Below are 55,433 nucleotides of genomic sequence, written 5' to 3' on the forward strand. Positions count from 1 at the left end.
CGCGCCGCGAGTCGGCGGACGTAGTCGCGATAAGCCCCCGGCTCGTCGCCCCCACCTTCGAACTGCGTGCCCGTCGTGAGGAGCACGAGCCCCTCCGAGAGGAAGGGCGTGGGATCCACGAGATCAGAGCTGTGCACCCAGCGCACCGCCCGCTCGAGCGCGCCGGCGTGGATGCCCGGGTCCTCTTCGAGCCGAAGTCGCAGGTCGTTTCGGGCAAGGAGGGCACGCAGTGTCGGGGTCTCGCCGGCGACCTCCATGCCCACCTCCGTGCCATCCGCTGTACTGCAGGTACAGCGACGTAACCAGAATGTACAGGACGGCGGGTGCTGGCCGGGTGTCCGACGGCATACGCTCGCGGATATGAGCACGACCGACACGATCATCGCGCCCCCGCTCGGCGGACCGACGCTGCCGCAGGAGCGGCGCCTTGTCACCGACATCCCAGGTCCACGTTCGCAGGAGCTCCTCGCACGCAAGGCGGCGGCGGTCGCTGCGGGTGTCGGGCATACCGCCCCGATCGAGGCCGTGGCCGCGGGCGGCGGAGTCATCGTCGACGCCGACGGCAATTCCCTCATCGACCTCGGGTCGGGCATCGCCGTCACGACTCTCGGCAATGCGCACCCCAAGGTCGTGGCGGCCGTGCAGGCGCAGGTCGCGCAGTTCACTCACACGTGCTTCATGATCTCCCCGTACGAGTCGTACGTCGCGGTCGCGGAAGCCCTCAACCGCATCACACCCGGCGATCACGCGAAGAAGAGCGCCCTGTTCAACTCCGGCGCCGAGGCCGTCGAGAACGCCGTGAAGATCGCCCGCAAGTTCACGAACAAGCAGGCCGTCGTGGCGTTCGACCACGGCTATCACGGCCGCACGAACCTCACGATGGCCCTGACGGCCAAGGCGATGCCCTACAAGAGCGGCTTCGGGCCGTTCGCGTCGGAGATCTACCGGGCACCGCTCTCATACCCGTTCCGCGACGGACTGAGCGGGGCGGATGCCGCCAAGAGGGCCATCTCGATCATTGAGAAGCAGGTCGGCGCCGACAACCTCGCGGCCGTGATCATCGAGCCGATCCAGGGCGAGGGGGGCTTCATCGTGCCCGCCGACGGGTTCCTGCCCGCGCTGGTCGACTGGTGTCGCGCGAACGGCGTTGTCTTCATCGCCGACGAGATCCAGACCGGTTTCGCCCGGACAGGGGAGATGTTCGCGAGCGATGTCTTCGGAATCGTCCCCGATCTGATCACCACCGCCAAGGGCATCGCCGGCGGCCTGCCTCTCGCCGCGGTGACCGGTCGCGCGGAGATCATGGACGCCTCGCACTCCGGCGGTCTCGGCGGCACGTACGGCGGCAACCCCGTCGCCTGCGCGGCCGCGCTCGCCGCGCTCGACGCGTTCGAAAACGACGGGCTGATCGAGCGGGCTCGCGAGGTGGGCGGCATCCTGAAGGAGCGCCTGACGGCGCTGCAGGAGGCCGATCCGCGAATCGGGGATGTGCGCGGCCACGGCGCGATGATCGCGGCCGAGTTCGTCGACCCCACGACGGGGGACCCGGATGCCGCTCTCACGTCGGCGGTGGCCAAGACGTGCATCTCGCGGGGCGTGATCGTCCTGACCTGCGGCACGTACGGCAATGTGATCCGCCTCCTGCCGCCGTTGGCGATCACGGACGACCTGCTGCACGAGGGGCTCGACGTCGTCGCAGAAGCTCTCGCGGCCGCATAGGACCCACCGCTCGGCACGATTCGTCTCGCCGCGCTCGTTCAACGACCGGGGTGGGGCGAGCGGAGGGGTTTGGAACTCCGGTCGGACGGCATATTCAGCAAAGGAGCGTAAATGACCGAGATCACACGGGATGTCGTGATCGTGGGCGCCGGGGCCGCGGGCACCACGGCGGCGAACGAGTTGCGCAAGGCCGGTCTTTCGGTGGCCGTGCTCGAGGCACGCGATCGCGTCGGCGGGCGCCTGTGGACCGACATGATCGACGGCGCCATGCTCGAGATCGGCGGCCAGTGGGTCTCGCCCGATCAGGATGCGCTCATCGAGACTCTCGTGGAACTCGGACTCGAGACGTACGACCGCTACCGCGAGGGCGACTCCGTCTACATCAACGCGGCAGGCGAGCTCACGCGTTTCACGGGCGAGATGTTCCCGGTGCCGCCCACCACGGAGAAGGCGATGGTCGAGCTCATCGACCGGCTCGACGTGATGGTCGAGCGGGTCGACCCCGACAAGCCCTGGGAGCACCCCGACGCGGAAGAACTCGACCGCATCTCGTTCGAGGAGTGGCTGCGGCGGCAGACCGACGACGAAGAGGCCGCGCACAACATCGCGCTCTTCATCGCCGGAGCGATGCTCACGAAGCCCCCACAGGCGTTCTCGGCGCTGCAGGCTCTGCTGATGGCGGCGAGCGCGGGCAGCTTCTCGCACCTGGTGGACGCGGACTTCATCCTCGACAAGCGTGTTGTCGGCGGTCTGCAGCAGGTGCCGCTGCTGCTGGCGGAACGACTCGGCGACGACGTCTTCCTCGGGCAGCCGGTGCGGACGCTGGAGTGGTCGGATGCCGGTGTCACCGCCATGACCGACACGATGACAGTGCGCGCGCGCTACGCGATCCTCGCCCACGCGCCGATCCTGTACAGCCGGATCCAGTTCGTGCCCGCGCTGCCGCGGCTGCAGCAGCAGCTGCACCAGCACATCTCGATGGGGTTCGTGATCAAGGTGCATGCCGTGTACGACCGCCCGTTCTGGCGCGAGCAGGGGCTGTCAGGCACCGCGTTCAGCCCCTACGAGCTCACGCACGAGGCGTACGACAACACCAACCACGGCGATGAGCGCGGCACGCTCGTCGGGTTCGTCTCGGACCGAGAGGCCGACGACGTCTTCCGGCTTCCAGCCGAGGAGCGCAAGGAGCGCATCCTCGAGTCGCTCTCGCACTACTACGGACCGGAGGCGAAGAACCCCGTCGTCTACTACGAGAGCGACTGGGGGAGCGAGGAATGGACACGCGGCGCGTACGCCGCGAGCTTCGACCTCGGGGGTCTGGTCCGCTACGGCGCCGACCAGCGGACGCCGGTCGGCCCGATCCACTTCGCGTGCAGCGACATGGCGGGCGCCGGCTACCAGCACGTCGACGGCGCGATCCGGATGGGTCGCCTCGTCGCCGGGAACATCATCGAAGAGGCCCGCAGCTGAGCTCGTCGATCAGCTGAGCGCCGGCATCCATCGCCACTCACCGAAACCCCGCAACCACCACACCAATCGGAGAGAACCATGACCGAATACGCCGTCATCAACCCCGCGACCGGCGAGACCATCGCGACCTACCCGACGATCACCGACGACGCGCTCGAGACCGCGATCGAGACGGCGGATGCCGCCTACCGGGCATGGCGCGACGTCCCGGTCGCCGAGCGGGCCGCCCTCATCCGGCGCGTCGCCGAGCTTCACCGCGAACGACGCGACGATCTCGCCGCGATCATCGTGCGCGAGATGGGCAAGCCCCTCGCCGCAGCGTACGGCGAGGTCGACTTCGCCGCGGACATCACGGAGTTCTACGCCGACAACGCCGAGAAGATCACGAGCGACCAGCCGCTCGAGATCCTCGGCGAAGGGACGGCCGTCATCCGCCGTTCGCCGATCGGCGTGCTGCTCGGGATCATGCCGTGGAACTTCCCGTACTACCAGGTCGCCCGCTTCGCGGCGCCGAACCTGGTGATCGGCAACACCATCATCCTCAAGCACGCCTCGCAGTGTCCGGAGTCGGCCGCCGCCATCGAGAGCATGTATCGGGATGCCGGGTTCCCCGAGGGCGCGTACACCAACATCTACGCGACCAACGAACAGGCCGCGACGGTGATCGCCGACATCCGCGTGCAGGGCGTGTCGATCACGGGCTCGGAACGCGCCGGCGCGGCGGTGGCCGAGGTCGCGGGGCGCAACCTCAAGAAGGTCGCGCTCGAACTCGGCGGATCCGACCCGTTCATCCTGCTGTCGACCGATGATCTCGACGGAGCCGTGAACGCCGCCGTCGAGGCGCGCATGGACAACAACGGGCAGTCCTGCAACGCGCCGAAGCGCTTCATCGTCGTCGACGGCCTCTACGATGCCTTCCTCGAGAAGTTCACGGCCGCCATGACCGCCGCGAAGATGGGCGACCCGTTCGCGGAGGACACGGTTCTCGGACCCCTGTCGTCCGTCGCCGCCGCCGAGCGACTGCAGGAGCAGGTCGACAAGGCCGTCGCGCAGGGCGCGCGGCTGGTGGCGGGTGGCACGCGCGACGGCGCCTACTACGCCCCCACGGTCCTGACCGATGTCACGCCCGACATGGACGTGTACAGCGAGGAGCTCTTCGGCCCCGCCGGGGTCGTGTACAAGGCGGCGGACGAGGATGAGGCCGTCGCGATCGCCAACGACACCACGTTCGGTCTCGGCTCGTACGTCTACACGACGGATGAGGCACAGGCGGCGCGGGTTGCCGACAAGATCGACGCAGGCATGGTGTACGTCAACGTGGTGCTCGCGGACTCGCCCGAGCTTCCCTTCGGCGGTGTGAAGCGATCGGGCACCTCGCGTGAGATGGGGCTTCTCGCGGCGGACGAGTTCGTCAACAAGAAGCTCATCCGGGTCGCCGGGTAGAGGCGCGTTTCGTCTTGCGGAGACTCGCACCCAGCGAGCGAAGCGAGTCGAAGTATCGATCACCGACCCACGCTCCGGTCTCTCAACGACCGACGCTTCGCTCGCTCAACGACGACGCTCCGGTCGTTGGGGGGGAGCGAAGCGACGAGACGAAACGCCGCAGCTCAGAGGAGGGCGCGAGCCTCGGCGAGAGCCTCGTCGGCCCACGCCACCTGCTGAGGCGTGCCCCAGCGGGTCGCGGCATCCTTCGCGAGCTCGAACTCCGCGACCGCCGCGGCATAGTCCTCGGCGTCGAAGAGCGCCCACCCGGCGTTGTTGTGCAGACCCACGCGCCATCGCTGCGTGCGTGCGTCGCCGTCGGCGTCGAGCACCCGCAGCGCGTGCGCCGTCCACTCGGCCGCATGCGCGCGATCGGCGATGGCGAGCATGTGCAGCGCGTCCACCAGCAGGAAGACGAGGCCGGCGGATGTCGCGGCCTCCGCTGCGGCGCGGAACAGCGGAACGGCTGCCGCAGGATCGCCGCCCGAGTTGCGCAGGCGACCGCGTTCGAGCGCGATGCGCACGGACACCGCCACGGACAGCGGCGGGACCCGGTCGAGCACGGCATCCGCGTCGTCGTAGCGCTCCTGCAGCCCCAGGGCCCGAGCGACCTGGGTCTCGAGCTCGGCGCGGGCCTCGGCATCCGTCTCGTCGTCCGCCGCGGCGCCCAGCCGCACTTGCGACGCCGCCGGATCCGAGAAGTCCCAGAGTTCGTCGAGAAGGGTCTGCGCGATCGCCATGATCGCATCGTATTGACAGCGGCGCTTGCCTGTCGCGGTGGCTCCTAACCTGCTCGGCGCTCCGCCCGCGATGGCTCCGCGGAGCGCTCGGCCGGTTCGCGGCCTGGAAGGCCATGCCGTACACTGGGAGTGCAGTTGTAAGTCTGCATTCTTTTGCCGTGCCCGCGGTCCGGGCCCAGCCCCTTTCACACAGGTCGCGGCGGAGGAGTGCGGGCACCCGAGGCCGATGGTCTCTAGGGCGGTAGCTCAATTGGCAGAGCAGCGGTCTCCAAAACCGCAGGTTGCAGGTTCGATTCCTGTCCGCCCTGCGAGTCAGCGCAACGTTGACAACAGTGTGAGTCAGCGCACGCCGGCACACGAAAGGTAATCAGGTGGCATCGATGGTTCAGGAAGAGCCGAGGGGCGAGGTCGTCGCGAAGAGCGATGCGCCGCGCGAGAAGAAACCGAGCGTCTTCGCGCAGATCGCACTCTTCATCCGCCAGGTCTTCGGAGAGCTCCGCAAGGTCATCACGCCGACACGTCAGGAACTGCTGAAGTACACGGGGGTCGTCCTGGGCTTCGTCATCGTGATGATGGCGATCGTCTACGGACTGGACGTCCTGTTCGTGTGGCTGACGGCGTACGTCTTCGGGGTTCCCGGCTCCGCCTGACCCTGTGCCAAGCCCTCGTGAGATGGATGTCGAGGGCGTGACGCGGCGGGGCCGAGGCATCCGATCGCGTACCAAACGGAAGAGAATTCAAGTGACTGAAAGATATGTCGACGACGCCGATTGGGCGACGGCCGCTGAGCAGTCCTCGGAGGACGACGAAGCCCAGGAGGGCAACGTCCTCGCGCAGGAGGAGCGCTCGGTCGAGGCGGCCGAGCACCTCGCCATCCACGTCGTGGATGACGAGGGTGACGACGACGTCTCCGATCTGGACGACATCGACATCGACGACCCGGAGGCCGACGCGATCGTGAACGACGCGCTGAATCTTGACGAAGCAGCCGAGAGCGAGGCTGCCGCCGAAGTGCTGAACGACTCGATCGCCGAGGAAGCGGCCGAGGCCGCCGCCGACGCGGCCGAAGAGGTCACGCCCTACGACGGCCCCGACCTGAACGGCGACGACGAAGAGTCCGATGACGACCAGGCGGGCGAAGAGTCCGACGAGGACGAGGACCCATACGAGGCGTTCCGCGGCGAGCTTCGCGCGCAGCCCGGCAAGTGGTATGTCATCCACTCGTACGCCGGCTTCGAGCGCAAGGTGAAGGCCAACATCGAGCAGCGCAAGTCGACGCTCGAGGTCGAGGAGGACATCTACCAGATCGAGGTCCCCATGGAGGACGTCGTCGAGATCAAGAACGGGCAGCGCAAGATGGTCACGCGCGTCCGGATCCCCGGCTACGTGCTCGTGCGCATGGAGCTCAACGAAGACACCTGGTCGGTCGTGCGTCACACGCCCGGCGTGACCGGCTTCGTCGGCAACGCCCACAACCCGACGCCGCTCCGCTTCGAAGAGGCCTTCAACATGCTGAAGAGCCTCGTCGAGGTCAAGGAGGTCGCTCCCACCAAGGGCGGCGCCGCTCGCGGCGGAGTCGCGGTCGCCCGCGCCATCCCGGCCGAGGTCGACTTCGAGGTCGGCGAGACCATCACGATCAAGGAAGGCTCGTTCGCGGGCCTGCCCGGCACGATCAGCGAGATCAAGCCCGAGAGCGGCAAGCTCACGGTGCTCGTGTCGCTCTTCGAGCGCGAGACCCCGGTAGAGCTCAGCTTCGACCAAGTCACCAAGCTTTGACGCGGTGCGTCACGACAGCGCCCCGCCAGGTTCGCCTGGCGGGGCGCTGTGCTGTTGCGGACGCGTGTCAGATGGATGCGGCCAGCAGCGCCGCGGACCGCTTCCGGATGTGATCGAGGGCCTCGAGGTCTCCGCGAAGGTATCCGATGAGGCAGTTGAGGAACAGCCCGTCCACGAGCGCATACGCGGTTTCGCGATCGACCGTCGGCGACGCCCCGCGAAGCTCGGCGTGCTTCGTCACGACGGCCCACACCATGTCGGCGAGCAGTTCGTCGATGGCGATGATCGTGTCACGGAAGCCGTCCTCGAACAGCGACTGGTTGCGCAAGTCATACCACAGGCGGTGCATGTCCGACTCGTCACGCAGGGTGGCTGAGATCTCGACGCCGAATCGCTCGATCAGCTCGTCAGCGGACGTCGAGGTGGCCACGATCGGGTCATAGCGCCGTGCGCACTCCGACTTGTACTGCCAGATCGCCTGCGCGATGAGGTCGTCCTTGCCGGTGAAGTAGTAATGCAGGATGCCGGTCGAAAGGTCGGTTCGTGCGGAGATGTCCCGAAGGCCGGTGCGAGCGAAGCCGTGCTCGGCGATGGCGGCCAGCGCGGAGTCGGCGAGCTCCCGTCGGCGGGCATCGAACTTGTCCGTGGCGCTGCGTTCTGCGCGCTCCGTCGCTGTGGTCATCTGCTGCTCCTCCCGGCATCCCCGTCGATGATACGCGTCAAGCGGGCGCGAGCGACGAAGATTCTGGACACATGGCCAAATTCACCTTGTCAGGTGTCCAGTTTTCTGATGTGCTGATCCCACAGGGATGACAAGCAGAAAGGACTCCTTCAGGCGTTCGCAGCCTCCTCCCCGGTCCGCACGATTCCCCATCGCGTGGGCTCGGCGTCTGGCTGCAGGCGTTCGGGTATCGCGAGCTTCGCGGGAAATCCCGCGGTTCGGGCTCGTCTCTGCACCGATCATCACGCGCGTCTGAAGGCTCCGGGTGCCGTCCGAACCCCAGCGGGCGGCACCCCTCTCTCGTTGGTCCCGTTCGCGGCATCGGGGGAGGGGTCGGATCACCGCCGATGTCCTCGCGCCTGGCCGAGCGCACAGAGCGGGTGCGGGGATGGGATAGACTGGATCGGTTTGTGCGTGCTTTCGCGCGCGTGCGAGCGACCGCGGTCCGGAGATGCCGGATCTGCGGGAGAGCGGCATCAGTTCCACTGCCGGTGGCAGAGGAACCGCATCCACTCGATGAAAGGAAGAGGAAATGGCACCGAAGAAGAGGGTGACCGGCCTGATCAAGCTTCAGATCAACGCCGGTGCAGCCAACCCGGCGCCGCCGATCGGGCCCGCGCTCGGTCAGCATGGCGTCAACATCATGGAGTTCTGCAAGGCGTACAACGCGGCGACCGAGTCGCAGCGCGGCAACGTCATCCCCGTCGAGATCACCGTCTACGAGGACCGCAGCTTCACCTTCATCCTGAAGACCCCGCCCGCTGCGGAGCTCATCAAGAAGGCTGCAGGCGTGGGCAAGGGCTCGTCGACCCCGCACACCACCAAGGTGGGCAAGCTCACCAAGGAGCAGGTGCGGCAGATCGCCGAGACCAAGCAGCCGGACCTGAACGCGAACGACATCGAGGCCGCCTCGAAGATCATCGCCGGCACCGCCCGCTCCATGGGCATCACGGTTGAGGACTGAGGGGAACAACGAAATGGCTACCAAGTCCAAGGCCTACCAGGCCGCTGCCGCCAAGATCGCGGCTGACAAGTTCTACACGCCGACCGAGGCCGTCGCTCTCGCGAAGCAGACCGGCTCGGCGAAGTTCGACTCGACCGTCGAGGTCGCGCTGAAGCTCTCGGTCGACCCCCGCAAGGCGGACCAGATGGTACGCGGCACCGTCATCCTGCCGCACGGCACGGGCAAGACTGCCCGCGTCATCGTCTTCGCGACGGGCCCGGCCGCCGAGGCCGCGATCGCCGCGGGTGCGGATGAGGTCGGCGGCGCCGAGCTCATCCAGCGCGTCGCCGATGGCTGGACCAACTTCGACGCGGCCGTCTCGACCCCTGAGCTCATGGGCCAGGTCGGCCGTCTCGGCAAGGTGCTCGGCCCCCGCGGCCTCATGCCGAACCCCAAGACCGGCACCGTGACCCCCAACCCGGCCAAGGCCGTCGAGGAGATCAAGGGCGGCAAGATCGAGTTCCGCGTCGACAAGCACGCCAACGTGCACTTCGTCGTGGGCAAGGCCTCGTTCTCGGCCGACCAGCTCGACGAGAACCTCAAGGCTGCGCTCGAGGAGATCATCCGGCTGAAGCCGTCGAGCTCGAAGGGCCGCTACATCCAGAAGGGCGCCGTGTCGACCACGTTCGGCCCCGGCATCCCGCTGGACGTCAACGCTCTGTGATTCATCGCCGATCCTCGGATCGGCCGCGAAGGGGCTCCGCCGCAAGGCGGGGTCCCTTCTGCGTTCCAGCCGGTATCCGCGCTCGACTGCCTCGTGCGAGTAGCGTCGAGGCGTCGCATCGGACGAAGGAGCTGCCATGCCCGGAGCACTCACGGCCCTGCTCGGCATCACCGAGCCGATCGTGCTCGGTCCCTTCGGCGGTGCCTCCTCGATCGCCCTCACCGCGCTCGTGAGCGAGGTGGGCGGGCTCGGGTCGTTCGGGCTGTACGGCTACAGTCCGCAGCGCATCCGTGAGACGATCGAGAGTCTTCGCGCTGCGACCGGCAAGCCGTTCGCCCTCAACCTCTGGCTGCCGAAAGGCGACGAGGTCGCCCCGGCGGACGTCGATCTGGCACCGTATCTCGATGCCCTGGCGCCGCTCTACACCGCAGCCGGAGTGTCAGCGCCGACGGTGCCGGATGCCTTCCTCCCGTCGATCGAAGACCAGCTGGACGCCGTGATGGATGCCGCACCCGCCGTGCTGAGCGTCGTGTACGGGGTTCCCCCGGCCGACGTGATCGATCGTGCCCGGGGTCGCGGCATCCGGATCATCGGCACCGCGACCACGGTCGCCGAGGCCGTCGCCCTCGACGACGCCGGAGTGGACGCCATCGTCGCGAGCGGCGCGGAGGCGGCCGGGCATCGGGTGTCGTTCCTCCAGCCGCCGGAGCGCTCGCTCGTCGGGACGTTCTCGCTCGTGCCTCAGGTGGTGGATGCCGTGCGGGCGCCGGTGATCGCGGCGGGCGGAATCGCCGACGGCCGTGGGGTCGCGGCAGCGTTCGCGCTAGGGGCGTCCGGCGTGCAGGTCGGCACCGCGTTCCTGCGGACCGACGAGTCGGCGGTGCCCCCGGCGCACCGTCGCGCGATCGCCGCGGCAGGGGACACCGACACGGTGCTGACCAGCGCGATGAGCGGACGGCTGGCGCGCGGCATCCCGAACCGCGCCCTGCACGCGATCGAGGCGAGCGGTCTCATCGCCCCGTTCCCGGCCCAGAACTGGCTGACCGGGGTCTTCCGCGCCGAGGCGGCGCGCAAGGATGACGGCGACCTGCTGTCGCTGTGGGCAGGCCAGTCGGCCGGGCTGGCGACGCGATCGGATGCGCGGGACGTCTTCCGCGAATTGCAAGCCGGCGTGCCACGCTGAGCTGATCGAATCAGGCCGTGTTGAGAACCTCGAAGCCGCGGCCGCCGGTGGGCGCGGCATCCGTCACCTTCGCCGACTCGACCCGCGACCCGGGCGGACCTTCGGCCATCCACGCGAGCATCTCGTCGACCTGATCCTCGGTGCCCTCGAACTCGGCCTCGACGGTGCCGTCCCTGCGGTTGCGCACCCAGCCTGCGACGCCGATCTCTCGGGCGATCATGCGCGCGGTGTAGCGGTAGCCGACCCCCTGGACCGATCCGCCGACGATCACATGCACACGTCTCACAACTCTATCGTGCCGTGCGCCGGGCTGTTCGCGCGTCGGAAGGGGGTGGGAGGATGCCGCCATGGGAACCATCGACGACTACCTGGCCGACCAGGACGACGACTCGCGTCTCGCGATCGGACGCGTCTACGAGATCGCCCGCGAGGTCGTGCCCGATGCCGAGCAGGGCAAGGGCTACGGCATGCCGGCGCTGGTCTACCACGGCAAGCCGCTCATCTCGGTGATGCGCGCGAAGGAGCACATCGGCGTTTATCCGTTCAGCCCCGGTGCCATCTCGGCCGTCGCGCCCGACCTCGAGGGGTACGACCTCGCCAAGGGGACGATCCGCTTCCAGCCGCACAAGCCCCTTCCGGATGCCGCGGTCCGGGCGCTCGTCGAGCACCGTCGCGAGCAGATCGACGGCTGACCCGGTCAGGGGCCGAGCGGCAGCACCAGGCTGATGCCGATCGCGATCATCACGACCGCGATCACCGCGTCGAGGATTCGCCACGCGCGGGGCGTGGACAGCCAGCGACCGAGGTAGCGCGCGCCGAGCGCGAGGCCGAAGAACCACGCGATGCTCGCGATGATCGCACCCGCGGCGAAGACCCACCGCTCGTCGCCGTGCGAGTTCGCGACCGTGCCGAGCAGGAAGACCGTGTCGAGGTAGACGTGCGGATTGAGCCACGTGAGCGCGAGGCACGTGAGCACGACCGGCACGAGTCGCGTCTGTGAGGCGGTGACGACGGGCTCCGGTACGTCGGAGCGGACCGACGCGGCGACGGGCGCGGTGGGCTCGGCGGTCTCGAAGGTCTCACCGCTGGGGCGCCACGCGCGTCGCGCAGCGAGCAGGCCGTAGACCGCGAGGAAGGCCGCGCCCGCCCAGCGCGCGACATCCACGAGCCATGGCACGGCGTGCAGGACCACGCCGATCCCCGAGACGCCGAGCACGATCAGGACGGCATCCGATGCCGCGCAGATGGCGGCAACGGCCAGCACGTGCTCGCGACGCAGCCCCTGCCGCAGGACGAACAGGTTCTGGGCGCCGATCGCGACGATCAGCGAGAAGCCCAGGCCGAGCCCGGCAAGCAGGGGAGCGATCATGCTTCGACGCTATTCGCCGACGGACACACAGTCCAGCTCATGATTCTTCAGATGCATTAGCATCACTGATGATGCGCATCCCGTTCGAACTCGCTGAGACCGTCGTCGCCGTGGTCGACGAGGGGACGCTGGATGCCGCGGCCCGGCGCCTGCACATCACTCCTTCCGCCGTCAGTCAGCGCATCAAGGCGCTCGAGGAGCAGCTCGGCCAGGTGGTGCTGGTGCGCTCCAAGCCGGCACGGCCGACCGAGGCGGGGACCGCCATCGTGCGGCTCGCGCGTCAGGCGGCACTGATCGAGCACGACGCCATCACCGTGCTCGGGGTGGACGAAGGCGAAGCCGCACGCGCCACCATGCCGCTCGCGGTCAACGCCGATTCCCTGGCGACGTGGTTCCTCGAACCGCTCGCCCGGCTTTCGGAGCGGCATCCGGTGGTCTTCGAGGTCCATCGCGACGACCAGGACTTCACCGCCGGGCTGCTCGAGTCGGGCACCGTGATGGGCGCCGTCACGTCGCGCGCGACGCCGGTGGCCGGATGCCGGGTCAGCGTGCTCGGCGCGATGCGCTACGAAGCCGTGGCCACGCCGCGCTTCGTCGCGCGATGGTTCGGCTCGGGCGTGGATGCCGAAGTCCTGGGTCAGGCGCCCGTCGTCGACCTCGATCGGCGTGACGACCTGCAGACCCGCTGGCTGCGCGCCCAGGGCGCCGACCCTGCGCGACCGCCACGCCACTACGTTCCGGCATCCAACGACTTCGCGACTGCGGTGCGTCTCGGGCTCGGGTGGGCGCTGCTGCCGACGTTCCAGTCGAAGGACGCGCTCGCGCGCGGAGAGCTCGTGCCCGTGGGCGGGATGCCGGTCGATGTGCCGCTGCACTGGCAGCAGTGGAACCTCCGGTCCGAGCTGCTCGAGGCCGTCGCGGATGAGATCGTGGCCGAGGGGCGGCGCGTCCTGTCACCTCTCGAGGATCCCGTCAGTCGTCGCTGACGCGCAGGACGATCTTGCCTCGGGTGTGGCCCTGCTCGAGTGCGATGTGAGCGTCCGCGGCATCCCGCAGATCGAACACCTGGTCGATGTAGACCTGGACGGCGCCCGAGTCCAGGAGTCGCGCGATGGTCGCGAGCGCGCCACCGTCGGGGATGACCTTGTAGCTCGTGGCCCGCATGCCTGCAGCGGTGGCGGCATCGGCGTAACCCGGCCAGCTGCCCGACGGCACGACGATGTACAGCCCGCCCCGGCGGAGGACCTCGAGGGAGCGCGATCCGGTCTCGTCATGCACGTTGCCGACCAGATCGATCACCACGTCGGCATCCCTCACGACATCCTCGAAGCGCGTGGTCGTGCGGTCCACCACGACGGAGGCTCCGAGTTCGCGCAGCCAAGAGGCGTTCCGCCCCGACGCGGTCACCGTCACGTGCGCGCCGAAGTAGGCGGCGAACTGCACGGCGAAGTGCCCGACTCCGCCGCCGGCGGCGTGGATCAGGATCCGCTGGCCCTCGTGCGCATGCGCCGTCTCGACCACGAGGCCCCACGCGGTGAGGGCCGCGAGGGGAACTCCGGCCGCTTCGACGTGCGACAGCGAAGCGGGCTTGCGGGCCACCGAGAGGGTGGGGGCGATGACGTATTCGGCATACGTGCCCTGGGAGCGAGGGAACGCGGCCATGCCGAACACGGCAGTGCCCGGCTGCAGCGGATGCGTCTCGTACGGCGCGCGCACGACGATCCCGCTGAAGTCGAAGCCGAGCACAGCCGGGTAGGCGCCGATCGAACCGGACACGCCGGAGCCGGCCCGGGTCTTCGCGTCGATGGGGTTGACCCCGGCCGCGACGACCCTGATGAGAAGCTCGCTCAGCAGCGGAGAGGGGACCGGAACGGATGCCTCATGCAGCCTGCCTGCCTCCCCGGTCGACTCGATGACGGCGGCGCGCATCATCGCGGGCGGATCGGGAACCGGCGCGAGCCCGGTCTCGGGTGCGGGTGATGTTCGCAGCGGCCGGAATCTCATCGGTCGGTCCCTTCCGCATCGGTGTCTCCCTCGGCCACACGTGCTGGCTGGTGAGAGCCAGTCAACTCCGCGAATGTCTCGCCCGTGTTACGCCGGTGCTACCGGGTCGATAATCCTGAACCTGGGGTAGCCGGCATCCGGACACCCGGTGAACGGGTCAGGGCGCTGTGTCGGCGGAAAGAGCGTGCAGAAGGCGCGCGAGGTGCTCGATCTCTTCGACCGGCCAGTCGTGCAGCCTCGTCAGGAGGTCGTTCTCCTGCGGGCGCCGCGCGTCGCCGAGGCGTTCGAGGCCCTCGGCGGTGGGGGAGAGCAGACTCGAGCGGCCGTCCTCCGGATCGGGAGTCCGATGAACCAGGCCAAGGTGCTCGAGCTCGCGGACCGTTCGGCTGAGCTGGCCCTTGTCCATCATGAGCGAGTCGGCGAGCGCCGAGATCGTCACGGTCTCCTTGCGCACGATGGTGGTGAAGACCTTGTACGCCCCGGGAAGCATGCCGTGGCTGAGCCGCTCCGCGTTGGCGATCAGGACGATCCGGAACTGGTTGATGAGCTCGCCGACCTCGCTCTCGAGGGCCCGCACCGCACGGGTGCGGGCCTCGAGGTCGAGCGAGTCGGTCACGGACGACATTATCGTCCGGCGGATGCCCCAGCCGGGGCGTCGGCGCGCTCAGCGCCCTCGTCGGCCGAGGCGACGACATCGGAAGCTTCCGGCTCGACGGCGACGTCCAGGCCCGCGGGCACCGAGACGGTGGCGAAGTCGGCCTCACTGGCCTCGATGCGCTCCTTGGTGGTCATTCGCGTGAGCGGCACGTTGGGCAGGAAGAGGATAGCGATCAGGCTCACGATCGCGAACGGCACGGCGATCAGGAACGAGTGCGAGATGCCCTGTGCGTAGATGTCCTCGAAGATGACCCGCAGCGCCTGCGGCATCGCCGAGACCTTCGGGATCGAGCCGGACTGCAGCTGGTCCGCCCAGTAGGGTGCCTTCTCGCCGAGGCTCATGATCGCCTTGGTGAGGTCGGCCTTCGCGTCGCCGACGAGCTCGGTGACCTTCGTCGCGAGGGCCGCACCCATGACCGAGACGCCGATCGTGCCGCCGAGGCTGCGGAAGAATGTGACTCCCGAGCTCGCGACGCCGATCTCGGTGGGCTTCGAGGTGTTCTGCACGATGAGCACGAGGTTCTGCATGGTCATGCCGACCCCCGCGCCGAGCAGGAACATGTAGAGCGAGACCAGCGCGAAGTTCGTGTCGTAGTGGATCGTCGAGAGCAGATACGCGCCCGCGATGAGTAACACCGATCCGACGATGAGGAACGGCTTCCAGCGGCCGAACCGCGTGATGAGCGCGCCGACGCCGATCGATGACAGCAGCAGACCCGCGATCATCGGGATCGTCATGAGGCCGGCCTCGGTGGGAGTGGCGCCGCGGGCGAGCTGCATGTACTGACCCAGGAAGACGGACGCGCCGAACATCGCGATTCCGGTCGCGATCGAGGCGATGACGGCGAGCGTGAAGGTGCGGTTCTTGAAGAGCGTGAGCGGGACGAGCGGCTCCTTGGCGCGGAGTTCGACCACCACGAACAGGATCGCCGAGACGATGGCGCCGCCGACCATCCAGATCGTCTGAGCGCTCCACCACTCGAACGAGCTGCCGGCGAGGGTGACCCAGATGAGCAGCAGCGAGACCGCGGTCGACAGCAGCACGATGCCGAGGTAGTCGATCTGCGCCTTCTTCTTCGCCAGCGCGGGCAGATGCAAGGTGCGCTGCAGGATGATCAGCGCGGCGATCGCGAACGGGAGTGCGACGAAGAAGTTCCAGCGCCAGCCCCACGTGTCGGTGATGAAACCACCCAGCAGCGGGCCGCCGACCGTCGCGACGGCCATCACGGCCCCGAACAGGCCCATATAGCGGCCGCGCTCGCGCGGGCTGATGATGTCGGCCATGATGACCTGGCTGAGCGCGGCGAGACCGCCGGCGCCGATGCCCTGCACGGCGCGGAACGCGATGAGGGTGCTGGTGTCCTGTGAGAAGCCCGCGGCCGCGGTCGCCAGCACGAAGATGAGGATCGCGATCTGGATGAGCAGCTTGCGGCTGAACAGGTCGGCGAGCTTGCCCCAGACGGGGGTCGAGATGGCGGTCGTGAGCAACGTCGCGGTGACCACCCAGGTGAAGGCGGTCTGGTCGCCGCCCAGGTCGTGGATGATGACGGGCAGGGAGGTCGACACCACGGTCGATGCGAGCATCGAAACGAACATGCCGAGGAGGAGGCCGGACAGAGCCAGCAGCACGCCGCTGCGCGGCTTCACCGGCGTCGCGGCTGTGATTGAAGCAGACAAGACTTTCCTTCGTGGTCGAGGGGGGGACGGGTTGCGACGACGATGGCGCGAGATGATTGACCGGAGTCAACAGTTGATTTAGGTCAACTATAGAATAGTCGTTGACACACGTCAACTAACGCCACCCGAAGGCCGGTTCCGCTTAGGCACGGCAGGCGCGGCGGGTGACCCGACGACCGCGCCACCCGCCTCGGGGTGGGGTCAGTCGGCGAGGGCGAGCGCGCGGAAGGGCTGCCGCGGCAGCTGGGGCTCCGGCATCCGCTCTGGTGGCTTCTGCTGCGTGGTCCGACGGTGGAGTTCGTCGATGAGCGCCGTGGCGAGGCGCACCAGCCGGGCGATCTCGACCTCATCGCGGTCGACCCAGGCGCACCGAGGCTCGTCGTCCACCGGGACGAACGCGTCGTGCTCCTCCCACACGACGAGCGTCCGCTCGGCGCCGAGCACGTGCTGCTGCCACCACACCTGACGAAGATAGGAGCGCGGGATGCTGCTCCACGACTTGTTCGTCGTCTTGATCTCGCACAGCTGCACACGACCCACGACGTCGAGACCGATGCCGTCGGGGGTGGCGAGGTGGCGCTTCTCGACCACCGCGTGGAACAGCGCCGAGGAAGGCTGGATGCCGTGCGTGGCGGCGACCCACGCCGCGATCTCGGGCTCGCGCAGACGTCCATGCGCCGTGAAGGCGTTGCCCGAGAACCCCGAACCCATCAGCTTGGCGTCGGCGGCGCGCGGAATCGCCCGCTCGGACGTGAGGGATGCGACATCCGTCGCGGTGATCCCTCGCGACCGCGCGCGCACCCAGGCCACCCGGTCGCGGGAGTCCGCGACGATGCGGGCGGCAAGGTCCGGTGTCACGCCTTCGAGGCTAGACCTGTGCCGGGACATCCGAGCCCGCGACACCCGAGGTCATCGCCGCCGATCCGGCGGTCCTCCTCACAGCCGTGCACCAGCGCCTCCCCGGGCTATGCTTGCCGCACCGTAACGTCGCGCCCGCAGGATCACCCCCGACCACGCTCATCGACACAGGCCATCGCCAGGACTGAGGCATCGATGTCTGTTTCAACGTCCTTGACCAGCCGCACCCTCACTGCACGACGAGTCATCCGCATCCTGATCACCGCTGCGGTCGTCCTCAGCGTGGTCGCGCCGAGCGTCTCATTCACGGAGAGCGCGAGTGCTGCGGACCAGTTCGACTCAATGCGTCTCAGGCATGTGAATGACCTCACCGGCACCATTGCCGGCAGCGACGGAGTAGGGAGCACGGCGGCGGCTGTGCGGAGGGTCGATGATGCTGCGCGTCTGGTCTGGGGTTCGCTCAACACCGCGGCCACCGGCTCGGAAGAGATCTGGAGCGATCTCGATACGCATGACTTCTCCGACCTGGCGGTGGCTTTCCATCGCGTCGAGAGCATGGCGCTGGCTGTCGGCACACCGCAGTCGACGTTGCACGACAACATTCAATTCGTCGGTGACACCATTGCTGCCGTCGATTGGCTGCACACGAACCGTTACAACCCGACGACCCCCAAGAAGGCCGCGTTCTGGTGGTTCTACGAGATCGGCATCCCGCTGGCGTTCAACGACATTACGGCGCTTCTCTACCCCCACCTGAGCCAGACGCAGGTGGCGAGCTTCATGGACACAGTGACGTATTTCGCTCCGGCGCCGAAGAACACCGCCGCCAATCGTGTCTGGTCCGCGTACGTGGTGGGACTGCGTGCGGTGCTCTCGAAGCAGCCCAGCACGCTGAAGACCGCTGTCGAGGCCATGCGCCCCGCCCTGAGTCTGGTGACGGCGGGTGATGGATTCTATGCCGATGGGTCCTACGTTCAGCATTTGCATCATGCCTATACGGGCGGATACGGGATCTCGCTCATCCAGACGGTCTCGCGCTTCTACTACCTTCTGCAGGGTTCGCAATGGCAGCCGACCGATGCAGCCGGTCTGAGCATCTACGACCGGGTGCAAGACACCTATGCACCGGTCACGAGTTGCGGAGGCGTGATGTCTGTGGTGCGTGGTCGTGAAGTCGCTCGCAGCGTTTCGCAGGACGATGCGGTGGGCGTGACGCTTCAATCCGCCGTACTCCGGCTCGCCGAGATCGCGCCTGCCACCTACGCTGCCAAGACGAAGCGGGCGGTCAAGCACTGGCTCGACTGCGGCAGCAACAACTCGACGTCCATCGAGTCGGCCGGTGGAGTGGCCGATGTCGTCCGGTCGAGGCTTCTGCTCCGTGACTCGTCAGTCTCTTCCGCCGCGGTTGCGGCCGGTGCGTATGCGTTCAACGGAATGGATCGCTTCGTGTTCAACGGTACCGACTATGCCTTCGCCGTCGGCATGTCCAGTTCGCGGATCGCCGGCTACGAGGCCCTCGCCGACGAGAACCTCCACGGCTGGTACACCGGAAGCGGTGCGACCTACCTGCACCTCGGCGAGGGCAGCCCTTACTCGCACGACTTCTGGGCGACTGCCAACCCGTATCGAATCCCGGGCACGACCGAGGACACCGTCAAGCGCGGCGAGACAAATGGTCGGACGTACTTGAGCGGCCAATCCTTCGCGGGCGGATTGGCATCGCCCGCCGGATCACGGGGCATCGCGGCGATGAGCTACGACGCGGACGGCAACAATCTGGCAGCCAAGAAGGCGTGGTTCGTCTTCGAGGATCGGATTCTGGCGGTCGGTGCGGGAATCACTTCGACGAACATGTCGGGCAATGGCTGGGACGGAAAGGCCACACGGATCGAAACGACCATCGACGATCGCATCGTGACCGCGGGGGGCGCCGAACTTCGCCTCGGCGACACGACGGTTCCCTTGGGCTCCGCAGTCAGCGCACTGACTCGTTGGGCTTCGATCGAAGGCCCCGGCGAGCATGTCGGCTACGTCTTTCCCGTGGCGACCACGGTCAAGGCGCAGCGAGAACAGCGAACGAGCAGTTGGAATGCGATCAATCGGCTCGAGAGCACGGCGCCCGCGTCGAACGTCCACCTCACGTTGACGGTGAACCACGGGGCGAATCCCACGAACTCGAGCTATTCCTACATCCTCTTGCCCAGCCGATCCGCTCAGCAGACCTCGGACTACGCCCGGAATCCGGATGTCGACATCTTGGCGAGCGGCTCCGGGTTCGTCGCCGCATACGATCGTCGGTCTCGAACGAGCGGGCTGGTCTCGTTCGACGGCGCCCATCACCTGGTCCAGCCGACGGGTTCGCCGTGGGTTTCCATTGATGGCGCCGCAATCGCGATGGTCGAAGAGGACCAGACCTCGTACACCGTCACGGTCAGCGACCCGACTCAGCTGTCGACCACCCCGATAGTCGTCACGCTGGGTGCCGAGACCTCGGAGTACCACGCATCGTCCAGCGCGGTGTCCTGGTCGTCGGGTGGTGGGCAAACCGCCATGCGGTTCTCTCCCGGGGGACTGCGAGGACGTCCGCTCACCATCAGCGTCGTGAAGAAGCCCGCGCCGCCTGCCGAGTTCACCATCGTCGGACAGCTCGTCGTCACGGGTGACACGGTGTACGGAGGAACATTGAGCGCGAAGGTCCCGGGCGTCACGCCGAAGCCCGACTCCACCCATTACCAGTGGTACAGAGGTGGGACGGGGGTGTCAGGGGCCGTCGGTCAGAGCTATCCGTTGAAGGCAGCAGACGTCGGTCAGGTCATGAGCGTCAGGGTCACCCTCGCGAAGGTCGGCGTGAAGACAATGGTGCTCTCGAGCGCGCCGACCGGCGTTGTCCGTCCCCTCAGATTCGCGACGACGCCGGTTCCCAGGATCACCGGTACGCGAGCGTCGAGACGACGGCGGTCAAGCTGCTCTGACTGATCCCGGGTCGACGTGCAGTGACACGCCCGCGGCGGGGCCCGAGCGGGCGGAGGCTCAGAAGACCGCGGCCCCTGCCTCGGCGACGGAATGGTCCTGCTCGCCCGAGCCGCCGCTGACCCCGACCGCTCCGACGACGACACCGTCCTTCGACAGCGGGATGCCGCCGGCGAAGATCGCGACCTTGCCCCCGTTGGTCGTGTTGATGCCGAAGAACTGCTGGGTCGGCTGCGAGTTGTCGCCGAGATCCTTCGTGGCGATGTCGAATGCGCGCGAGGTCCAGGCCTTGTTGATCGAGATGTTGACGCTGCCGATCCAGGCGCCGTCCTGCCGCACGTGGGCGACCAGGTTTCCGCCGGAGTCGACGACGGCGATGTTCATCGGCTGGCCGATCTCGTCGGCGCGCTTCTCTGCGGCTTCGATGACACGGCGGGCATCGGCGAGAGTGACAGTGGACATGGTTCTCCTTCTCCGGGTGTGTGGTTTCGGGTTCTTCGGGTGGGGTTCCGGTGTTCTGCGGGTGGGTCTCACGCGGCCTTTATGTAGCCGTTCGGGTTGAGCACGTACTTCTTCGCCGCCCCCTGGTCGAACTCGGCATAGCCCTGCGGGGCGCCCTCGAGCGGGATGGGGGTCGCGTTCACGGCCTTGGCGATCTGCACCCTGTCGTGGAGGATCGCCATCATGAGCTGCCGGTTGTACTTCATGACCGGGCACTGGCCCGTGGTGAACGAGAGCGACTTCGCCCAGCCGAGACCGAGGCGCAGTGACAGCGAGCCGACCTTTGCCGCGTCGTCGATTCCCCCCGGATCGCCCGTGACGTAAAGACCCGGGATGCCGAGGGCCCCGCCCGCGGCGGTGAACTGCATGAGCGAATTGAGCACGGTCGCAGGCGCCTCGTGCGAGGCGTCCGAGCCGTGTCCACGCGCTTCGAAGCCGACCGCGTCGACGCCGGCGTCGACCTCGGGAACGCCGAGGATCTGCTCGATCTGGTCTGCAGGCTCGCCCTTCGAGACGTCGACCGTCTCGCAACCGAAGGAGCGCGCCTGGGCGAGGCGCTCTTCGTTGAGATCGCCGACGATGACGACTGCGGCGCCGAGCAGCTGCGCGCCGACGGCGGCCGCCAGACCCACCGGACCGGCGCCGGCGATGTACACCGTCGAGCCGGGCTTCACACCCGCGGTGTAGGCGCCGTGGAAGCCCGTCGGGAAGATGTCGGACAGCATCGTCAGATCGAGGATCTTCTCGAGGGCCTGCTCGCGATCGGGGAACTTCAGCAGGTTCCAGTCGGCGTATGGGACGAGCACGTACTCCGCCTGGCCGCCGACCCAGCCGCCCATGTCGACGTAGCCGTACGCGCTTCCCGGGCGGTCCGGGTTGACGTTCAGGCAGATTCCGGTCTTGCCCTCCTTGCAGTTGCGACAGCGACCGCACGCGATGTTGAACGGCACCGAGCAGATGTCGCCGACCTCGATGAACTCGACGCCCGGCCCCACTTCGACGACCTCGCCCGTGATCTCGTGACCGAGCACGAGCCCTTCGGGGGCTGTGGTGCGGCCGCGGACCATGTGCTGGTCCGAGCCGCAGATGTTCGTGCTGACGGTGCGCAGGATCGCGCCGTGCGGAACCTTTCGGCCGACGTTCGCCGGGTTGACGCCCGGGCCGTCCTTCAGCTCGAACTCCGGGTATGCGGTGTCGATGACTTCGACGACGCCTGTCCCCTTGTACGCAACGGCTCGATTGCCAGACATCTTCGTCCTCTCCGTCGCGGACGGACATCGTCGCGCGACTCTGCCGGGTCGATGGGCTCGACAAGAGCTTTCTCCCTGTGTCCGCGTCGCGCAACGGGGTCGGCTGTCGATTTGGCCGGGCATCCGCCATCCCCTAGACTGATGGAAGCCGAAGACCGCCGGTCATCGATGTGCGCGCAGGTGTGCAGAGATCGAAGCACTGCATCAGCAGGGGCCCGCGCAGGTGTACGAACGAATTCCCTGTGGATCACGCTCCGTGCGCTTGCGCCGGAGCGTTTCTGTTTCTGCAGCGCGAGTTCTGATGACCGGATGCCGCGGCTGACGCCCCGCCACCGCGGAGCGTCTCGTACACACACTTCGCGGGATCCGTTCCGCGAGGCGAACAAGGAGTGGCCATGGCGCAGAAGGAAGCATCGGTCGCCGAGCTCACGAAGAATTTCGAGGACTCGACCGCCGTTCTGCTGACCGAGTACCGCGGTCTGACGGTTGCCCAGCTCAAGGAGCTGCGCAACAGCATTCGTCAGGACGCGGAGTACGCCGTGGTGAAGAACACGCTCACCAAGATCGCCGCGAACAACGCGGGGATCTCGTCGCTGGATGACGACCTCAAGGGTCCGTCGGCAGTGGCGTTCGTGCACGGCGACCCGGTCGCCGTCGCGAAGGGCCTGCGTGCCTTCGCCAAGGCACACCCTCTTCTGGTGATCAAGGGCGGGTACTTCGACGGTGCCGCCCTGAGCGCGGAAGAGGTCAACAAGCTCGCCGACCTCGAGAGCCGTGAAGTCCTGCTGGCGAAGCTCGCCGGCGCGATGAAGGCCTCGCTGTTCGGCGCCGCCTATCTGTTCACCGCACCGCTGTCGAAGGCCGTTCGCACGGTCGACGCGCTGCGTGAGAAGCAGGAGTCCGCGGCCTGATTTCCGGGCCCCGGCTGAACAACCCAATCAAGGAGATAGATCATGGCAAAGCTCAGCACTGAGGAGCTGCTCGACGCGTTCAAGGAGCTCACGCTCATCGAGCTGTCGGAGTTCGTCAAGAAGTTCGAGGAGACCTTCGAGGTCACCGCCGCGGCGCCCGTCGCCGTTGCCGGCCCGGCTGCCGCCGGTGCCGCCCCCGTCGAAGAGGTCGAGGAGCAGACGGCGTTCGACGTCGTGCTCGAGGCCGCCGGCGAGAAGAAGATCCAGGTCATCAAGGTCGTCCGCGAGCTCACCTCGCTCGGCCTCGGCGAGGCCAAGGCCGTCGTCGACGGTGCCCCCAAGGCCGTGCTCGAGGGCGCGACCAAGGAGGCCGCTGACAAGGCCAAGGCCGCTCTCGAAGAGGCCGGCGCGACGGTTACCCTCAAGTAATCACGCTCCATCGGAAGCCCCGGATGCCACGCATCCGGGGCTTCCGTTCTCAGCGGGGCTGCCGCGCTGCCCCGACGCTGTCGCGGCCGTCGACGGCGACGGCGGACTGCCGCGGATCGAGCGCCGTCGTGGAATTGCGCACGACGAGCTTCGCCTTCATCCGCACCACCGACTTGGGCCGGTCAGGGTCGGTGAGATGGGCGAGCAGCAGTTCCACCGCGACGCGTCCCTGCTCTCGAGGGATCTGCTGGAGCGTGGTCAGCGAGAACATGTCCGCGAACTCGTGATCGTCGATGCCGATGACGCTGAGGTCGCTCGGCACCTGCACTCCGAGCCGACGCGCTGCGATGATCGCGCCGATCGCGACCTCGTCGCAGGTCGCGACGATGGCTGTCGGTCTGCTCCGGGTGTCTGCGAGAACGTCCACCGCCGACGCGTATCCGCCCGGCAGGGTCACATCCGAGGGGATGTGGGTGGTGAAGTCGGCGAGTCCGGCATCCGACATCGCAGTTCGGTAGCCTTCGAGCCGGCGACGGTCAACCTGTGCCCAGTGGCGGTCGGGTTGACCGCCGATGAACGCGATCCGGCGGTGTCCCAGCGCGACGAGATGCTCGGTCGCGCGGCGGGCCGCATAGTCGTCGTCGATGGCGACGACAGTCGTCGAGTCGGTCGGGCCGACGACGTTGACGACGGGGCGACCGAGCGACACGAGGCGGCCGACCTCGTCGTCGTCCGGCTCGAGTCCGACGGCGATGAGACCGTCGAACCGCTTCCGGGCGAGGAAGTCCTCGAAGATGCGCGCGCGCCCGTCCGTTCCCGGCTTCGCATCGTAGAGAGTGAGGTCGAGGCCGCGCTCGAGGAGCGACTCCTGGATGCCTTCGAGCACCTCGGCGAAGAACCACCGGTTGAGGTAGGGCATGACGACGCCGATGTTCTGCGTCCGCCCGGTGGCGAGGCTGACGGCGCTGGTCGACGGCACATAGCCGATCTCGGCTGCGGCTTCTTCGACGCGACGGCGCGTGTCATCCGAGACGTACCCGGTGCCGCCGAGGGCCCGGCTCGCCGTCGACTTCGACACGCCCGCCAGGCGGGCGACCTCAGCGATCCCGCTCACTGATGAGCCAACCTCTCCGCGATCGTTCTTCGCGCCCCCAGTTCACCATACTGAGCAAGGCGTGAAAAGTGGGAACGGTTCCAGACCTCGAGTTGATAACGATTTCGCGTCATTCCGGGGTTTCTTAGAACGCGAAATCCGACCTGTTGTGAAAACTCTGCCCATCCCCTACCGTGTGTGGAAACGGTTCCCTACGTGGAACCAGCACGTCATGGGACTGACTCGAGGAGGAGAATCACATGGGCATGTCACAGCAGCGACGGCTCTTGGCGCCATTGGTGGCGCTGGGAGTCGTCGGCCTCGCCGTTGCCGGCTGTTCGGGTGGCGGCGGAGGCACCAACGCCAGTGGCGATAAGAAGGTCACCATCATGGGCGCGTTCACCGGTGACCAGGCCAAAGCCTTCCAGGACGAGCTCAACGCCTGGGGAAAGACTTCAGGGATCACGGCAACGTACGACGGCAACTCGGACTTCCAGACAGCGGTAGTCGCGCGCGTGACGGCAGGCAATCCCCCCGACGTCGCCATCTATCCGCAGCCCGGCGTTCTGAAGAGCCAGACCCAGAGTCTTTATCCCCTCGAAGATCTCGGTGTCGATGTCTCGGGGATCACTTCAGACGAGGCGAACGGTCTCGCGACGATCGCGCAGGTCGACGGCAAGACCTATGGTCTGCCGTATTCGATCAACGTGAAGTCCCTCGTCTGGTACAACCCGGCGGCGTTCACGGCAGCAGGGCTGACCGTTCCGACCACAGACGCCGAGCTGACGGCGCTGGAGCAGAAGATCATCAGTGGCAATCTCGGATATCCGTGGTGCGCGGGAATCGAAGACGGCGCCGCGACCGGATGGACGGCGACCGACTGGCTCGAGGAGTACGTGCTGCGCTATGGCGGCCTCGACGGGTACAACTCGTGGATTGCCGGTACCACGAAGTTCGACAGCGACCTCGTGAAGAAGGCGGGAACCAAGGTCGACGACCAGCTCCTCAAGCAGGGACAGGTCAACGGCGGCGGCGCGGCGATTGCGACGACATCGTTCAAGACCGCCGGCAACCAGCTCTGGGCGACCGGCAAGGACAAGGGTCAGTGTTTCATGATGCGCCAGGGTTCGTTCATCGCGGACTTCTTCCCCGACGACATCAAGTCGCAGATCTCGTCCGGCGACCTGTCGAAGGTCAACTTCTTCCAGCTCCCCTCGCCTGAGGGGACGGATGTCGCGATGCTCGGTGGTGGCGACCTCGTCGGCGCGTTCAGCAAGGACGACGCGACGAAGCAGGTCGTGCAGTACATCACGAGCAAGGACTTCGGCACGAACGGCTACGCGAGCCAGGCCATCTTCCTGTCGCCGCACACCGACTTCGACAAGACGAAGTACTCGAGCGACTTCCAGAAGAACGCGGCTCAGTTCCTCGCGAACTCGAAGCTGTTCGGGTTCGACGCGTCGGACCAGATGCCCGGTGAAGTCGGCGCGGGCACGGAGTGGACGCAGCTGACCAACTGGTTCGCAGGTCAGTCCTCGATGCAGGACGCCTTCAAGGCGATAGACGCCTCGTGGCCCAGCAAGTGACCTGCTGAGCTGCACCCGGCCAGGGTGACGCCGGCGCCACCGGCATCCGCGTCACCCTGGCCCTCACCCAACCTCACAACGACGTCAGGCGGTTTCGATGGCAATCTTCAGTGCAATCATCTCCGTGGTCCTCGGACTCGGGGTCTCGTTCCTGATCTTCTGGGGTCTGAACTGGATCGTCGAGCGAACTCATGACAGGTGGAAGGCGCGGCTGCTGCCGTACGTCTTCCTCATCCCCGTCATCCTGCTCGTGGGCATCTTCCTGCTGTATCCGGCGATCCGCACGTTCGTCGAGAGCTTCATGGAGGCGAGCAAGCGTCGGGGCGAGGGGTCCACGTTCGTCGGCTTCCAGAACTACGTCGAGCTCTTCACGACGCCCAGCTTCCTGGGCGTCCTGCTCAACAACCTGCTGTGGGTCCTCGTGGTGCCGGCAGCAACGGTGGTCATCGGGCTGCTCGTCGCCGTCCTCACGGATCGGCTCGGCAAGCGACGCGAGACGACCTTCAAGGCGATGATCTTCGTGCCGCTCGCGATCAGCGGTGTCGCCGCGGCCGTCACGTGGCGTTTCATCTACTTCTACGCTCCACCCGGCAATCCGCAGATCTATCTGCTCAACGCGATCTGGACCGGGATAACGGGCAATGCTCCGGTTCCGTGGCTCACGCTCGACGCGGGACGCCTCAACAGCTTCCTGATCATGTTCATCGGGATCTGGCTGCAGGTCGGCTTCGCCATGGTGCTGCTCTCCGCGGCGATCAAGGGCGTTCCTGAAGAGACGATCGAAGCCGCGCGGCTCGATGGGGCGAGCGAACGCCGGACGTTCTTCCTCGTGATCGTCCCGCAGATCCGCGGCACGATCATCGCGGTGCTCGTCACGGTCGTCATCTTCGTCATGAAGATCTTCGACATCATCTACGCCATGACGGGTGGCCAGTACAACACGAGTGTCCTGGCAGTCGAGTTCTACTCCCAGCTGTTCAGCTTCCAGAATCCAGGGAAAGCCGCAGCTGTCGTCATCGTGCTCATGATCGCGATCGTCCCGCTCGTGGTCTACCAGATCCGCAGCTACAAGAGGCAGGAGGAACTCCGATGACTGCCATGCCGACACCGCTCGTCGACCAGAACGGCAACAGGGAGGTCGTGGACGTCGAGAAGAAGTCCCGGCGAAAGCTCCGGACCGGCGACACGCCCAAGCCTCGCGTGGGGCTGACCATCCTCATGGGGATCATCTCGGTCCTGTGGCTGTTCCCGCTCCTCGGCCTTCTTATCACGAGCTTCCGGCCCAAGTCGGATGTCGATGCCACCGGCTGGTGGACGGTCTTCACGAACCCGTTCCAGCAGAACTGGACGACGGAAGCGTTCACGACCGCGTGGACCTCACTGAACGTCGGAACGACCTTCTGGAACTCTCTGGCCGTGACGATTCCCGCGACGGTGCTGCCGATCATGGTGGCGGCGATGGCGGCGTACGCGTTCACCTTCTTCCAGTTCAAGGGCAAGGAGGTCTACTTCGCGATCGTCCTCGGATTGATGGTCGTGCCGATCCAGCTGGCCATCATCCCGATCCTGCAGCTGTTCGTGGTGTTCGGGCAGGCGACCGGAATCCAGATCATCGGTCAGTACCCGGCGGCCTGGATAGTGCACGCGACATTCGCGCTGCCACTGGCCATCTACATCCTGCGCAACTACATGCAGACGCTGCCGAACTCGCTGATCGAAGCGGCCCGCGTCGACGGCGCGACCCACTTCCAGATCTTCTGGCGGCTCGTCGTGCCGATGTCGGTGCCGGCGCTGGCGTCGTTCGCGATCTTCCAGTTCCTGTGGGTATGGAACGACTTCCTCGTGGCGTACATCTTCATCCAGAGCGGACCTAACCAGGTCATGACCCAGGGGCTCTATACTCTGCTCGGCCAGTACGGCCAAGGATGGCAGAACGTGGCGGCCGGTTCATTCCTCACGCTCGTCGTGCCTCTGGTGATCTTCTTCGCCCTGCAGCGGTTCTTCGTCCGAGGGCTGACAGCAGGTTCGGTCAAGTAGGAACGATCGACTCCCCGGGAGAGCGGCCGTCGGGGGCGCCGCTCTCCCGGGATCCGCTCGTCCTCGCCTCAACTCTCGGCCACCAGCCGGTAGACGAGGGCCTGGTCGGGATGCACGCGCGGAGATGCGACTCCGCTCGTCTGCAGCAGATCGCCGCGGAATCGCCCGCCCTCATACTCCACGTCGTTTCGCGGGCGGCGATGCCAGTAGTGATCATCCCCGAGCGAGGCGGCATCGCTCGGCGGTCCCCACCACTCGGGCGGTTCGAGCCCGGAGGGGAGCGGCCCGATCAGCACTGGCGCGATCCGGTACGTCACGGCGGGATCGAGCCCCCGCAGCTTCAGCCGCGCCGCCGGCTCGGGATGCGTGGTGTCGAGCACGGCCGCGGCGAAGATCGCCTGTGACCGATCAGGCGACACCACGCCGTGGACCAGGATCCGCGGGTCCGCGCCATCCATGCGGATGACGTCGCCGCCCAGCAGCAGTGCGCGGTTCTCCTTGTGGAACCGGATCCAGCGCGCCAGCCGATCGAGATCGGACTCGCTCGCCTTGCCGAGGTCCCACTCGATCCCGAGATGGCCGAAGATCGCGGCGATCGCGCGGAACGACAGGTCCATCCGCCGCCCGGTGGTGTGCGACCGGTCGGAGGCGATGTGGGCGCCCAGGAACTCGGGGGCCACGAGCTGGGCGGTCCAGCGCATCATCGACTGCCGGTCGTGCGGATCGTTGTTGTCGGACACCCACACCCGGTCCGTGAACTCGAGCACGCCGAGATCGACGCGTCCGCCACCGGAGGAGCATGACTCGATCTCGAGGTGCGGGTGCGCCTCCCGCAGTTCGCGCAGCAGCCGGTAGAACGCCAGCGTCTGGTCATGCACGACCGGTCTGCCATCGCGGGTTCGATCGCCCGCCTCGGTGAGATCGCGGTTGTGGTCCCACTTGATGTAGTCGATCCGGTACTCGCCGAGAAGCGCCAGAATCTGTCCTCTGACGTGCGCGTAGGCGCCGGGATTCGCGAGGTTCAGCACCTGCTGGAATCGCGACTCGACGGGCAGGTCTTCGCGCGCCGCCATGATCCATTCCGGATGCCGTCTCGCGAGGTCGCTGTCGAGGTTGATCATCTCAGGCTCGAACCAGAGGCCGAACTGCATGCCCAGCTCGTGGACGCGGTCGACGAGCGGGTGCAGGCCGTCGGGCCACACGTCTGCTGACACCACCCAGTCGCCGAGACCGGCTCGGTCGCTTCGCCGTCCGCCGAACCATCCGTCATCCAGGACGAAGCGCTCGACCCCGATCTTCGCCGCCCGCTCTGCCAGGGCCACGAGCTCGTCGGCGTCGTGCCGGAAGTACACGGCTTCCCAGACGTTGAGGGTCACCGGGCGGTCGGTGCCCGGGGCGTCCGGCCGAGCGCGCAGGTGCGCGTGGAACCGATGGGCGACGGCGTCGAGGCCTTCTCCGTGCGAACCGTACACCCAGGGTGTCTCGTACGTGTCGCCCCGCCAGAGGGTGATCTCACCGGGAAGCAGCACCTCTCCGCCGCCGATGAGCTGCTCGCCCGTGTAGACCCGCTCGGCGTAGTGCCGGTGGTTGCCGCTCCAGGCGGTGTGCACGGCCCAGGCCCGGCCGCTCGCGAAGCCGAAGCCCGGCTCGCCCAGGTGCAGGACGAAGGCGCTGTCGGCCCCCGTCCGGCCGCGGCGGTTCTCGCGAAGGTGGACCCCGGCACGCATCGGACCGCGCTGCGGAATGCGTTCTAAGTTGTGCTGGCCCGTGAAGTCGAGCAGCTCGCCCGCCTCGGCGGGAACCGGGAAGCACAGGCTGACGTCGTCGACCGCGTAGGGGCGATCGCTCGTGTTGGTGAGCGCGGCACGGGCCCGGATCAGCCCGCTCGGCAGCAGTGCGAGGTCGAGTCGCAGCGCCAGCCATCCGCGATCGTCCACGGCATGGAATGTCGCCGCCGCCGCCCCCGCGTTCACGACGCCGTCGACCGGCTCCGCATCGAGCTCGATGCCGGTCGTCGTGAATCGAGGCGACCAGCCCGCCCCGTCGAACGAGCCGGCGATTCCGGGACGGCCGGTCCAGCCGGTGTGGTGTTCAGGCAGCACCGCGACCCGCGGGGGCGCTGAGACGTTGTTCGACCCGACCACCGGTACGACGGCGTCGCACAGTGCGTTCAGCTGAGCGTCATCGATCGCATCCAGCTGCGACCCCCAGTGCACGATCGCGGGCAGTCGTCCATCGCGTGCGTCCACGATGAGGGAAACCCCGGCGTGCGCGAGATGCAGGACCGCGCTCGGAGCGGGAAGGGCAGGAGTCATGGGGTGCAATGCCTCTCGGGGCTGGCCCGGCGCGACGGTCGCGCGCGTCAGCGAATCGCTTCCATTCTCATGCCCGGCGGGGTGCGGAACCTAGCGGCGCCTATGACGGAGCGGACTGGTCACCCGCTGCACGACAGCCGGGTCTGCATGCTCTTCATCGCGTCTATCTCGGCGGTCTGTCCCGCCTTCATGCTCTGAGCGACCTGGAGCACGCGCGGGTTGGTTCCGAGCTCGATGACGGCGTCCGCCATCGGGATCGCGCCTTCATGGTGACGGATCATGAGGCTCAGGAACATGCAGTCGGCTTCCTTGCCGGTCGCCGCTTCGAGCGCCTGGATCTCGGCATCCGTCGCCATTCCCATGGCTTCGCGGGCCTGCGCGTCGGTGAGCGGCGCTGCGGCGGATCCGCCGTGGGCGCCGTGCCCGGCATCCGGCTGCGTCATCCAGGCCATCATCGGCGCGCCCGCCTGCGGCAGACCCCATTGCACGAGCCAGTCGAACATCTCACCGCGCTGGCCTGCCTGCCCGGTGGCGATGTCATACGCCAGCACCCGCAGGTCAGGGTCGTCCGTCTTGCGGTAGATCTCCATCGCCAGCTGGATCGCCTGTGCGTGGTGCACCTGCATGTCGCGCGCGAACCCCGCTTCGGCGGAGTCGGTTGTCGGGGCCGACGACACAGCCGTCGCACCGAACGTCGAGAACCGGCCGATCGCGAACGCGAGCGCCGCGACCAGGAGGACGCCGAGCGCGATCACGAGCCAGCGCCGCGCGCCTGCGCCCGTGGTCGTCTCGCTCACGGTCGACCTAGCTCTGCTTGCCGGGGGCGTCGACGCCCCCGGTGCACGCCGCGGTCGGCTCCGGCGCGTTCTGGCTGCGCCAGTACTCCTCGATGAACTGCGGGATGCGCTCGTCGTCCGCGGAATCCAGCTTCAGCTGGTGGTTCCAGGCGCTCAGGACGATCGGCGAGTCCAGACCCTCGTAAGGCGAGAGGACAAGGTAGGTCGAGGGAAGCAGGGTCTTGAGCTTCGCGAGCTCGCCGCCCTTGACCTTGCCGGCGTCGTAGGTCACCCAGATCGCGCCGTGCTCGAGGGCGTGGACGGCGTTCTCGTTCGGGACGGGCTGGTCGTAGATCCCGCAGTTCAGCCAGACCGGGTTGTGCGGGCCGCCGGCGGGCGGATTCTGCGGGTAATCGACGTGACCGTCGACGTGCTTCGTGACGTTCTCGAAGGTCTGCACGCCCTTGATGTCGGCGCCCGCGCTGCCCGGGGTGTAGGTCGGCGCCGCGGCGGGCGCGAACACGATCGACGCGACGATGACGGCGATCACGGCGATCGCGGCCGCGGAGCCGACAACCCACCAGACCAGCCTGCTGCGTCGTCGGCGAGCGAGCTGCTTCTGGTATTCGGCGAGCTTCTCCTGCCGCTTCTGCTCGCGCTGCTGCTTCACCGTCAAGGCGATCTGCGCCTGGGTGGCCGGATTGCCGCTGGTGCGTTTGACTTCGGGGCGCGGGGGTGTCGGGGTCATTGGCTAGATCTCGGCTCGGGGCGCCTGGCGAATGGCTGGGCAGCGATGCGGGCTGGCAACGGAAGTACCCCAATCCTATGCGAGCGCATGGGAGGGGGTCTGGGAAGGCGCCGACAGAACGCGGAGTGATCGCCGGATGCCGCCACCACCGTACTGAGTAGTCGCCGGGCATCGGCTATCATGGAAGTCCCCGAATCGATTCGATGAATCGTTCGAACGATCCCCTCCCTGCGCCCGAGCCGGTTTCCCCGGCGCCTTCGCCCGCTGCCTCGCCGCCGAAACGGAAGACTCCGTGCTCGATACCGATACTGTTCCCGTCGTCCCCAAGGCCTCCCGCCGCCGTGCCCGCTCGCGTCTGACGGCAGCCCCTTCGCCGGCCACCGTGACTTCGCCGTCGACGACGGCTCGTGGGGGGGCCACCGATGTCACGGCGACCGGGGCGATCCACACGATCGCCGGCACGCCCGCGACGGGGGCCATCCGCACCCTCGGACCGAACCCGGCCACCGCGCCGATCGTGCTGCACCCCGGCGATTCGATCTCCAACGGCCGCCGGATCGTCTACATCATCCTGCTCGGTGCGCTCACGGCGCTCGGTCCGTTCACGGTCGACCTGTATCTGCCGGCGTTCCCGGTCCTCGAGGCGGACTTCCAGACCACCGCCACCATGATCCAGCTGACGCTCACCGGGACGATGCTCGGGTTCGGACTCGGACAGCTCATCGTGGGTCCGCTGAGCGACAAGGTCGGGCGTCGCATCCCTCTGCTCGCGGTCACCGCCCTCCATGTGGTGGCGAGCATCGCTGCCGCGCTGGCACCGACGCTGATCGCGCTCGGCGCGGCACGTGTCCTCATGGGCATGGGCGCCGCTGCCGGGGGTGTGGTCGCCATGGCCATCGTCCGCGACCTGTTCGGCGGCCGGCGCCTCGTGATCATGCTGTCGCGGCTGGCCCTGGTATCGGGCGTCGCCCCGGTGGCAGCGCCGCTGATCGGCTCCGCACTGCTGATCGTCATGCCGTGGCGGGGGATCTTCGTCGTGCTCGCGGCGTACGGCGCGATCATGCTCGTGTGCGCGATCTTCCTGGTGCCCGAGACCCTTCCGAAAGCCCGTCGCAGCGGACGCAGCAGCACGACGGTGCTGGAACGCTACAAGAGCGTCCTGTCGGACCGGGTCTTCATCGGCGTGCTGATCATCGGCGCGATGACCTTCAGCGGGCTCTTCTCCTACTTGTCCAGCTCGTCGTTCCTGTTCCAGAGCACGTTCGGCTTCGACGCGCAGCAGTACGGTCTGCTGTTCGCCGTGAACTCGCTCGGCGTCGTGGTCGGCGTGCAGGCGGCATCCCGTCTCGCCGCGCGGTTCGGGCCGCAATGGGTCATGGCCTTCTCCACGGCGGTGCTCGTCGTCGCCTCGGCCTCCATCATCGTGCTCGACCAGCTCGGGGCAGGGCTCTGGGGGGTCATGGTCCCGCTGTTCCTGTTCATGGCGGCGTGCGGCTTCACGTTCCCCTGTGTGCAGGTGCTTGCTCTCGATCGGCATGGAAAGGCGGCGGGAACGGCCGCGTCGCTCGTCGGCGCGACCAACTTCGGCGTCGCGGGACTCATCTCGCCGATCGTGGGCTGGATCGCCCGCGACGCGGGCATCACTCCGACGACGATGGCGGTGGTGATGACCGGCTGCGCGATCATCGGCCTCATCTCGCTGTGGACCATTGTCCGGCCCCGCACGATCGGCCTTCTGAGCCCCTGACCCGGCGTCGGGGTTTGCTCACCGGGGCGCACTCGGGGGAGCGGCTCAGCCGATCCTGCGGACCGGTGTCAGCAGGAAGATCCGTGCGGTGCGCCCGGAGTCCCGCTCGTAGTCGCGGTAGTCGGGCCACTGCGCTTCCATCAGGGCCCACGTCGCGTCGCGCTCGCTGTCGGGCACAAGTGTCGCGCGAACGGCCATCCGGCGTCCGCGGACGGTGATCTCGGCATCCGGGTGGGCGAGCAGGTTGGCGGTCCAGGCCGGATGCCTCGCTCCTGCCCAGTTCGTGCCGGCGACGTATGCGCGTCCCTTGCCGTCGGCGGTGTACATGAGCGGCGCATCGCGCGGTTCGCCGGACTTGGCGCCGATCGTGTGCAGCATGAGCGACGGCACGATGATGGTCGTCAGCTGCACGCGACCCCCCGAGACGCGGTCGAGGAACCGCTCGACGGGCGGCAGCACGACCGGCGCGAGACGACGCCAGACACGGGTGCGGGTCAGGGGCGCGACGATCGCGCGGACGACGTCGATGGCACGGTTCATCCGCCCATCATGCCTCGCGCACCCGGTCGGACCGATTCTTCATCCCCAGGCCCACTGGCCCGCCGCGTCAGACCGTTGTCGCCTCGCGCAGCGGCTGCAGCCGGAACAGTCGCACCGTGCGCCCCGAGTCCCGCTCGTACCCGCGATACCCCGGCCACTGCGCCTCGATCCGCGCCCAGGCCGCGTCCCGCTCGTCGGCGGGCACCGGCAGCGCGCGCACCGGCATCCAGCGCCCGCGGACGGTGATCGCGGCATCCGGGTTCGCAAGCAGGTTCGCAGTCCACGCCGGATGCCGCTCCCCGGCGAAGTTCGTGCCGGCGACGATGGCGCGACCCTGGCCGTCGGGCGTGTACATGAGCGGGGCGTCACGCGGCTCGCCCGATTTCGCGCCGATCGTGTGCAGGATGAGCGAGGGGACGAGCAGGGCGCTCAGCTGGACGTGACCGCCGGTGAGGCGCGAGAGCACCGCCTCGATGGGCGGTAGCACCAGCGGTCCGATCCGGCGGAACAGGCGCGTGCGGGTGAGCGGCGCGATGAACGCGCGGACGGCATCCACGACACGGGTCATGCCGCCATCATGCCTCTCCGGGACGGCGCACCGCACGGATTGCGCGCCGGAGAGACACAATGGGGCGATGGAGTCTGCGCACGCGACGACGATCGGCGTCCCCACACGCGCCGGCCTCTTCATCGCCGGTGGACTCCTCATCGCGGCCTCCTGCGCGCTCGGCGTCTGGATCTTCTTCCGTGGCCCGGAGCCCTTCGCGATCGACATATGGTGGAACACGGTGCTCGCCGCGTGGATCTCGCCGTTCATGCTGGGCCTCTCGCAGGTCATGAACTTCCTCGGCGGCGGGTGGTTCGGCACGCTCGTGGTGCCTCTCGGCGGCGCGGTCGCGCTGATCCTGGTGAAGAGGCCGTGGTCGGCGGCATACTTCCTCACCGCCGAGGCCGTCTCCGCGGCGGGGGTGCAGATCCTCAAGCACCTGTTCGGCCGGGCGCGCCCCGAGGACATCATCGTGGTCTCGGACTTCGGGTCGTATCCCTCAGGGCACGTCGCCAATGCGACCACGATCGCGACGGCCTCGGTCCTGCTGTTTCCACGCCTCTGGGTCCTCCTGGTGGGCATCGCATGGGCGCTGCTGATGGCGCTCAGCCGCACGTACCTGCACGCGCACTGGCTGAGCGACACGCTCGGAGGCATGCTCATCGGGGCGGGTGCGGCGCTGGTGGTCGCAGGCTTCTTCGCGACGCTGATCGCTCGAGAGAGAACGGATGCCGCGCCCCCGCCGCCGTCGCTAGGCTGACCGGATGAGCGCGTCAGAGTCGACAGATCCCACCGTCGCGGCCGCAGAGGCCGAACTCGCCCGGCTCCGGGCCGAGGCGGATGCAGCGGAAGCCCAGTTGAAGGCCGCGCAGGCGAGGGCCGCGCTCGCCGCGGCCGAGGCGGAGGCGGCCAAGGCGAGGGCCGGCGCCCCGTCCGCCCCCGCCCCGGCTGGCGAGACGTCGACGCCTGCGACCGCGCCCGAGCTGAGCGTCTCCGGCCAGACCTCGACCACCGAAGCGTCGGGGCCCGCGGGAGCGCCCGCCCCGAGCGCCCCGGCGCAGGACCAATCAGGACCACTCACTGCGGAACAGATCGGAAGCATCGAAGCCGGATACACATTCGAAGGGCAAACCCTCGACCTCGGTGCGCTCCTCAACGGCGAACCGATCAGTGCTGCGCAGATCCGCATCCCGCTCGGCATGATGAACCGGCACGGACTCGTCGCGGGTGCCACGGGCACCGGGAAGACCCGCACGCTCCAGGGCCTCGCCGAGCAGCTGGCGGCGAAGGGCGTTCCGGTGTTCGCGGCCGACATCAAAGGCGACCTCTCCGGCGTCGCGACAGCGGGGGAGCCGAACGAGAAGCTGCTGGCCCGCACGCAGGCGATCGGGCAGGACTGGCAGCCGGCGGCATCCGTCACCGAGTACTTCGCGCTCGGGGGCATCGGCCGCGGCGTGCCGGTGCGCGCTACCGTGTCGGGCTTCGGCCCGCTGCTGCTCAGCAAGGTGCTGGGGCTGAACGCGACGCAGGAGTCCAGTCTCGGACTCGTCTTCCACTACGCCGACGCGAACGGGCTCGCGCTCGTCGATCTGTCGGATCTGCGCGCGGTGCTGACGTACCTCACCGGCGACGAGGGCAAGGCGGAGCTCAGGGATCTCGGCGGCCTCTCGGCGGCGACGGCGGGCGTGATCCTTCGCGAGCTCATCACCTTCGCCGACGACGGCGCCGACGTCTTCTTCGGCGAGCCGGAGTTCGATGTCCGCGACTTCCTCCGGACGGCGGGCGATGGCCGGGGCGTCATCAGCCTGCTCGAGGTGCCTGGAGTCATCGACAAACCGGCCCTGTTCTCCACCTTCCTCATGTACCTGCTCGCGGAGCTGTTCGAGATCCTCCCCGAGGTGGGCGACCTCGACACACCGAAGCTGGTGTTCTTCTTCGACGAGGCTCACCTGCTCTTCCGGGATGCGTCGAAGGACTTCCTGGCGGCGATCACGCAGACAGTGCGACTCATCCGCTCGAAGGGCGTGGGCGTGTTCTTCGTGACCCAGACGCCGAAGGACGTGCCCTCCGACGTGCTCGCCCAGCTCGGATCCCGGGTGCAGCATGCGCTGCGCGCCTTCACCCCTGACGACGCGAAGGCGCTGCGGGCAACCGTGGGCACGTACCCGAAGTCGGGCTACGACCTCGAGCGCGTGCTCCAGGAGCTCGGCACGGGCGAGGCGGTCGTCACTGTGATGAGCGAGAAGGGCGCTCCCACGCCGGTCGCGTGGACGAGGCTTCGCGCTCCGCAAGGCCTGATGTCGCCGACGCCCGAGCCGCAGATCGAGTCGGCGGTCAAGGCATCCCTGCTGCTCGCCAAGTACGGCACCGCGATCGACCGGGAGTCCGCGCGCGAGATCCTCGCCGCGAAGATGAACGCCGCCGACGCCGCACAGGCGGCCGCGGAGGCGGCGGCCGCGAAGGCGAAGGCCGATGCCGAGATCGCGAAGCAGCAGGCGGCGGCCGACAAGGCGAAGGCCGCCGAGGACAAGCGGGCCCAGCAGGAGTACGAGCGGCTCATGCGCAAGACCGCGGGCACGACCCGAACGACCCGCACGTCGCGCGCGTCGCAGAAGTCGCCGATCGAGCAGGTGCTGGGGTCGAGGACCACGCAGACTATCCTGAACGGCGTCATCCGGGGCATCTTCGGCAACGGGCGCCGCTGACGGCTCTGCCCGCCCACCTGCGGTCCGTCCCGGTCGGAAGGTTTGCTCGTGCGCAGTCGGGTCGCGGTCGTCGCGTCGTGATCGCGCTGTGTGCAACGGTCGCCGCGATCGCGCTGGCCGTGGCGGCGGTGATGAGCGCGTCGAGCTCCGCGGGCGCACCGACCCCGTCGGGCTCGGCCTCGACCGAACCTGTCACCGCGGATGACTTCTGCTACGTCGAGGCGATGATCTACTACCGCGTCGAGGCGGTCGACCTGGCCAAGGACGTGCTCGACAAGACGGGTGTGAGTCGAGAGACGCGGGCGTTCGCCCAGAAGCTCGTCGACGAGCAGTCGGCCGAGCTCGAAGCCCTGCGACCCTGGTACGTGTCGTGGACGGGTGCGCGGCCGCTCGAGCGTCCTGATGAGGGCCCGTGTGGTGCAGGCGTCGGCCCAGCGGGTTGTCGAACAGGCGAAGCGGGACGACGTCGAACTTCAGGCGCTCGTCGCCGCGCTCAGGTGAGTGGTCCGAGTGCGGCATCCGTCGAAACGGAACGACGGATGCCGTGGTCCGCGCCTCTGCGGTCTCAGGCGGATTAGCCTGAACTCATGGCGACGAAGCCCCCACGCACGGACATCGACGAGACACGCGTCCGCGTCACCCGACCCAAGAAGGTCGCGGTCGGCGTGCCCGCGGTGCTGCACGCGCTGCAGATCTCCAACGATCAGATGGGCGTGGAGCGCAGCATCCGGAGCCTGCTGCGGGTCAACCAGAAGGACGGGTTCGACTGCCCTGGCTGCGCGTGGCCGGAGGAGGACAAGCGTCACATCGCGGAGTTCTGCGAGAACGGCGCGAAGGCCGTCGCCGAGGAGGCGACGCTGCGCCGGGTCGGGCCGGACTTCTTCGCCGAGCACTCGCTCGCCGAACTCGGGGCCCACGATGACTGGTGGCTGGGCCAGCAGGGGCGCCTGACCCACCCGATGATCCTCGATGAGGGCGGCACCCACTATCGTCCGATCTCGTGGGATGACGCGCTGGGCGAGATCGCAAAGGCGCTGCGCGGCCTCGCCGACCCGAACGAGGCGATCTTCTACACGTCGGGACGCACATCGAACGAGGCGGCGTTCCTGTATCAGCTGCTCGTGCGCGGCTTCGGCACGAACAACCTGCCGGACTGCTCGAACATGTGCCACGAGTCCTCGGGTTCGGCGCTCACCGAGACGATCGGGATCGGCAAGGGCACCGTGTCGATCGGCGACATCCACGAGGCCGACCTCCTGATCGTGGCCGGGCAGAACCCGGGCACCAACCATCCGCGCATGCTGTCGGCGCTCGAGAAGGCGAAGCTGTCCGGCGCCACGATCATCGCCGTCAACCCCCTCCCAGAGGCCGGGCTGGTGCGGTTCGAGAATCCCCAGACCGTGAAGGGCGTCATCCTCGGCGGCACGAAGCTCGCGGACCAGTTCGTGCAGATCCGCCTCGGCGGCGACCAGGGCCTGTTCCAGGCGATTGGGAAGCACCTGCTCGAGTACGACGCGGAGCACGGCGGGGTCGTCGACCACGAGTTCGTCGACGCATACACGAGCGGGTTCACCGACTACCGGGACGCGATGGCGGCGACGCCATGGCGGGAGCTGGTGGCCGCCACCGGGCTGCCTGAGAAGACGCTGCGACGTGTCGGCGAGGCCGTGCGCGTCTCGAAGGCGACGATCGTGTGCTGGGCGATGGGCCTGACGCAGCACAAGCACTCCGTGGCGACACTGCGCGACATCGTGAACGTGCTGCTGCTGCAAGGGAACATCGGCCGCCCTGGCGCCGGGGTGTGTCCGGTGCGCGGGCATTCCAACGTGCAGGGCGACCGGACCATGGGCATCTACGAGAAGCCCTCCGAGAAGTTCCTCGACGCCCTCGACGACGAGTTCGAGTTCACAGCGCCGCGTGAGCACGGCCACGACACCGTCGCCGCGATCCGGGCGATGCGCGACGGCACCGCGCGGGTGTTCATGGGGATGGGCGGCAACTTCGTCTCGGCTACTCCCGACACCGTGGTCGTGGAAGCGGCGCTTCGCAGCACCGATCTCACCGTGCAGGTGTCGACGAAGCTCAATCGCTCGCACGTCGTCACCGGGCGGCGCGCCATCATCCTCCCCACGCTGGGCCGCACCGACCGCGACCGCCGTGGCAACGGCGAACAGCGCGTGACGGTCGAGGATTCGATGGGCGCCGTGCACGCCTCGCGCGGGCGCCTGGTGCCGCCGTCCGAGGAGCTGCTCAGCGAGGTGGCGATCGTCGCGCGGCTGTGCGCGCTGCTGTTCGGGACGGATGCCGGAAACGGGCCGGGCTCAGAGGTCGGGACCGACTCGGCGGTCCAGGTCGACCACGGCCAGCCCGAGCACGAGGAGATCCACCGGGACGCGCCGGCGGTGAAGGGCTCGGCGCCGGCCCGATCAGGCTCCGCATCCCCCGGGTCGGGCTCGAACGAGGCGGGGACGCGGAACGCCCCGCACGCCGACTGGGTCGCGCTCGAGCACGACTACGCGCTGATCCGCCAGCACATCGCCGCGGTGGTCCCGGGCTTCGAGGACTTCGAGGCATCCATCGACAAGGGCCGGACGCTGTTCCTGCCGAACGGCCCGCGCGACGAGCGGAGCTTCGCGACCGCCGACGGCAGGGCGCGGTTCACGGTGAATGCGCTCGAGTACCCGCGGATCCCGGGCGGTCGCCTGCTGCTGCAGACGCTGCGTTCGCACGATCAGTACAACACGACGATCTACGGCAAGGACGACCGGTATCGCGGCATCCATGGCGGCCGACGGGTCATCATGGTCAACCCGAAGGACATCCAGGTGCTGGGTTTCAGCGACGGCGAGATCGTCGACCTCGTGTCGGAGTGGGCGGGCGCGGACGGCGTCGTGCAGGAGCGTCGCGCCGAGTCCTTCCGGATCGTCGGCTATGCGACGCCTCGTGGCAACGCGGCCGCGTACTATCCCGAGACGAACGTGCTGGTGCCGCTCGATTCGGTCGCCGACGTCAGCGGCACGCCGACCTCGAAGTCCGTCGTCGTGCGGCTCGAGCGCCGTGATCCCTCTCTAGGCTGAGGCCATGCCCCCGCGCGCCGCCGTCATCACGGTCTCGGATCGTTCTGCGGCCGGCATCCGCGATGATCGCAGCGGTCCGGTCGCCGTCGCGGCGCTGCACGACGCCGGGTTCGGCTGCGACGACGCGGTCGTCGTGCCGGACGGCGCAGACAGCGTCGAACGGGCGCTGTCGGCGTTCATCGAAGCCGGCATGCAGCTCATCGTGACGACGGGTGGCACCGGGGTCGGCCCCCGCGACGCGACGCCCGAAGGAACCCTTCGGGTGCTGACGCGGCAGCTGCCGGGCATCGCCGAGGAGCTGCGGCGCCTCGGAGCCACGGAGAAGCCTGCGGGCATGCTGACGCGCGGGCTCGCCGGCGTCGTCGACCCGCAGGGGGTGCTGATCGTGAATCTTCCGGGCTCGCCCGGCGCAGTGGCATCCGGAATGCCCGTCGTCCTCTCTGTCGCCCGGCACATCCTCGCCCAGCTGCGCGGGGAAGATCACGCGTGAATGCCGTACGCCTCGCGGCGATCAGCTCCGAGCCGCTCGATCTGGACCTGCACCTCGCGGCCGTCGACGACGCGGCCGCCGGAGCGGTGACGACGTTCGTGGGAAGGGTGCGCGACCACGATCCGGATGCCGCGACCCCGGTCGTCGCGCTGGAGTACTCCGCGCATCCCGACGCCGAAGCGACGCTGCAGCGCATCGCGAAAGAGGCCATCGGCACGAGTGCGGCGATCGTCGCCGTGAGTCACCGGGTCGGCCGACTGGTTGTGGGAGACCTGGCCGTCATGATCGCGGTCGCGTCGCCGCACCGTGCCGAGGCGTTCGAGGTCTGCCGGGCGATCATCGAGGTGATCAAGACCGACCTGCCGGTCTGGAAGCGCCAGGTCGAGTCCGACGGCACCACGGCCTGGAAGGGCCTGGGCGGCTGACCCCATCGGCTCCCGTGCACAACGGCGGGTCTCGGGTGCACAAGGGCGGGGACAGCGCGCACAACGGCGGGAATCGTGCGGGACACGCCGATCCGGGATGCCGCCGCCCGGCGTGTCGCCGGACATCCCCGCCGCTGTGCTCGAGCGGCGGTGGCCGCGGCCCGGTCGCGGAACCCTGGGGGGTCAGCCGCCCGCGAACGGCGGCAGCACGTCCACCAGGTCGTCGGCGGCGAGCGCGGCCCCGTCCTCGACGCGGATGCCGGCGACCAGCACCGCGCAGCGGGGCAGGATCGGGTTCAGCCCGGGGTGCTCAGCGGCGATGGCCCGGCGCAGCGCGCCCAAAGTCGTCTCGGTCCGGCGCTCGCTGTCGAGTCCGGTCGCCTCCTGCGCGGCCGCGAAGTAGCGGACGACGGGCACTACGCCTCCCAGCTCTCGGCGAGCGCCGCGACCGCGGCGAGTGCTTCGCGCACGGCATCCGGATCCGTGCCGTTCCGCCCCGCCACGAGGCCGGCGACGAACGCGCCGAGGGGCGCGGCCGGCCGCGCAACCCCGTTCGCCACGACCTTCGTCAGATCCAGGACCGCGGCGACCGGCACATCCTGCGCGCCCAGTCCGAAGTGATCGCGCAGCGCCGCCGCCCAGTCGTCGAGGGCTTCGGGCGGCAGCGTACGGGATTCGTCGCTCATGGCGGCTCCAGGGTCAGGGATTCGCAGCGCGCGTGCGCGCGTGCTCCAAATCCTCCCACGTGTCGATGTCGTCGGTCAGGTCGCCGGATGCCGCGACCACCGCGATCGCAAGATCCGACACGAGCGCACGGACCGGCGCATCGCGCCCGAGGTCGGGCAGGGCCGCGGCGGCACGCCGCAGGGCCGCCACCCGGTACACGCCGGTCAGCCATTGCGGACGGCTCGACGGATCGCCGAGGCATATGCCGTCTGCGTCGCGCGGGAGGAGCGGCAGGTCGCGCGCGAGCTGGGCTACGGCGTCCGCCACCCGGGGCAGGTCGCACGCGAGCAGGAAGGTCCACGCCGGCATCCATCCCGCGCGGTCCCACTCGTCGAGCACCGCGACGGCACCGGCGACCGGCCCGCCGAACGGCGGATTCTCCTGGACCCACCCGACGTCGAGCGCGGGGTCGAGCAGCGGCGCCGCGACCGTGATCGGCCGGGCTCCGCCGTCTCGCACCGCATCGACAGCGGCAGCGAGGAGGGTGCGCCCGCCGACCTCGAAGAGGGGCTTGGGGGCGCCCCCGACGCGTGACGCACGTCCGCCGGCGAGCAGGATGGCGCCCAGTTCTGATGCCGCCTCCTGGTGCATCAGCCCTCGCCCGGGCGGCGCCAATCACCGGACTTGCCGCCGGTCTTCGCCACGATCCGGACGTTCTCGATCGACGTGCCCTTGTCGAGCGCCTTCACCATGTCGACGACGGCCAGCGCGGCCACCGACACCGCCGTGAGCGCCTCCATCTCGACGCCGGTCCGGTCGGCGGCGCGCACGGTGGCCTCGATGGAGATGCCGTCGTCCTCGATCGCCAGGTCGACGGCTGCGCCGTGCACGCCGATCACGTGGGCGAGCGGAAGCAGATCGGGCGTCCGCTTGGCAGCCTGGATGCCGGCGATCCGCGCGACCGCGAGGACATCGCCCTTCGGCACGGTGCCGTCGCGCAGTGCGGCGACGATACCTGGGGCGCAGCGCACGAAGCCTCGTGCTGTCGCCGCACGGACGGTCGGCTGCTTCAGCGTGACGTCCACCATGCGCGCGTGGCCGGCGTCGTCCAGGTGAGTGAAGCTCATGAGATCAGCATGACATCGACGAGGTCGCCCGCGGCGACGGCCTCGACGTCGGCGGGGATCACGGCGTACGCCTCGGCGCGCCCGAGGCCGCCGGCGAGGTGCGAGCCGCCCGTCGTGGCCGGCAGGGCCTGCCAGGCACCGGGGTCCGAGCGGTCGATGACCACGGGCAGGTACTGTGCGCGGCCGACGGGCGTGCGCCATCCCGCCCCCGTCGCGAGCCGGATCACCGGCCGACCGTGGTCGGTCCGGCCCTGCATCCGCATCAGCGCCGGCCGCACGAAGACCTCGAACGACACCGCCGCGCTGACCGGATTGCCGGGGAGCCCGAACAGCAGCGTCCCGGCGTCCGTCACTCCGAATCCCTGCGGCTTGCCCGGCTGCATCCGCACCTTCGTGAAGGCCATGCGGTCGGCGAGCGTTCCCTTCACCACCTCGTACGCGCCCGCACTCACCCCACCCGAGAACACGACGACGTCTGCGCCCAGCAGCTCCGCCTCGGCGATCGCGCGGGGAGGGCCGTCGCCATCGTCGGGCACGGTCGTGCGGAACACGAGTTCGGCGCCCGCCTCGGCGACGAGCCCGGCGAGGAGCTCGCTGTTGGACTCCGGGATCTGTCCTCGCCGAAGCGGCGCACCCGGCGGGACGAGCTCGGATCCGGTCGAGACGACCGCGACCCGGGGGAGGCGGGCGACGACGACCTCGGCCACTCCGGCCGCTGCCGCAGCTGCGGCCTGCAGTGGTCCGAGCAGGGTTCCCGCGGCGAGCACCTCGTCGCCCGCGACGAGATCTCCGCCCCTCCGCCGGATGTGGACGCCGGGCGGCCGCGGTGCGCGCACGACGGTGATCCGGCCGAGCGACTCCGCCAGGCCCCCGACCGTGTCCTCGAAGGGAACCACCGCGGTCGCGTCGGTCGGGGTGGGCGAGCCGGTCATGATCCGGGCCGCCTCGCCGCTCGCCAGCGACGGGTCGTCCTGGGTCCCTGCGGGCAGATCGGCGACGACGGTGAGCGTGACGGGCGACTCGGGCGACGCCGCCGCCACATCCTCGAACCGCACCGCGAAGCCGTCCATCGCCGAGTTGTCGAAAACCGGGATGTCGACCTGCGCCGTCACCGGTTCGCGCAGCGTGCGACCGCGCGCCGCCGAGACGGGCACGGCGAACGCGTCCAGCAGCCTCACGGCCTCCAGGATGCCGGCGAGATGCTCGTCGATCGAGACGAGGTCATCGCCCGCACCCGCGGTCATCCGGCCGTCCGCGGCAGGGACGAGACATCCCAGGCATCCATCCCGCCGGTGAGGACGGATGCCTCGATCCCCGCCTGCTCCAGCGCCCGGGCCGCGCGGAGAGCGCGCGCGCCGACTTTGCAGACCACGACGACGGGTCCGGCTCCCGCTCGTGCGGGATCCGCCAGGATGTCGGCGAGCGGGATCGTGCGGGCGCCGGGGAGCACGCCCAGCGCCGTCTCGTGCGGCTCGCGCACGTCGAGGAGCGTCGCGCCGTCGGCCTGGGCGGCGAGCGCGGCGGCAAGATCGATGTGGGCGATCGCGGCGGCGTGCGCCCGTGGGTCGTGCACGGGGGCGCCGGCGCGCAAGGCCACCTCGTCCGTGCGTCCGCGCAGGGCGTCGATGACGAGCACCCGGCCGAGCAGCGGATCGCCGATCCCGGTCACGAGCTTGATGGTCTCGGTGGCGAGGATCGCGCCGACCTGCAGGCACAGTGCGCCGAGCACTCCGACCTGCTCACAGGTCGGCACCTCGCCGACGCTTTCGGGCGGGTACAGGTCGGCGAGTCGCACGGCGGGGATCCCGGCCGGGGGCTCCGACCAGAACACCGTCGCCTGGGCGTAGAACTCCTGGATCACGCCCCACACCAGCGGAACCCCGAGGTCCTCGCAGGCCGAGGCGACGGCCTCACGCGTCTCGAACGTGTCCGTGCCGTCGATGACGACGTCCGCGCCGACGAGCAGCTCCCGCGCGTTGTCCGCGCTGAGCCACGCCTTCCTGGCGTGGACCACGGTCCGCGGCGAGAGGTCGCCGGCGACGCGCACGGCGGAATCGACCTTCGGAGTGCCGACATCCCCTCGTCGATGCATGACCTGTCGCTGGAGATTGGATGCCTCGACGTCGTCGTCGTCGATGATCGTCAGGGTGCCGACGCCGGCGGCGGCGAGCGCGAGCACCACGGCGGATCCGAGGCCGCCCGCACCGACGACCGCGACGTGCGCGGCGGCGAGCCGGCGCTGGCCGAGCTCGCCGAAGCCGGCGAGCGCGGTATGCCGCGCCGTGCGGGCGCGCTCGTCCTCGTCGAGCGCGTCGACGGGTTCGACGAGCGGCGGAAGCGACATGCGTCCAGGCTACGACCCGTTCGGCGCCTTGGCGCGAGATCCGTCTCGCGCCGCCCGCGACCTCCGGAGGTGCGCGGCGCTGGGGAGGGTCGTTGCGCGGGGACGGGGCCTCCCGTCGCCGCAGCCCCTCCGCCCACCGGAGGAACGCGCGAGGCGCTCACACCCGACTCCGCACGTGCGGCGGATACCCCGCCAAATGCGCGCAACTGCGGTGATATCGTGCATCCATGCCCACCTACAAGATCGCGGAGGCGGCCCGGCTGCTCGGCGTGAGCGATGACACCGTGCGCCGCTGGATCGACGGAGGAACCCTCCCGACGACGGGCGCATCGCCGGCCGAGATCCCGGGCGACGCCCTCGCAACGCGTGCCGTCGAGCTGGCGTCCTCCCCGCGCGACCCGAGCGATGTCCTCTCGAGCGCGCGCAACCGGTTCGTCGGGATCGTCACGAACGTCCAGGTGGACGGCGTCATGGCGCAGGTCGACATCCAGGCGGGTCCGCACAGGGTGGTCTCACTCATGTCCGCAGAGGCGGTGCGCGATCTCGCGCTTGAGGTCGGCGCCCTCGCGGTCGCCGTCGTCAAAGCCACCTCGGTCATCGTCGAGACGACGAAGGACTGATCGTGCGTCGTACCCTCTTCACAGCTGCCCTGCTGGTGGCGGCGCTCTCGTTCGCCGGCTGCTCGTCGCCCACCGACGCCGGCGCGGGAACCACCCCGACACCCACGGCGACGGTCTCCGACCTGAGCGGCGACCTCACCATCTACGCGGCGGCCTCGCTCGGCAAGGCGTTCGACGAGCTGGCGATGAAATTCGAGCAGGAGAACCCCGGGGTGACCGTCAAGCCCATCGTCTACGACGGGTCGAGCACGCTGGCGACCCAGCTCATCGAAGGGGCGCCTGCGGATGTGTTCGCGTCCGCCGATCAGAAGAACATGCAGAAGGTCGTCGACGCGAAGCTCGCCGCCGACCCCGAGCGGTTCGCCTCCAACACGCTCGTCATCGCCATGCCGAAGGGCAATCCCGGCAAGGTCACCAGCCTGCAGGATCTCACCAGCCCCGACCTCACCGTCGTGCTGTGCGCTCCCGAGGTGCCGTGCGGCGCGGCATCCAAGACCCTGCTGGCCGATCAGGGCGTGACGGTGACGCCGGCCAGTCTCGAGCAGAACGTGACCGCCGTGCTGACGAAGGTCGCCGCCGGGGACGCCGATGCGGGACTGGTCTACGCGACGGACGTGCTCGGCAACGACGACGTGGAGTCGATCGTGCCCACCGGTGCGCAAGACGTCGTCAACCACTACCCGATCGTCTCGCTGACGGATGCCGCCAACCCCGACGCGGCCGCCGCCTTCGTCGACTACGTGCTCAGCGACGAGGGTCAGCAGGTGCTCGCGGGACTGGGCTTCGGAGCCCCGTGACATCACGCCGCGCTGTCGGCGGCTTCGTCCCGCAGGTGCTCGCGATTCCCGCGGTCGTCGGGCTCGCGCTGCTCATCCTTCCGCTGGTCGCGCTCGTCTCCCGGGTGAACTGGTCGACGCTCTGGCACGACATCACCGCGCCGGCGTCGCTGGCCGCGCTCGGCCTGTCGCTCGAGACGGGCCTGATCGCCACAGCGCTCTGCGTGGTGCTCGGTGTGCCGCTCGCTCTCGCGATCGCGCGCATGCGCGACCGCCCCGCTGCGGTCCTGCGTGCCCTGGTCACGGTGCCGCTCGTCCTTCCGCCGATGGTCGGGGGCGTGGCGCTGCTGTTCCTGTTCGGGCGCACCAGCTGGCTCGGGCAGCTGTTCGCCCAGTTCGGCTTCCGGGTGCCCTTCACCACCAGCGCCGTCGTGCTCGCGCAGGCCTTCGTCGCGATGCCCTTCCTCGTGCTCGCGCTCGAGGCGTCGCTTCGCACGACCGGCGTCGGATACGAGCAGACCGCGGCGGCGCTCGGCGCGCCGCGCTGGACGATCCTGTGGCGGGTGACCCTGCCGCTCGCGGCGCCGGGGCTGATCGCGGGCGTCATCCTGTGCTTCGCCCGCGCGATCGGAGAGTTCGGCGCGACCGCGCTGTTCGCAGGAAACGCCCCCGGCGTGACGCAGACGATGCCCCTCGCGATCTACACCGCCTTCAACGGCGCCGGGGTCTCGCAGGGCACCGCGGTCGCCCTGTCGCTCCTGCTGCTCGTGACTGCTGTGACGGTGCTGCTGCTGGTGCGCGCCTGGCGTCCTGGCGCCGTGCGATGAAGGATGTCGAGGGCGGCCGGGCGGGGGAGCCCGATCGCGCAGGAACCCCCGAGTCGGGTCGCGCCGAGGCGACGGGGCTGGATGTCGACATCCTCGTCGAGCGCGACGGGTTCCGCCTCGAGGCGGCCATCGCGACGGCCCGCCGCGAGATCGTCGCGGTGATGGGCCCCAGCGGGGCGGGCAAGTCGACGCTGCTGGCCGCCATCGCGGGGCTCGTCCACCCGGACTCGGGACGCGTCCGGGTGCGCGGCGTCGAGGTCACGGGCCCGAGGATCCAGGTGCCGCCCGCCAGGCGGGGAATCGTGCTGCTCGGCCAGGAGTCGAGGCTCTTTCCGCACATGGACGTGCGCACCAACGTCGCATTCGGGCTGCGCGCCCGCGGGATCGATCGCGCGAGTGCGACTGCCACGGCCGACGACTGGCTGGCGCGCGTGGGTCTGCCCAAGACCGGGAGCCTGCGCCCCGCGGTGCTCTCGGGCGGCCAGCAGCAGCGGGTCGCCCTGGCACGGGCCCTCGCGACCGAGCCTTCGGCCCTGCTGCTGGACGAACCCCTGACATCCCTCGACCCCGAGACGGCCGACGGGATCCGGGCCGTGCTCGGCGCCCAGCTCGCGGGAGCGGACACGACGACGGTCATCGTGACCCACGACGCCGTCGACGCAGCGGCGCTCGCACGTCGGCTCGTGGTCATCGAGGACGGCCGCGTCACGCAGGATGCCGTCGTGCGGGACGTCTTCCGGGCCCCGGCCACACCCTTCGCCGCGACGATCGCCGGGGTCAATCGCATCGTCGGGGTCGCGCGCGACGGCCTCTGGACGGGCGGCGATCCGGTGGTCTCGCTCGCGGCGGGGGACGCGGCATCCCGGATCGCGCTCTCGCGCGACGCGGCACGCGTCACCGCCGTCTTCCCCCCGTCGGCGGTGCGGCTGACCCGCGCCGACGGCCCGGCCGATCCGCGGGCGGACGGGTCCCCCGTGCCGGGTGAGTGGACCGCCCGGGTGCAGCGGCTGGAACAGACCCCGTCGGGTGTCCGCGTGCACACTGTCGAGCCGGCCGTGGCCGCGGACCTGACTCCCGACGCGGTCACCTCGCTCTCGCTGGGGCCCGGAGCCGCCGTGCGGCTCGCGGTCGCCGCAGCCGACGTCCGGATCAATGCGATCGAGTGAACGGCGGGACGTCACCGACGACTTGTACACTCGGCGAATGACTCGCATCCGCCGCTTCCAGCCCGGGGACGAGCCTGCGCTCGCCGAGATCTGCGTGCTGACGGCGGATGCCGGAGGCGATGCGACCGGCATCCTCGACGACGACGAGCTCTGGGCGCAGATCTTCGTGCTGCCGTACGTCGCACGTCACCCCGATCTGGCGTTCGTGGTCGAAGGGGACGACGGCCGCGTGGTCGGCTACATCGTGGGCACGCCCGACACGCAGGCGTTCGAGGACTGGTTCCACGACGAGTGGTGGCCGGAGCGCGGCGAGCCCTGGCCGCTGCCCGACGTCGAGCAGTCCCGGCAGGACGGCCTCCTGATCTACGCCTATTCGCGTCGGGCCGGCGCAGAGCCGTACGGCGCCGAATATCCGGCCCATCTGCACATCGACCTGCTCCCCGAGGCGCAGGGTCAGAGCTGGGGTCGCCGGCTGATCCAGACCCTCGTCGTCGCGCTGCGGGAGCAGGGCGTGCCGGGGCTGCATCTCGTCGCCGCGTCCGAGAACACCGGCGCGGTGGCGTTCTACCCGCGCGTGGGCTTCACGGCGATCCCGTCGCACCCCGGCGTGCAGGCGTTCGCGCGGACGCTGTAGCACCGCGCCACCGAAGGCACCCAGCTACGCGGGCTCTCGTCAAGCCCTGCGGCCCGCGGATGCCGCGCGCGTAGCCTCCGAGGATGGATGACGTTTCCGCGCCCACCGGCCGCGAGCCCGAGCTGACCGCAGTGCCGCGCCCGGACGGCACCGAGCCGTGGGCCGTGGTCTTCGGCGGGACGGGCTACATCGGCGGCCGGCTCGTGCCGCGTCTGCTCGCCGCCGGCTATCGCGTGCGCCTGCTGACACGCGAGCCGGCACGCATCCCCGCGTTCCCGTGGGGGAGTCTCGTCGAGGCGGTGCAGGGCGACGCCGCGGACCCCGGTCCGGTAGCGGACGCCCTCGCGGACGCGGACGTCGTGTACTACCTCGTCCACTCCATGTCGGCCGGGAAGGGATTCGAAGAGGCCGACAGCCGCGCAGCCGAGAACGTCGCGCAGGCGGCGGCCGCGGCATCCGTCGGTCGCATCGTCTACCTCGGCGGGCTGCATCCCGACGGCGTCGCGCTGTCGCCGCACCTGCGATCGCGCGTGCAGGTCGGTGAGCTGTTCCTGCGGTCCGGCGTCCCGACGCTGGTGCTGCAGGCGGGGGTCGTGATCGGGTCGGGTTCGGCGTCGTTCGAGATGGTTCGCCACCTCACCGATGTGCTGCCGTACATGCCCGCCCCTCGGTGGGTGCGAAACCGCATCCAGCCGATCGCCGTGCGGGACGTGCTGCACTATCTGCTGGGAGCCGCGCGCGTGCCCGCCGACGTCAACCGGGCGGTCGACATCGGCGGACCGGACGTGCTGCGCTACGGGCAGATGATGAACGGCTACGCCGTCGAGGCCGGATTGCCGCAGCGGCCGATCGCGGCGCTGCCGGTGCTCACACCCCGGCTCGCCTCGCTCTGGGTGAACCTGGTCACGCCCATCCCCTCGGCGATCGCGAGACCTCTGGTCGAGTCGCTGCAGAACGAATGCGTGATCAAGGATCACGACATCGACGCGCTGATCCCGCCGCCGGCCGAAGGACTCACGCCGTACCGGCGCGCGGTCGCCCTGGCGCTCGGGCGCGTGCGCGACGACGACGTCGAGACGAGCTGGCTGGATGCCGAGGTGCTCGGCGTCCCCAGCGAAGCGCTGCCGAGCGATCCGGACTGGGCAGGCAAGACGGCCTTCACCGACACGAGGATGGCCTTCACGACCGCGCCACCCGCTCGGCTGTGGCGGGTCATCGAGGGGATCGGCGGCGAGAACGGCTGGTACTCCTCGCCCCTCCTGTGGGCGGCCCGCGGCTGGATGGATCGCCTGGTCGGCGGGATCGGCCTCGCCCGCGGCCGGCGCAGCCGCGCGAGACTCGAGGTCGGCGACGCGCTGGACTTCTGGCGCGTGGAGGCCATCGAGCGCGGCTCGTTCCTGCGCCTGCGCGCCGAGATGAGGGTGCCTGGTCTGGCGTGGCTGGAGCTGCGGGCATCGCGGCACGGCGAGGGGTCGCGCTACGACCAGCGCGCCGTCTTCTTCCCGCGCGGGCTCGGCGGCCGACTGTACTGGCTCGCGGTGCTTCCCTTCCACGGGTTCATCTTCCGCGGCATGGCGAACCGGATCGCGGCGACGGCCGAAGCCGAGGAGGTCGAGGTCGCCACGCCTCCGGCGCCCGCCGCGGCCGCCGCGCCCTGATCCGCCGGCGCGCAGTCATGGGGCTCAGGCGACGAGCCGTCCGTCGTGGAGCCGCAGCGTCCTGTCGACGAGCTCTTCGGGCACCGTGACATGCGAGATCAGCACGACCGCCTGATCAGGGCCGACCGCCGACAGCAGGTCGGTGAGAAGGGCATCGGATGCCTCCGGGTCGACGCCTGCGGTCGGCTCGTCGAGCACCAGCACGGGAAAGCCCCGCAGCAGCGCGCGCGCGAGCGCGATGCGCTGCGCCTGGCCGCCCGACACGAGCGCGCCGCGCTCGCCTACCCGTGAGCCCAGGCCGCCGCGCTCCCGCAGCCACGGACCGAGGCCGACCCGCTCGAGCGCGGACTCCAGGTCTGCATCGGACGCCGAGTCCCTCGCGAAGAGCAGGTTCTGCCGGATGTCCTCGTCGAAGAGCATCGGCCGCTGCTCGCACAGACCGACCGTGAGCCGTACGTCGTCGTTCGCGAGGTCGTGCACGGAGTGTCCGCCGACGTCGTACGCGCCGTCCGTCTCGAGGAACCGCACGAGTGCGTGGGCAAGCGTGGACTTCCCGGAACCGCTCGAGCCGACGACGAGCACGCGTTCACCGGGACGGATGTCGAGATCGATGTCGCGGAGAGCGGCATCCATCGATCCCGGCCAGCGCACCGACGCACCCCGGAGCGCGAGTCCGTCTCCGAGCGGAGGAGCATCGCCGGTCGCGGCGATGCCATCGGCCACCACGCCGTCGGGAACCCCGGTGGGCACCGACTCGGCGATGCGCTGGGCAGACGCCCTGACCTGGCGCCAGGCCGAAGCCGCCATCGGCACCGATGCGAAGACCTCGAATACGGCCATCGGGACGAGGACCACGACCGCGAGCAGCGGTCCGTCCAGTGCGCCGGATGCCGTGGCCGGCGCGCTCGAGAGCACGGCGGCGATGGATGCCGCGCCGGCGAGAACGGAGACCACGGCGACGGTGCCCGCCTGGGCATCGGCCCGGCGCAGCACGGCCCGGCGGAGGTCGGCGTCGGCGTCGGCGATCGCCCGGCGGCTCTGCGCTTCCGCGCCATAGGCGATCAGCACGTCGACGCTGCCGAAATGATCGAGCACGGCATCCGCCACCCTTGCCCGCAGCGGAGCGATCGCGCGCTCCGCACGACCGCCCGCCGCCCAGCCCCACAGCGCGGCGACGACACCCGCCATCACGAGGCACCCGAGCAGGGTCAGCGCCGCGGGCCACCAGATGATCGCGATGAAGCCGACCGCGGCGAGGGCGACCGTGGCGGACGAGACCAGAGGCTGCACGACGCGCAGCGGAAGGTTCTGCAGGTCGTCGACGTCGTCCACGAGGGCGCCGAGCACCGAGCCGCGACGTGTGCGCATGAGTCCGTCGGGTGCGAGGGGCACCAGTCGCCGGACCAGCGACGCGCGCGTGGTCGCGAGCCGGCGGAGGGCCGCATCATGCCCCGCGATCCGCTCGAGGTAGCGGAAGCTCGCCCGCGACAGGGCGAAGAACCGCACGCCGACGACAGCCGCCGACAGGTAGAGCACGGGGGGCTGCTCGCTCGCGCGGACGATGAGCCAGGCGCTGACGGCGAGCAGCGCCACCGCGGATCCCTCGGCCGCGAACCCCGCCGCGAGAGCCGGCCAGAACCGTCGCCCGGGCGGCAGCGCCGCGTGCAGCACCGAACGCGCCGATGCCGCAGCAGCGCTCACAGGATCACCTCGCTCGGTTCGAGACGCACGACCACGTCTGCGATCGCACGCGAACTCGTCCGGTGCGAGATGAGGAGCACTGAAGCCCCGGCATCCGCGATCTCGCGCAGCGACCCCCACAGCCGGCCCTCGGTCTCGGGATCGAGGGCGGAGCTCGGCTCGTCGAGCGCGACCACCGTCGCGAATCCGCGCAGGTGGCGGTACAGCGCGCGGGCGACGGCCACGCGCTGGGCTTGACCTCCCGACAGGCCGGCTCCCTGGACGCCGAGTTGGGTGTGCACGTCGAGATCGTCCGCGCATGCCAGCGCCAGCGCCTGGCGTGCGAGCGCGGCCTGAGGGGCCGGATCACCCAGCGCCACGTTGTCGCCGATCGTTCCGGCGACGAGCCCGGGCTGCTGGCCCGCCCACGCGAGCCAATCGGCGGGTGGGAGTTCCGAGACGCTGCGCCCTCGGTAGATCGCGCTTCCCTCGAACGCAGCCGCGCCACGGAGGGCCGCGAAGATGCTGGACTTGCCGGCCCCGCTCGGTCCCTCGATGAGCGTGACGGTGCCGGGTCGGGACACGAGCGAGATCGGCGGGAGGCTGTCGCCTCCGCGATGAACGCGGAGGTCGTCGAGCACGAGTTCGTCGGGTCCGGCATCATGCGCCCCGAGGTCCGGCGTCGTGCGAGTCGGTTGCGCGCTCAGTGCGCCGTGCGCGGCATCCAGCACGTCGAAGATGTCGTCGGTGGCCGCGATGCCCTCCGCCGCCGCATGGAACTGCACGCCGACCTGACGGATCGGCAGGTAGGCCTCGGGGGCGAGCAGCAGGACGAACAGCCCGACGCCGAGTGCGAGCGATCCGTCGAGCAGCCGGAAGCCGATCGACACCGCGACGATCGCGACCGAGATGCTGGCGAGGAACTCCAGCGCGAATCCCGAGAGGAACGACACCCGCAGGACTCGCATCGTCTCGCGGCGGTATCCGCCGGTGACCGTTTCGATGGATGCCGCAGCCCGATGCTGCCGGCCGAACACCTTGAGGGTGGCGAGCCCCTCGACGGTGTCGGCGAAGCGCGCCGCGAGACGCTGCAGCGTCTGCCACTGGCGCTGCTGCACCGAGCGCGTGGCCATGCCGATCAGCACCATGAACAGCGGGATCAGCGGGAGGGTGAGCAGCACCGTCAAGCCCGAGAGCCAGTCCTGCCACCACATGACGGCGAGGATCAGCGGCGTCGCGATCACCGTCTGGACGAGCTGCGGCAGGTAGCGGCCGAAGTACGCCTCGAGTGCTTCCAGGCCCCGGCCGGCGGTGATCGCGAGTGCGGCGGAGTTCCGGCTGCCGAGCCAGTCCGGCCCGAGCCGGCCGATCGCCCCGATCAGCGCCGTCCGCAGCTCGGCCTGCACCCGGGCGGCCGCGCGCGCGGCGACCGCGTCGCGCGTCCACAGCAGCACCGCGCGCCCGGCGACCACGGCCGCCAGCGCGGCGAGCGTGGCGGCGAGTTCGGCCGGCGGCATCCCGCCGATCGCCCCGACGATCGCGCGCGTGAGCAGCCACGCGAACCCGATGATGACCGCCGTCTGTCCGAGGCTGACGGCGGCGATCGCGACGAAGAAGCCGCGCGACGCCTGCGCGTACCGCAGCAGTCGCGGGTCGACGGGTGGGGTGCGGTCCCTTTCACCCATGGTGCGGATGCCGCATCAGTGGGCGACGGATGCCGCGGCCTTCTCGATCCGGGTCCGGGAGACGCGCTTGCGGAAGATCCAGTAGGTCCAGCCCTGGTACAGCAGCACGAGCGGAAGGAAGATCACCGCAGCCCACGTCATGATCGTGAGCGTGTAGTGCGTGCTGGACGCGTTCTCGATCGTCAGGCTGAAGTCCGGATTCGTCGAGGACGGCATGACGTTCGGGAACAGGGCGAACCAGAGCGTGAGCACGGCGGCGACGATGGTGGCGGCGCCGAAGCCGAACGCCCAGCCCTCGCGGTCGCGAAGGTTGAAGACGATCGACATCACGAGGCAGATCGCGGCGACGGCGGCAGTCGCGATGACCCACGCCATCGCCGGCGCGCCGTGTCCGGCGGCGATGAAGATCGTCCAGATCAGGAACGCGGCGGCGACGACCACCGTCGCGTACCCGGCACGCCGCGCGAGCCGACGAGCGTCGTCGTGCACCTGGCCGTCGGTCTTGAGGGCGACGAAGTAGACCCCATGGGTGAAGAACAGCAGGAGTGTCGTCAGGCCGCCGAGCAGGCCGTACGGGTTCAGCAGCGTGAGCAGCGACCCGGTGAACTCGTGATCGGCATCGATCGGCACGCCCTGCACGATGTTCGCGACGGCCACGCCCCACAGCAGTGCCGGCACCGCCGAGCCGATCACGATCATCGTGTCGAAGCCGCGCTTCCACCGCAGGCCGTCACGCTGATGTCGGTACTCGAACGAGACGCCGCGGAGGATGAGCGCGAG

Annotated in this window: 55 protein-coding genes and 1 tRNA gene (2 of these 56 only partly in view); 30 read left to right on the forward strand and 26 right to left on the reverse strand. The window is 69.2% G+C overall.

Annotated elements, in window-relative coordinates; genetic code table 11:
• Positions 1–257, reverse strand: the beginning of a protein-coding gene (locus ABD212_RS13485; protein WP_344095476.1) for a PucR family transcriptional regulator. The gene continues 1,276 nt to the left of window position 1, outside the view; 257 of the gene's 1,533 nt are visible here — the first part of the coding sequence; it begins with the start codon at positions 255–257; its stop codon lies off the left edge, out of view.
• A 103-nt stretch (positions 258–360) separates the two neighbouring features.
• Here ABD212_RS13485 and gabT point away from each other — a divergent pair, with 103 nt between their 5' ends.
• The 3 genes from gabT (at position 361) to ABD212_RS13500 (ending at position 4,632) form a co-directional block, all read left to right on the forward strand.
• Positions 361–1,719, forward strand: coding sequence for a 4-aminobutyrate--2-oxoglutarate transaminase (gene gabT, locus ABD212_RS13490; RefSeq protein ID WP_344095478.1), 1,359 nt, complete (start codon positions 361–363; stop codon positions 1,717–1,719).
• A gap of 111 nt (positions 1,720–1,830) precedes the next feature.
• A complete protein-coding gene (locus tag ABD212_RS13495; protein WP_344095480.1) occupies positions 1,831–3,189 on the forward strand; it encodes a flavin monoamine oxidase family protein in 1,359 nt (452 codons plus the stop codon).
• Between the two features lie 78 nt (positions 3,190–3,267).
• Positions 3,268–4,632, forward strand: a complete 1,365-nt coding sequence (locus tag ABD212_RS13500; protein ID WP_344095482.1) for an NAD-dependent succinate-semialdehyde dehydrogenase — start codon at positions 3,268–3,270, stop codon at positions 4,630–4,632.
• Between the two features lie 164 nt (positions 4,633–4,796).
• Here the strand turns inward: ABD212_RS13500 and ABD212_RS13505 are convergent, their stop codons facing one another.
• Positions 4,797–5,411, reverse strand: a complete 615-nt coding sequence (locus ABD212_RS13505) for a hypothetical protein (RefSeq protein ID WP_344095483.1) — start codon at positions 5,409–5,411, stop codon at positions 4,797–4,799.
• Between the two features lie 235 nt (positions 5,412–5,646).
• Between ABD212_RS13505 and ABD212_RS13510 the strand changes: the two genes are divergently transcribed.
• From ABD212_RS13510 to nusG, 3 genes are all read left to right on the forward strand, one after another.
• Positions 5,647–5,719, forward strand: a tRNA-Trp gene (locus ABD212_RS13510).
• 72 nt (positions 5,720–5,791) lie between these two features.
• On the forward strand, positions 5,792–6,061 hold the full coding sequence (gene secE, locus ABD212_RS13515; RefSeq protein WP_344095484.1) for a preprotein translocase subunit SecE: 270 nt from the start codon (positions 5,792–5,794) through the stop codon (positions 6,059–6,061).
• Positions 6,062–6,152: 91 nt separating this feature from the next.
• The gene (gene nusG, locus ABD212_RS13520) at positions 6,153–7,187 is read left to right on the forward strand and encodes a transcription termination/antitermination protein NusG (protein WP_344095486.1); all 1,035 of its coding nucleotides are present in this window, start codon (positions 6,153–6,155) and stop codon (positions 7,185–7,187) included.
• 67 nt (positions 7,188–7,254) lie between these two features.
• Here the strand turns inward: nusG and ABD212_RS13525 are convergent, their stop codons facing one another.
• On the reverse strand, positions 7,255–7,869 hold the full coding sequence (locus ABD212_RS13525) for a TetR/AcrR family transcriptional regulator (RefSeq protein WP_344095488.1): 615 nt from the start codon (positions 7,867–7,869) through the stop codon (positions 7,255–7,257).
• A gap of 571 nt (positions 7,870–8,440) precedes the next feature.
• Between ABD212_RS13525 and rplK the strand changes: the two genes are divergently transcribed.
• From rplK to ABD212_RS13540, 3 genes are all read left to right on the forward strand, one after another.
• Positions 8,441–8,872, forward strand: coding sequence for a 50S ribosomal protein L11 (rplK, locus tag ABD212_RS13530; RefSeq protein WP_344095490.1), 432 nt, complete (start codon positions 8,441–8,443; stop codon positions 8,870–8,872).
• 13 nt (positions 8,873–8,885) lie between these two features.
• Complete coding sequence (gene rplA, locus ABD212_RS13535) at positions 8,886–9,575, forward strand: 50S ribosomal protein L1 (protein ID WP_344095492.1); 690 nt, start codon at positions 8,886–8,888, stop codon at positions 9,573–9,575.
• Between the two features lie 136 nt (positions 9,576–9,711).
• Positions 9,712–10,758, forward strand: coding sequence for an NAD(P)H-dependent flavin oxidoreductase (locus ABD212_RS13540; RefSeq protein WP_344095494.1), 1,047 nt, complete (start codon positions 9,712–9,714; stop codon positions 10,756–10,758).
• Positions 10,759–10,768: 10 nt separating this feature from the next.
• Here the strand turns inward: ABD212_RS13540 and ABD212_RS13545 are convergent, their stop codons facing one another.
• Positions 10,769–11,044 carry an acylphosphatase gene (locus ABD212_RS13545; protein ID WP_344095496.1) on the reverse strand — a complete coding sequence of 92 codons (276 nt, stop codon included), beginning with the start codon at positions 11,042–11,044 and terminating at the stop codon, positions 10,769–10,771.
• Positions 11,045–11,105: 61 nt separating this feature from the next.
• On the opposite strand from ABD212_RS13545, the gene ABD212_RS13550 reads away from it, so the two are divergent.
• On the forward strand, positions 11,106–11,450 hold the full coding sequence (locus ABD212_RS13550) for an iron chaperone (RefSeq protein ID WP_344095498.1): 345 nt from the start codon (positions 11,106–11,108) through the stop codon (positions 11,448–11,450).
• A 5-nt stretch (positions 11,451–11,455) separates the two neighbouring features.
• Here the strand turns inward: ABD212_RS13550 and ABD212_RS13555 are convergent, their stop codons facing one another.
• The gene (locus ABD212_RS13555; RefSeq protein WP_344095500.1) at positions 11,456–12,127 is read right to left on the reverse strand and encodes a LysE/ArgO family amino acid transporter; all 672 of its coding nucleotides are present in this window, start codon (positions 12,125–12,127) and stop codon (positions 11,456–11,458) included.
• Positions 12,128–12,195: 68 nt separating this feature from the next.
• Here ABD212_RS13555 and ABD212_RS13560 point away from each other — a divergent pair, with 68 nt between their 5' ends.
• A complete protein-coding gene (locus tag ABD212_RS13560; RefSeq protein WP_344095502.1) occupies positions 12,196–13,113 on the forward strand; it encodes a LysR family transcriptional regulator ArgP in 918 nt (305 codons plus the stop codon).
• Here the strand turns inward: ABD212_RS13560 and ABD212_RS13565 are convergent.
• The 4 genes from ABD212_RS13565 to ABD212_RS13580 all read right to left on the reverse strand — a co-directional run bounded on the left by ABD212_RS13565 (position 13,100) and on the right by ABD212_RS13580 (position 17,323).
• Positions 13,100–14,131, reverse strand: a complete 1,032-nt coding sequence (locus ABD212_RS13565; RefSeq protein ID WP_344095504.1) for an NADP-dependent oxidoreductase — start codon at positions 14,129–14,131, stop codon at positions 13,100–13,102. The genes ABD212_RS13560 and ABD212_RS13565 overlap by 14 nt on opposite strands.
• A 157-nt stretch (positions 14,132–14,288) precedes the next feature.
• On the reverse strand, positions 14,289–14,756 hold the full coding sequence (locus ABD212_RS13570; RefSeq protein ID WP_344095506.1) for a MarR family winged helix-turn-helix transcriptional regulator: 468 nt from the start codon (positions 14,754–14,756) through the stop codon (positions 14,289–14,291).
• The gene (locus ABD212_RS13575) at positions 14,756–16,384 is read right to left on the reverse strand and encodes an MDR family MFS transporter (RefSeq protein ID WP_425561273.1); all 1,629 of its coding nucleotides are present in this window, start codon (positions 16,382–16,384) and stop codon (positions 14,756–14,758) included. Before ABD212_RS13575 ends, ABD212_RS13570 begins: the two co-directional genes overlap by 1 nt.
• Before the next feature lie 282 nt (positions 16,385–16,666).
• A complete protein-coding gene (locus ABD212_RS13580) occupies positions 16,667–17,323 on the reverse strand; it encodes a YqaJ viral recombinase family protein (protein ID WP_344095508.1) in 657 nt (218 codons plus the stop codon).
• A 195-nt stretch (positions 17,324–17,518) separates the two neighbouring features.
• Between ABD212_RS13580 and ABD212_RS13585 the strand changes: the two genes are divergently transcribed.
• A complete protein-coding gene (locus ABD212_RS13585) occupies positions 17,519–20,299 on the forward strand; it encodes a polysaccharide lyase 8 family protein (RefSeq protein ID WP_344095510.1) in 2,781 nt (926 codons plus the stop codon).
• Positions 20,300–20,353: 54 nt separating this feature from the next.
• Here ABD212_RS13585 and ABD212_RS13590 read toward each other — a convergent pair whose 3' ends face one another.
• A complete protein-coding gene (locus ABD212_RS13590) occupies positions 20,354–20,755 on the reverse strand; it encodes a GlcG/HbpS family heme-binding protein (RefSeq protein WP_344095511.1) in 402 nt (133 codons plus the stop codon).
• 68 nt (positions 20,756–20,823) lie between these two features.
• On the reverse strand, positions 20,824–22,044 hold the full coding sequence (gene fdhA, locus ABD212_RS13595; protein ID WP_344095513.1) for a formaldehyde dehydrogenase, glutathione-independent: 1,221 nt from the start codon (positions 22,042–22,044) through the stop codon (positions 20,824–20,826).
• 395 nt (positions 22,045–22,439) lie between these two features.
• On the opposite strand from fdhA, the gene rplJ reads away from it, so the two are divergent.
• Both rplJ and rplL read left to right on the forward strand, forming a co-directional pair.
• Positions 22,440–22,955 carry a 50S ribosomal protein L10 gene (gene rplJ / locus ABD212_RS13600; RefSeq protein ID WP_344095515.1) on the forward strand — a complete coding sequence of 172 codons (516 nt, stop codon included), beginning with the start codon at positions 22,440–22,442 and terminating at the stop codon, positions 22,953–22,955.
• Positions 22,956–22,997: 42 nt separating this feature from the next.
• The gene (gene rplL, locus ABD212_RS13605; protein WP_344095517.1) at positions 22,998–23,384 is read left to right on the forward strand and encodes a 50S ribosomal protein L7/L12; all 387 of its coding nucleotides are present in this window, start codon (positions 22,998–23,000) and stop codon (positions 23,382–23,384) included.
• Positions 23,385–23,433: 49 nt separating this feature from the next.
• Here the strand turns inward: rplL and ABD212_RS13610 are convergent, their stop codons facing one another.
• Positions 23,434–24,498 carry a LacI family DNA-binding transcriptional regulator gene (locus ABD212_RS13610; RefSeq protein WP_344095519.1) on the reverse strand — a complete coding sequence of 355 codons (1,065 nt, stop codon included), beginning with the start codon at positions 24,496–24,498 and terminating at the stop codon, positions 23,434–23,436.
• A 239-nt stretch (positions 24,499–24,737) separates the two neighbouring features.
• Between ABD212_RS13610 and ABD212_RS13615 the strand changes: the two genes are divergently transcribed.
• From ABD212_RS13615 to ABD212_RS13625, 3 genes are all read left to right on the forward strand, one after another.
• Positions 24,738–26,063 (forward strand): ABC transporter substrate-binding protein, encoded by a 1,326-nt coding sequence (locus ABD212_RS13615; protein ID WP_344095521.1) that lies wholly within the window; start codon positions 24,738–24,740, stop codon positions 26,061–26,063.
• Positions 26,064–26,160: 97 nt separating this feature from the next.
• Positions 26,161–27,156 carry a carbohydrate ABC transporter permease gene (locus tag ABD212_RS13620; RefSeq protein ID WP_344095523.1) on the forward strand — a complete coding sequence of 332 codons (996 nt, stop codon included), beginning with the start codon at positions 26,161–26,163 and terminating at the stop codon, positions 27,154–27,156.
• Positions 27,153–28,100: a carbohydrate ABC transporter permease gene (locus ABD212_RS13625; protein WP_344095525.1), complete on the forward strand. Its 948-nt coding sequence runs from the start codon at positions 27,153–27,155 to the stop codon at positions 28,098–28,100. The genes ABD212_RS13620 and ABD212_RS13625 overlap by 4 nt, the downstream gene beginning before the upstream one ends.
• A gap of 68 nt (positions 28,101–28,168) precedes the next feature.
• On the opposite strand, the gene ABD212_RS13630 is transcribed toward ABD212_RS13625, so the two are convergent.
• From ABD212_RS13630 to ABD212_RS13640, 3 genes are all read right to left on the reverse strand, one after another.
• Positions 28,169–30,415 (reverse strand): alpha-galactosidase, encoded by a 2,247-nt coding sequence (locus ABD212_RS13630; RefSeq protein ID WP_344095527.1) that lies wholly within the window; start codon positions 30,413–30,415, stop codon positions 28,169–28,171.
• A gap of 119 nt (positions 30,416–30,534) precedes the next feature.
• Complete coding sequence (locus tag ABD212_RS13635) at positions 30,535–31,212, reverse strand: DUF305 domain-containing protein (protein WP_344095529.1); 678 nt, start codon at positions 31,210–31,212, stop codon at positions 30,535–30,537.
• Between the two features lie 7 nt (positions 31,213–31,219).
• On the reverse strand, positions 31,220–31,939 hold the full coding sequence (locus ABD212_RS13640; RefSeq protein ID WP_344095531.1) for a thioredoxin-like domain-containing protein: 720 nt from the start codon (positions 31,937–31,939) through the stop codon (positions 31,220–31,222).
• A gap of 478 nt (positions 31,940–32,417) precedes the next feature.
• Between ABD212_RS13640 and ABD212_RS13645 the strand changes: the two genes are divergently transcribed.
• A complete protein-coding gene (locus tag ABD212_RS13645) occupies positions 32,418–33,686 on the forward strand; it encodes a multidrug effflux MFS transporter (protein WP_425561274.1) in 1,269 nt (422 codons plus the stop codon).
• A 45-nt stretch (positions 33,687–33,731) separates the two neighbouring features.
• Here ABD212_RS13645 and ABD212_RS13650 read toward each other — a convergent pair whose 3' ends face one another.
• Positions 33,732–34,226: a nitroreductase family deazaflavin-dependent oxidoreductase gene (locus ABD212_RS13650; RefSeq protein ID WP_344095533.1), complete on the reverse strand. Its 495-nt coding sequence runs from the start codon at positions 34,224–34,226 to the stop codon at positions 33,732–33,734.
• A 67-nt stretch (positions 34,227–34,293) separates the two neighbouring features.
• The gene (locus tag ABD212_RS13655) at positions 34,294–34,794 is read right to left on the reverse strand and encodes a nitroreductase family deazaflavin-dependent oxidoreductase (protein ID WP_344095535.1); all 501 of its coding nucleotides are present in this window, start codon (positions 34,792–34,794) and stop codon (positions 34,294–34,296) included.
• 67 nt (positions 34,795–34,861) lie between these two features.
• Between ABD212_RS13655 and ABD212_RS13660 the strand changes: the two genes are divergently transcribed.
• The 6 genes from ABD212_RS13660 (at position 34,862) to ABD212_RS13685 (ending at position 41,470) form a co-directional block, all read left to right on the forward strand.
• Positions 34,862–35,533 (forward strand): phosphatase PAP2 family protein, encoded by a 672-nt coding sequence (locus tag ABD212_RS13660; protein ID WP_344095537.1) that lies wholly within the window; start codon positions 34,862–34,864, stop codon positions 35,531–35,533.
• A 4-nt stretch (positions 35,534–35,537) separates the two neighbouring features.
• Entirely contained in the window at positions 35,538–37,478 is a 1,941-nt protein-coding gene (locus ABD212_RS13665; RefSeq protein ID WP_344095539.1) for a helicase HerA-like domain-containing protein, read from the forward strand.
• A 131-nt stretch (positions 37,479–37,609) separates the two neighbouring features.
• Positions 37,610–38,056, forward strand: a complete 447-nt coding sequence (locus ABD212_RS13670; RefSeq protein ID WP_344095541.1) for a DUF305 domain-containing protein — start codon at positions 37,610–37,612, stop codon at positions 38,054–38,056.
• Positions 38,057–38,065: 9 nt separating this feature from the next.
• The gene (locus ABD212_RS13675) at positions 38,066–40,555 is read left to right on the forward strand and encodes an FdhF/YdeP family oxidoreductase (RefSeq protein WP_344095543.1); all 2,490 of its coding nucleotides are present in this window, start codon (positions 38,066–38,068) and stop codon (positions 40,553–40,555) included.
• 4 nt (positions 40,556–40,559) lie between these two features.
• On the forward strand, positions 40,560–41,045 hold the full coding sequence (locus tag ABD212_RS13680) for a MogA/MoaB family molybdenum cofactor biosynthesis protein (RefSeq protein WP_344095545.1): 486 nt from the start codon (positions 40,560–40,562) through the stop codon (positions 41,043–41,045).
• Positions 41,042–41,470 carry a molybdenum cofactor biosynthesis protein MoaE gene (locus ABD212_RS13685; RefSeq protein WP_344095547.1) on the forward strand — a complete coding sequence of 143 codons (429 nt, stop codon included), beginning with the start codon at positions 41,042–41,044 and terminating at the stop codon, positions 41,468–41,470. Before ABD212_RS13680 ends, ABD212_RS13685 begins: the two co-directional genes overlap by 4 nt.
• Positions 41,471–41,653: 183 nt before the next feature.
• On the opposite strand, the gene ABD212_RS13690 is transcribed toward ABD212_RS13685, so the two are convergent.
• The 6 genes from ABD212_RS13690 to ABD212_RS13715 are packed head-to-tail and all read right to left on the reverse strand — an operon-like array spanning position 41,654 to position 45,607.
• On the reverse strand, positions 41,654–41,887 hold the full coding sequence (locus ABD212_RS13690) for a MoaD/ThiS family protein (RefSeq protein ID WP_344095549.1): 234 nt from the start codon (positions 41,885–41,887) through the stop codon (positions 41,654–41,656).
• Positions 41,887–42,156, reverse strand: a complete 270-nt coding sequence (locus ABD212_RS13695; protein WP_344095551.1) for a DUF6457 domain-containing protein — start codon at positions 42,154–42,156, stop codon at positions 41,887–41,889. Before ABD212_RS13695 ends, ABD212_RS13690 begins: the two co-directional genes overlap by 1 nt.
• Before the next feature lie 13 nt (positions 42,157–42,169).
• Complete coding sequence (gene mobA / locus ABD212_RS13700) at positions 42,170–42,787, reverse strand: molybdenum cofactor guanylyltransferase (RefSeq protein ID WP_344095553.1); 618 nt, start codon at positions 42,785–42,787, stop codon at positions 42,170–42,172.
• The gene (moaC, locus tag ABD212_RS13705) at positions 42,787–43,263 is read right to left on the reverse strand and encodes a cyclic pyranopterin monophosphate synthase MoaC (protein WP_344095555.1); all 477 of its coding nucleotides are present in this window, start codon (positions 43,261–43,263) and stop codon (positions 42,787–42,789) included. Before moaC ends, mobA begins: the two co-directional genes overlap by 1 nt.
• Positions 43,260–44,507 carry a molybdopterin molybdotransferase MoeA gene (locus tag ABD212_RS13710; protein WP_344095557.1) on the reverse strand — a complete coding sequence of 416 codons (1,248 nt, stop codon included), beginning with the start codon at positions 44,505–44,507 and terminating at the stop codon, positions 43,260–43,262. Before ABD212_RS13710 ends, moaC begins: the two co-directional genes overlap by 4 nt.
• Positions 44,504–45,607, reverse strand: coding sequence for a ThiF family adenylyltransferase (locus ABD212_RS13715; protein ID WP_344095559.1), 1,104 nt, complete (start codon positions 45,605–45,607; stop codon positions 44,504–44,506). The genes ABD212_RS13710 and ABD212_RS13715 overlap by 4 nt, the downstream gene beginning before the upstream one ends.
• A 227-nt stretch (positions 45,608–45,834) precedes the next feature.
• On the opposite strand from ABD212_RS13715, the gene ABD212_RS13720 reads away from it, so the two are divergent.
• The 6 genes from ABD212_RS13720 (at position 45,835) to ABD212_RS13745 (ending at position 51,288) form a co-directional block, all read left to right on the forward strand.
• Positions 45,835–46,227: a TOBE domain-containing protein gene (locus ABD212_RS13720; protein ID WP_344095561.1), complete on the forward strand. Its 393-nt coding sequence runs from the start codon at positions 45,835–45,837 to the stop codon at positions 46,225–46,227.
• 2 nt (positions 46,228–46,229) lie between these two features.
• Positions 46,230–47,024 carry a molybdate ABC transporter substrate-binding protein gene (gene modA / locus ABD212_RS13725; RefSeq protein ID WP_344095562.1) on the forward strand — a complete coding sequence of 265 codons (795 nt, stop codon included), beginning with the start codon at positions 46,230–46,232 and terminating at the stop codon, positions 47,022–47,024.
• A complete protein-coding gene (locus ABD212_RS13730; protein WP_344095564.1) occupies positions 47,021–47,830 on the forward strand; it encodes an ABC transporter permease in 810 nt (269 codons plus the stop codon). The genes modA and ABD212_RS13730 overlap by 4 nt, the downstream gene beginning before the upstream one ends.
• Positions 47,827–48,996, forward strand: a complete 1,170-nt coding sequence (locus ABD212_RS13735) for a sulfate/molybdate ABC transporter ATP-binding protein (protein ID WP_344095566.1) — start codon at positions 47,827–47,829, stop codon at positions 48,994–48,996. Before ABD212_RS13730 ends, ABD212_RS13735 begins: the two co-directional genes overlap by 4 nt.
• Positions 48,997–49,033: 37 nt before the next feature.
• Positions 49,034–49,630, forward strand: a complete 597-nt coding sequence (locus ABD212_RS13740) for a GNAT family N-acetyltransferase (protein WP_344095568.1) — start codon at positions 49,034–49,036, stop codon at positions 49,628–49,630.
• Positions 49,631–49,713: 83 nt separating this feature from the next.
• Positions 49,714–51,288 (forward strand): SDR family oxidoreductase, encoded by a 1,575-nt coding sequence (locus ABD212_RS13745; RefSeq protein WP_344095570.1) that lies wholly within the window; start codon positions 49,714–49,716, stop codon positions 51,286–51,288.
• Positions 51,289–51,312: 24 nt separating this feature from the next.
• Here the strand turns inward: ABD212_RS13745 and cydC are convergent, their stop codons facing one another.
• The 3 genes in view from cydC to cydB are tightly spaced (at most 15 nt apart) and all read right to left on the reverse strand, a layout consistent with a single transcriptional unit that may run on beyond the window.
• Complete coding sequence (gene cydC, locus ABD212_RS13750; protein WP_344095572.1) at positions 51,313–52,989, reverse strand: thiol reductant ABC exporter subunit CydC; 1,677 nt, start codon at positions 52,987–52,989, stop codon at positions 51,313–51,315.
• Positions 52,986–54,653: a thiol reductant ABC exporter subunit CydD gene (gene cydD, locus ABD212_RS13755; RefSeq protein WP_344095574.1), complete on the reverse strand. Its 1,668-nt coding sequence runs from the start codon at positions 54,651–54,653 to the stop codon at positions 52,986–52,988. Before cydD ends, cydC begins: the two co-directional genes overlap by 4 nt.
• A gap of 15 nt (positions 54,654–54,668) precedes the next feature.
• Positions 54,669–55,433, reverse strand: the 3' portion of a protein-coding gene (gene cydB / locus ABD212_RS13760; protein WP_344095576.1) for a cytochrome d ubiquinol oxidase subunit II. 270 nt of this gene lie beyond the right edge of the window; the window shows 765 of its 1,035 coding nt (coding positions 271–1,035); the start codon falls outside the window, past its right edge; its stop codon occupies positions 54,669–54,671.

Origin of the sequence: Microbacterium deminutum, from assembly GCF_039530205.1 — a bacterium.
Classification (GTDB): Bacteria; Actinomycetota; Actinomycetes; order Actinomycetales; family Microbacteriaceae; genus Microbacterium; species Microbacterium deminutum.

What these genes read in the sequence shown, in the direction of transcription:
- ABD212_RS13640 (WP_344095531.1), bottom strand. Translation starts at nt 31,939, where the DNA reads ATGACCCCGACACCCCCGCGCCCCGAAGTCAAACGCACCAGCGGCAAT.
- ABD212_RS13500 (WP_344095482.1), top strand. Translation starts at nt 3,268, where the DNA reads ATGACCGAATACGCCGTCATCAACCCCGCGACCGGCGAGACCATCGCG.
- ABD212_RS13495 (WP_344095480.1), top strand. Translation starts at nt 1,831, where the DNA reads ATGACCGAGATCACACGGGATGTCGTGATCGTGGGCGCCGGGGCCGCG.
- ABD212_RS13585 (WP_344095510.1), top strand. Translation starts at nt 17,519, where the DNA reads ATGTCTGTTTCAACGTCCTTGACCAGCCGCACCCTCACTGCACGACGA.
- ABD212_RS13665 (WP_344095539.1), top strand. Translation starts at nt 35,538, where the DNA reads ATGAGCGCGTCAGAGTCGACAGATCCCACCGTCGCGGCCGCAGAGGCC.
- ABD212_RS13720 (WP_344095561.1), top strand. Translation starts at nt 45,835, where the DNA reads ATGCCCACCTACAAGATCGCGGAGGCGGCCCGGCTGCTCGGCGTGAGC.
- ABD212_RS13735 (WP_344095566.1), top strand. Translation starts at nt 47,827, where the DNA reads ATGAAGGATGTCGAGGGCGGCCGGGCGGGGGAGCCCGATCGCGCAGGA.
- gabT (WP_344095478.1), top strand. Translation starts at nt 361, where the DNA reads ATGAGCACGACCGACACGATCATCGCGCCCCCGCTCGGCGGACCGACG.
- rplK (WP_344095490.1), top strand. Translation starts at nt 8,441, where the DNA reads ATGGCACCGAAGAAGAGGGTGACCGGCCTGATCAAGCTTCAGATCAAC.
- ABD212_RS13675 (WP_344095543.1), top strand. Translation starts at nt 38,066, where the DNA reads ATGGCGACGAAGCCCCCACGCACGGACATCGACGAGACACGCGTCCGC.
- ABD212_RS13710 (WP_344095557.1), bottom strand. Translation starts at nt 44,507, where the DNA reads ATGACCGCGGGTGCGGGCGATGACCTCGTCTCGATCGACGAGCATCTC.
- mobA (WP_344095553.1), bottom strand. Translation starts at nt 42,787, where the DNA reads ATGCACCAGGAGGCGGCATCAGAACTGGGCGCCATCCTGCTCGCCGGC.
- ABD212_RS13570 (WP_344095506.1), bottom strand. Translation starts at nt 14,756, where the DNA reads ATGTCGTCCGTGACCGACTCGCTCGACCTCGAGGCCCGCACCCGTGCG.
- ABD212_RS13565 (WP_344095504.1), bottom strand. Translation starts at nt 14,131, where the DNA reads ATGAGATTCCGGCCGCTGCGAACATCACCCGCACCCGAGACCGGGCTC.
- secE (WP_344095484.1), top strand. Translation starts at nt 5,792, where the DNA reads ATGGTTCAGGAAGAGCCGAGGGGCGAGGTCGTCGCGAAGAGCGATGCG.
- ABD212_RS13715 (WP_344095559.1), bottom strand. Translation starts at nt 45,607, where the DNA reads ATGTCGCTTCCGCCGCTCGTCGAACCCGTCGACGCGCTCGACGAGGAC.
- ABD212_RS13505 (WP_344095483.1), bottom strand. Translation starts at nt 5,411, where the DNA reads ATGGCGATCGCGCAGACCCTTCTCGACGAACTCTGGGACTTCTCGGAT.
- ABD212_RS13615 (WP_344095521.1), top strand. Translation starts at nt 24,738, where the DNA reads ATGGGCATGTCACAGCAGCGACGGCTCTTGGCGCCATTGGTGGCGCTG.
- ABD212_RS13550 (WP_344095498.1), top strand. Translation starts at nt 11,106, where the DNA reads ATGGGAACCATCGACGACTACCTGGCCGACCAGGACGACGACTCGCGT.
- ABD212_RS13525 (WP_344095488.1), bottom strand. Translation starts at nt 7,869, where the DNA reads ATGACCACAGCGACGGAGCGCGCAGAACGCAGCGCCACGGACAAGTTC.
- rplA (WP_344095492.1), top strand. Translation starts at nt 8,886, where the DNA reads ATGGCTACCAAGTCCAAGGCCTACCAGGCCGCTGCCGCCAAGATCGCG.
- ABD212_RS13560 (WP_344095502.1), top strand. Translation starts at nt 12,196, where the DNA reads ATGATGCGCATCCCGTTCGAACTCGCTGAGACCGTCGTCGCCGTGGTC.
- ABD212_RS13740 (WP_344095568.1), top strand. Translation starts at nt 49,034, where the DNA reads ATGACTCGCATCCGCCGCTTCCAGCCCGGGGACGAGCCTGCGCTCGCC.
- ABD212_RS13650 (WP_344095533.1), bottom strand. Translation starts at nt 34,226, where the DNA reads ATGAACCGTGCCATCGACGTCGTCCGCGCGATCGTCGCGCCCCTGACC.
- ABD212_RS13555 (WP_344095500.1), bottom strand. Translation starts at nt 12,127, where the DNA reads ATGATCGCTCCCCTGCTTGCCGGGCTCGGCCTGGGCTTCTCGCTGATC.
- ABD212_RS13625 (WP_344095525.1), top strand. Translation starts at nt 27,153, where the DNA reads ATGACTGCCATGCCGACACCGCTCGTCGACCAGAACGGCAACAGGGAG.
- fdhA (WP_344095513.1), bottom strand. Translation starts at nt 22,044, where the DNA reads ATGTCTGGCAATCGAGCCGTTGCGTACAAGGGGACAGGCGTCGTCGAA.
- ABD212_RS13745 (WP_344095570.1), top strand. Translation starts at nt 49,714, where the DNA reads ATGGATGACGTTTCCGCGCCCACCGGCCGCGAGCCCGAGCTGACCGCA.
- moaC (WP_344095555.1), bottom strand. Translation starts at nt 43,263, where the DNA reads ATGAGCTTCACTCACCTGGACGACGCCGGCCACGCGCGCATGGTGGAC.
- ABD212_RS13590 (WP_344095511.1), bottom strand. Translation starts at nt 20,755, where the DNA reads ATGTCCACTGTCACTCTCGCCGATGCCCGCCGTGTCATCGAAGCCGCA.
- ABD212_RS13575 (WP_425561273.1), bottom strand. Translation starts at nt 16,384, where the DNA reads ATGTTCGTTTCGATGCTCGCATCGACCGTGGTGTCGACCTCCCTGCCC.
- ABD212_RS13620 (WP_344095523.1), top strand. Translation starts at nt 26,161, where the DNA reads ATGGCAATCTTCAGTGCAATCATCTCCGTGGTCCTCGGACTCGGGGTC.
- ABD212_RS13680 (WP_344095545.1), top strand. Translation starts at nt 40,560, where the DNA reads ATGCCCCCGCGCGCCGCCGTCATCACGGTCTCGGATCGTTCTGCGGCC.
- ABD212_RS13695 (WP_344095551.1), bottom strand. Translation starts at nt 42,156, where the DNA reads ATGAGCGACGAATCCCGTACGCTGCCGCCCGAAGCCCTCGACGACTGG.
- cydD (WP_344095574.1), bottom strand. Translation starts at nt 54,653, where the DNA reads ATGGGTGAAAGGGACCGCACCCCACCCGTCGACCCGCGACTGCTGCGG.
- rplL (WP_344095517.1), top strand. Translation starts at nt 22,998, where the DNA reads ATGGCAAAGCTCAGCACTGAGGAGCTGCTCGACGCGTTCAAGGAGCTC.
- ABD212_RS13630 (WP_344095527.1), bottom strand. Translation starts at nt 30,415, where the DNA reads ATGACTCCTGCCCTTCCCGCTCCGAGCGCGGTCCTGCATCTCGCGCAC.
- ABD212_RS13660 (WP_344095537.1), top strand. Translation starts at nt 34,862, where the DNA reads ATGGAGTCTGCGCACGCGACGACGATCGGCGTCCCCACACGCGCCGGC.
- ABD212_RS13540 (WP_344095494.1), top strand. Translation starts at nt 9,712, where the DNA reads ATGCCCGGAGCACTCACGGCCCTGCTCGGCATCACCGAGCCGATCGTG.
- ABD212_RS13670 (WP_344095541.1), top strand. Translation starts at nt 37,610, where the DNA reads ATGAGCGCGTCGAGCTCCGCGGGCGCACCGACCCCGTCGGGCTCGGCC.
- ABD212_RS13655 (WP_344095535.1), bottom strand. Translation starts at nt 34,794, where the DNA reads ATGACCCGTGTCGTGGATGCCGTCCGCGCGTTCATCGCGCCGCTCACC.
- rplJ (WP_344095515.1), top strand. Translation starts at nt 22,440, where the DNA reads ATGGCGCAGAAGGAAGCATCGGTCGCCGAGCTCACGAAGAATTTCGAG.